53 protein-coding genes and 4 pseudogenes (1 of these 57 cut by a window edge) are annotated in these 56,110 nt (G+C 71.3%); 20 read left to right on the forward strand and 37 right to left on the reverse strand.

The features are described 5' to 3' along the window. Positions 1-129 precede the first annotated feature (129 nt). Positions 130-774 (forward strand): class I SAM-dependent DNA methyltransferase, encoded by a 645-nt coding sequence (locus BM536_RS32640; protein WP_073494729.1) that lies wholly within the window; start codon positions 130-132, stop codon positions 772-774. A 105-nt stretch (positions 775-879) separates the two neighbouring features. Here BM536_RS32640 and BM536_RS32645 read toward each other — a convergent pair whose 3' ends face one another. Next, complete coding sequence (locus BM536_RS32645) at positions 880-1,326, reverse strand: ATP-binding protein (protein WP_245873897.1); 447 nt, start codon at positions 1,324-1,326, stop codon at positions 880-882. A 135-nt stretch (positions 1,327-1,461) separates the two neighbouring features. On the opposite strand from BM536_RS32645, the pseudogene BM536_RS32650 reads away from it, so the two are divergent. Then, positions 1,462-2,323, forward strand: a pseudogene (locus BM536_RS32650) (helix-turn-helix domain-containing protein). Beyond that, a complete protein-coding gene (locus tag BM536_RS43410; protein WP_073494725.1) occupies positions 2,320-2,601 on the forward strand; it encodes a DUF397 domain-containing protein in 282 nt (93 codons plus the stop codon). Before BM536_RS32650 ends, BM536_RS43410 begins: the two are co-directional and overlap by 4 nt. Here the strand turns inward: BM536_RS43410 and BM536_RS32655 are convergent. Next, positions 2,547-3,035, reverse strand: a complete 489-nt coding sequence (locus tag BM536_RS32655; protein WP_073494723.1) for a hypothetical protein — start codon at positions 3,033-3,035, stop codon at positions 2,547-2,549. The two genes, BM536_RS43410 and BM536_RS32655, sit on opposite strands and share 55 nt — an antisense overlap. A 33-nt stretch (positions 3,036-3,068) precedes the next feature. Continuing rightward, positions 3,069-4,994, reverse strand: a complete 1,926-nt coding sequence (locus BM536_RS32660; RefSeq protein WP_073494721.1) for an AMP-dependent synthetase/ligase — start codon at positions 4,992-4,994, stop codon at positions 3,069-3,071. Between the two features lie 379 nt (positions 4,995-5,373). Between BM536_RS32660 and BM536_RS32665 the strand changes: the two are divergent. Continuing rightward, positions 5,374-6,299: pseudogene (locus BM536_RS32665) on the forward strand (MaoC/PaaZ C-terminal domain-containing protein). A gap of 14 nt (positions 6,300-6,313) precedes the next feature. Here the strand turns inward: BM536_RS32665 and BM536_RS32670 are convergent. From BM536_RS32670 to BM536_RS32705, 8 genes are all read right to left on the reverse strand, one after another. Further along, on the reverse strand, positions 6,314-6,958 hold the full coding sequence (locus tag BM536_RS32670) for a TetR/AcrR family transcriptional regulator (protein ID WP_073494719.1): 645 nt from the start codon (positions 6,956-6,958) through the stop codon (positions 6,314-6,316). A gap of 364 nt (positions 6,959-7,322) precedes the next feature. Further along, entirely contained in the window at positions 7,323-7,622 is a 300-nt protein-coding gene (locus BM536_RS32675) for a DUF4229 domain-containing protein (RefSeq protein ID WP_073494717.1), read from the reverse strand. A gap of 162 nt (positions 7,623-7,784) precedes the next feature. Next, positions 7,785-8,309, reverse strand: coding sequence for a GNAT family N-acetyltransferase (locus BM536_RS32680; protein ID WP_073494715.1), 525 nt, complete (start codon positions 8,307-8,309; stop codon positions 7,785-7,787). 64 nt (positions 8,310-8,373) lie between these two features. Continuing rightward, positions 8,374-9,537 carry an aminofutalosine synthase MqnE gene (gene mqnE / locus BM536_RS32685; RefSeq protein WP_073494713.1) on the reverse strand — a complete coding sequence of 388 codons (1,164 nt, stop codon included), beginning with the start codon at positions 9,535-9,537 and terminating at the stop codon, positions 8,374-8,376. Between the two features lie 104 nt (positions 9,538-9,641). After that, positions 9,642-10,097: an Lrp/AsnC family transcriptional regulator gene (locus BM536_RS32690; protein ID WP_073494711.1), complete on the reverse strand. Its 456-nt coding sequence runs from the start codon at positions 10,095-10,097 to the stop codon at positions 9,642-9,644. Between the two features lie 94 nt (positions 10,098-10,191). After that, positions 10,192-10,848 (reverse strand): UbiX family flavin prenyltransferase, encoded by a 657-nt coding sequence (locus BM536_RS32695; protein WP_073494708.1) that lies wholly within the window; start codon positions 10,846-10,848, stop codon positions 10,192-10,194. Between the two features lie 332 nt (positions 10,849-11,180). Next, positions 11,181-12,086, reverse strand: coding sequence for a menaquinone biosynthesis prenyltransferase MqnP (gene mqnP / locus BM536_RS32700; RefSeq protein WP_073494706.1), 906 nt, complete (start codon positions 12,084-12,086; stop codon positions 11,181-11,183). Further along, a complete protein-coding gene (locus tag BM536_RS32705; RefSeq protein ID WP_073494704.1) occupies positions 12,083-13,534 on the reverse strand; it encodes a menaquinone biosynthesis decarboxylase in 1,452 nt (483 codons plus the stop codon). Before BM536_RS32705 ends, mqnP begins: the two co-directional genes overlap by 4 nt. Before the next feature lie 88 nt (positions 13,535-13,622). Here BM536_RS32705 and BM536_RS32710 point away from each other — a divergent pair, with 88 nt between their 5' ends. Continuing rightward, entirely contained in the window at positions 13,623-13,961 is a 339-nt protein-coding gene (locus BM536_RS32710) for a PLD nuclease N-terminal domain-containing protein (protein WP_073494702.1), read from the forward strand. Positions 13,962-14,343: 382 nt separating this feature from the next. Next, entirely contained in the window at positions 14,344-15,093 is a 750-nt protein-coding gene (locus BM536_RS32715; protein ID WP_094103821.1) for a MerR family transcriptional regulator, read from the forward strand. On the opposite strand, the gene BM536_RS32720 is transcribed toward BM536_RS32715, so the two are convergent. Further along, positions 15,079-15,867, reverse strand: coding sequence for a CDP-alcohol phosphatidyltransferase family protein (locus tag BM536_RS32720; RefSeq protein ID WP_073494698.1), 789 nt, complete (start codon positions 15,865-15,867; stop codon positions 15,079-15,081). The two genes, BM536_RS32715 and BM536_RS32720, sit on opposite strands and share 15 nt — an antisense overlap. A gap of 211 nt (positions 15,868-16,078) precedes the next feature. Between BM536_RS32720 and BM536_RS32725 the strand changes: the two genes are divergently transcribed. Further along, positions 16,079-16,537 (forward strand): nucleoside deaminase, encoded by a 459-nt coding sequence (locus BM536_RS32725; RefSeq protein ID WP_073494696.1) that lies wholly within the window; start codon positions 16,079-16,081, stop codon positions 16,535-16,537. A gap of 31 nt (positions 16,538-16,568) precedes the next feature. On the opposite strand, the gene BM536_RS32730 is transcribed toward BM536_RS32725, so the two are convergent. From BM536_RS32730 to hemL, 8 genes and pseudogenes are all read right to left on the reverse strand, one after another. Further along, positions 16,569-16,976 (reverse strand): SRPBCC family protein, encoded by a 408-nt coding sequence (locus BM536_RS32730; protein WP_073494695.1) that lies wholly within the window; start codon positions 16,974-16,976, stop codon positions 16,569-16,571. A 77-nt stretch (positions 16,977-17,053) separates the two neighbouring features. After that, positions 17,054-18,166, reverse strand: a complete 1,113-nt coding sequence (gene ccsB, locus BM536_RS32735; protein ID WP_073494735.1) for a c-type cytochrome biogenesis protein CcsB — start codon at positions 18,164-18,166, stop codon at positions 17,054-17,056. 50 nt (positions 18,167-18,216) lie between these two features. Continuing rightward, positions 18,217-19,941: a cytochrome c biogenesis protein ResB gene (gene resB / locus BM536_RS32740; RefSeq protein ID WP_073494693.1), complete on the reverse strand. Its 1,725-nt coding sequence runs from the start codon at positions 19,939-19,941 to the stop codon at positions 18,217-18,219. Positions 19,942-19,944: 3 nt separating this feature from the next. Continuing rightward, positions 19,945-20,718, reverse strand: coding sequence for a cytochrome c biogenesis CcdA family protein (locus BM536_RS32745; protein ID WP_073494691.1), 774 nt, complete (start codon positions 20,716-20,718; stop codon positions 19,945-19,947). A gap of 1 nt (position 20,719) precedes the next feature. After that, on the reverse strand, positions 20,720-21,310 hold the full coding sequence (locus BM536_RS32750; RefSeq protein ID WP_073494690.1) for a TlpA family protein disulfide reductase: 591 nt from the start codon (positions 21,308-21,310) through the stop codon (positions 20,720-20,722). A 66-nt stretch (positions 21,311-21,376) separates the two neighbouring features. Beyond that, entirely contained in the window at positions 21,377-22,675 is a 1,299-nt protein-coding gene (locus BM536_RS32755; RefSeq protein ID WP_073494688.1) for a polysaccharide deacetylase family protein, read from the reverse strand. A gap of 215 nt (positions 22,676-22,890) precedes the next feature. Then, entirely contained in the window at positions 22,891-23,538 is a 648-nt protein-coding gene (locus BM536_RS32760) for a histidine phosphatase family protein (protein ID WP_073494733.1), read from the reverse strand. A 77-nt stretch (positions 23,539-23,615) separates the two neighbouring features. After that, positions 23,616-24,931, reverse strand: a pseudogene (gene hemL / locus BM536_RS32765) (glutamate-1-semialdehyde 2,1-aminomutase). Between the two features lie 324 nt (positions 24,932-25,255). On the opposite strand from hemL, the gene BM536_RS32775 reads away from it, so the two are divergent. Continuing rightward, the gene (locus tag BM536_RS32775; protein ID WP_211362992.1) at positions 25,256-25,900 is read left to right on the forward strand and encodes a hypothetical protein; all 645 of its coding nucleotides are present in this window, start codon (positions 25,256-25,258) and stop codon (positions 25,898-25,900) included. Positions 25,901-26,456: 556 nt separating this feature from the next. Here BM536_RS32775 and BM536_RS32790 read toward each other — a convergent pair. Then, positions 26,457-26,894 (reverse strand): ArsI/CadI family heavy metal resistance metalloenzyme, encoded by a 438-nt coding sequence (locus BM536_RS32790; protein WP_073494683.1) that lies wholly within the window; start codon positions 26,892-26,894, stop codon positions 26,457-26,459. Between the two features lie 28 nt (positions 26,895-26,922). Further along, positions 26,923-28,290, reverse strand: a complete 1,368-nt coding sequence (locus BM536_RS32795; protein WP_245873898.1) for an NAD(P)-binding domain-containing protein — start codon at positions 28,288-28,290, stop codon at positions 26,923-26,925. A 123-nt stretch (positions 28,291-28,413) separates the two neighbouring features. On the opposite strand from BM536_RS32795, the gene BM536_RS32800 reads away from it, so the two are divergent. Beyond that, positions 28,414-28,785 carry an ArsR/SmtB family transcription factor gene (locus BM536_RS32800; RefSeq protein WP_073494679.1) on the forward strand — a complete coding sequence of 124 codons (372 nt, stop codon included), beginning with the start codon at positions 28,414-28,416 and terminating at the stop codon, positions 28,783-28,785. Between the two features lie 306 nt (positions 28,786-29,091). Beyond that, entirely contained in the window at positions 29,092-29,568 is a 477-nt protein-coding gene (locus BM536_RS32805; protein ID WP_073494677.1) for a hypothetical protein, read from the forward strand. 46 nt (positions 29,569-29,614) lie between these two features. Here the strand turns inward: BM536_RS32805 and BM536_RS32810 are convergent, their stop codons facing one another. The 5 genes from BM536_RS32810 to BM536_RS32830 all read right to left on the reverse strand — a co-directional run bounded on the left by BM536_RS32810 (position 29,615) and on the right by BM536_RS32830 (position 35,186). Next, on the reverse strand, positions 29,615-30,880 hold the full coding sequence (locus BM536_RS32810) for an ArgE/DapE family deacylase (protein WP_094103823.1): 1,266 nt from the start codon (positions 30,878-30,880) through the stop codon (positions 29,615-29,617). A gap of 80 nt (positions 30,881-30,960) precedes the next feature. After that, positions 30,961-32,379, reverse strand: coding sequence for a sensor histidine kinase (locus BM536_RS32815; protein WP_094103824.1), 1,419 nt, complete (start codon positions 32,377-32,379; stop codon positions 30,961-30,963). A gap of 9 nt (positions 32,380-32,388) precedes the next feature. Continuing rightward, a complete protein-coding gene (locus tag BM536_RS32820) occupies positions 32,389-33,099 on the reverse strand; it encodes a response regulator transcription factor (RefSeq protein ID WP_073500165.1) in 711 nt (236 codons plus the stop codon). 282 nt (positions 33,100-33,381) lie between these two features. After that, the gene (locus BM536_RS32825; protein ID WP_094103825.1) at positions 33,382-33,975 is read right to left on the reverse strand and encodes an FMN reductase; all 594 of its coding nucleotides are present in this window, start codon (positions 33,973-33,975) and stop codon (positions 33,382-33,384) included. Further along, entirely contained in the window at positions 33,972-35,186 is a 1,215-nt protein-coding gene (locus BM536_RS32830; RefSeq protein WP_073496984.1) for an LLM class flavin-dependent oxidoreductase, read from the reverse strand. The genes BM536_RS32825 and BM536_RS32830 overlap by 4 nt, the downstream gene beginning before the upstream one ends. 131 nt (positions 35,187-35,317) lie before the next feature. On the opposite strand from BM536_RS32830, the gene BM536_RS32835 reads away from it, so the two are divergent. Then, positions 35,318-36,103: a helix-turn-helix domain-containing protein gene (locus BM536_RS32835; protein WP_094103826.1), complete on the forward strand. Its 786-nt coding sequence runs from the start codon at positions 35,318-35,320 to the stop codon at positions 36,101-36,103. Between the two features lie 143 nt (positions 36,104-36,246). Here the strand turns inward: BM536_RS32835 and BM536_RS32840 are convergent, their stop codons facing one another. From BM536_RS32840 to BM536_RS32850, 3 genes are read right to left on the reverse strand one after another with little or no spacing between them, the layout of a single operon-like run. Continuing rightward, positions 36,247-36,981, reverse strand: coding sequence for a TIGR03943 family putative permease subunit (locus BM536_RS32840; protein ID WP_094103827.1), 735 nt, complete (start codon positions 36,979-36,981; stop codon positions 36,247-36,249). Continuing rightward, the gene (locus BM536_RS32845) at positions 36,978-38,051 is read right to left on the reverse strand and encodes a permease (protein WP_073496982.1); all 1,074 of its coding nucleotides are present in this window, start codon (positions 38,049-38,051) and stop codon (positions 36,978-36,980) included. The genes BM536_RS32840 and BM536_RS32845 overlap by 4 nt, the downstream gene beginning before the upstream one ends. Before the next feature lie 2 nt (positions 38,052-38,053). Then, a complete protein-coding gene (locus BM536_RS32850; RefSeq protein WP_073496980.1) occupies positions 38,054-38,527 on the reverse strand; it encodes a MarR family winged helix-turn-helix transcriptional regulator in 474 nt (157 codons plus the stop codon). Positions 38,528-38,704: 177 nt separating this feature from the next. Between BM536_RS32850 and BM536_RS32855 the strand changes: the two genes are divergently transcribed. Next, positions 38,705-39,040: a YnfA family protein gene (locus tag BM536_RS32855; protein ID WP_073496979.1), complete on the forward strand. Its 336-nt coding sequence runs from the start codon at positions 38,705-38,707 to the stop codon at positions 39,038-39,040. 33 nt (positions 39,041-39,073) lie between these two features. Here BM536_RS32855 and BM536_RS32860 read toward each other — a convergent pair whose 3' ends face one another. Next, positions 39,074-39,508: an ester cyclase gene (locus BM536_RS32860; RefSeq protein WP_073496977.1), complete on the reverse strand. Its 435-nt coding sequence runs from the start codon at positions 39,506-39,508 to the stop codon at positions 39,074-39,076. 207 nt (positions 39,509-39,715) lie between these two features. On the opposite strand from BM536_RS32860, the gene BM536_RS32865 reads away from it, so the two are divergent. Both BM536_RS32865 and BM536_RS32870 read left to right on the forward strand, forming a co-directional pair. Continuing rightward, a complete protein-coding gene (locus tag BM536_RS32865; protein WP_073496975.1) occupies positions 39,716-40,492 on the forward strand; it encodes an SDR family NAD(P)-dependent oxidoreductase in 777 nt (258 codons plus the stop codon). A 78-nt stretch (positions 40,493-40,570) separates the two neighbouring features. Continuing rightward, complete coding sequence (locus BM536_RS32870) at positions 40,571-41,341, forward strand: tyrosine-protein phosphatase (protein WP_073496973.1); 771 nt, start codon at positions 40,571-40,573, stop codon at positions 41,339-41,341. 151 nt (positions 41,342-41,492) lie between these two features. On the opposite strand, the gene BM536_RS32875 is transcribed toward BM536_RS32870, so the two are convergent. After that, positions 41,493-42,686, reverse strand: a complete 1,194-nt coding sequence (locus BM536_RS32875; RefSeq protein ID WP_073496971.1) for an RtcB family protein — start codon at positions 42,684-42,686, stop codon at positions 41,493-41,495. Between the two features lie 203 nt (positions 42,687-42,889). Between BM536_RS32875 and BM536_RS40440 the strand changes: the two genes are divergently transcribed. The 3 genes and pseudogenes from BM536_RS40440 to BM536_RS32890 all read left to right on the forward strand — a co-directional run bounded on the left by BM536_RS40440 (position 42,890) and on the right by BM536_RS32890 (position 46,125). After that, complete coding sequence (locus tag BM536_RS40440; protein WP_073496970.1) at positions 42,890-43,720, forward strand: hypothetical protein; 831 nt, start codon at positions 42,890-42,892, stop codon at positions 43,718-43,720. Between the two features lie 119 nt (positions 43,721-43,839). Beyond that, positions 43,840-44,751, forward strand: a complete 912-nt coding sequence (locus BM536_RS32885; RefSeq protein ID WP_094103828.1) for a DUF3558 family protein — start codon at positions 43,840-43,842, stop codon at positions 44,749-44,751. A 76-nt stretch (positions 44,752-44,827) separates the two neighbouring features. After that, positions 44,828-46,125, forward strand: a pseudogene (locus BM536_RS32890) (DUF2637 domain-containing protein). Positions 46,126-46,191: 66 nt separating this feature from the next. Here BM536_RS32890 and lysS read toward each other — a convergent pair. Beyond that, the gene (lysS, locus tag BM536_RS32895) at positions 46,192-47,955 is read right to left on the reverse strand and encodes a lysine--tRNA ligase (RefSeq protein ID WP_073496966.1); all 1,764 of its coding nucleotides are present in this window, start codon (positions 47,953-47,955) and stop codon (positions 46,192-46,194) included. A gap of 142 nt (positions 47,956-48,097) precedes the next feature. Here lysS and argS point away from each other — a divergent pair, with 142 nt between their 5' ends. Next, a complete protein-coding gene (gene argS, locus BM536_RS32900) occupies positions 48,098-49,867 on the forward strand; it encodes an arginine--tRNA ligase (protein WP_073496964.1) in 1,770 nt (589 codons plus the stop codon). A gap of 97 nt (positions 49,868-49,964) precedes the next feature. Next, positions 49,965-50,750, forward strand: coding sequence for a DUF4253 domain-containing protein (locus BM536_RS32905; protein WP_073496963.1), 786 nt, complete (start codon positions 49,965-49,967; stop codon positions 50,748-50,750). A gap of 13 nt (positions 50,751-50,763) precedes the next feature. Here the strand turns inward: BM536_RS32905 and BM536_RS32910 are convergent, their stop codons facing one another. Together BM536_RS32910 and BM536_RS32915 are read right to left on the reverse strand one after the other, a co-directional pair. After that, the gene (locus BM536_RS32910; RefSeq protein ID WP_073496961.1) at positions 50,764-51,987 is read right to left on the reverse strand and encodes an aminotransferase-like domain-containing protein; all 1,224 of its coding nucleotides are present in this window, start codon (positions 51,985-51,987) and stop codon (positions 50,764-50,766) included. A gap of 136 nt (positions 51,988-52,123) precedes the next feature. Further along, positions 52,124-53,467, reverse strand: a complete 1,344-nt coding sequence (locus BM536_RS32915; protein WP_094103829.1) for a helix-turn-helix domain-containing protein — start codon at positions 53,465-53,467, stop codon at positions 52,124-52,126. A gap of 215 nt (positions 53,468-53,682) precedes the next feature. On the opposite strand from BM536_RS32915, the gene BM536_RS32920 reads away from it, so the two are divergent. After that, positions 53,683-54,417 carry a DUF4232 domain-containing protein gene (locus BM536_RS32920; RefSeq protein ID WP_073499724.1) on the forward strand — a complete coding sequence of 245 codons (735 nt, stop codon included), beginning with the start codon at positions 53,683-53,685 and terminating at the stop codon, positions 54,415-54,417. A gap of 49 nt (positions 54,418-54,466) precedes the next feature. Here the strand turns inward: BM536_RS32920 and hemB are convergent, their stop codons facing one another. Together hemB and BM536_RS32930 are read right to left on the reverse strand one after the other, a co-directional pair. Continuing rightward, entirely contained in the window at positions 54,467-55,459 is a 993-nt protein-coding gene (hemB, locus tag BM536_RS32925) for a porphobilinogen synthase (protein WP_073499722.1), read from the reverse strand. 181 nt (positions 55,460-55,640) lie between these two features. Next, positions 55,641-56,110: the end of a bifunctional uroporphyrinogen-III C-methyltransferase/uroporphyrinogen-III synthase gene (locus tag BM536_RS32930; protein WP_073499721.1), read on the reverse strand. 1,180 nt of this gene lie beyond the right edge of the window; 470 of the gene's 1,650 nt are visible here — the last part of the coding sequence; the start codon falls outside the window, past its right edge — the gene reads right to left on this strand; the stop codon is at positions 55,641-55,643.

Here is a 56,110-nt window from a genome sequence, read left to right on the forward strand (position 1 = left end):
AACCTCCAGCCACTACCCTGCGTAACGAATCTTCGCTGCCTCAACCTGCCAGTTGCGCCAAATAGGCCCTACCGGCGGACGCTCTAAGGGGGAACGGGGCTGTCAGTGGCACCGGTTACGGTCCCGCGCATGACCGAAGCCTCCGATTTCCTCACCGCCACCCGCACCTTCTACGACGCCATCGCCGAGGACTACGCCGACCGCTTCCGTGACCTGCACGCGAAGCTCCCCTGGGACCGGGCCGTGTTCGCGCTGTACGCCGAACTCGTCGGCGTGGGCGGGAAGGTGGCCGATCTCGGCTGCGGGCCGGGGCGGGTGACCGGGCACCTCGCGTCGCTGGGGCTGTCCATGTCCGGGCTGGATCTGTCGGAGTCGATGCTGGCGGTGGCACGGCGGGAGAATCCGGGTATCCGGTTCGAGCGGGGCTCGATGCTGGAGCTGGGGCACGAGGACGGCTCCCTGGACGGGGTCGTCTCCTGGTACTCGTCCATCCACACGCCCGCGGACCGGCTCCCCCGCCTCTTCGCCGAGTTCCGGCGTGTCCTCAAGCCCGGCGGCCACGCCCTGCTCGCCTTCCAGGTCGGCGACGAGCCCAGGCACCTCGAACGGCCTTGGGGCCACCCGGTCTCCCTGGACTTCCACCGCCGCACGCCGGAGGGGATGGCCGAGCTGCTGTCCGAAGCCGGTTTCTCCGTACGGTCCCGGACGGTCCGCGCACCGGAGCCCGAACTCGACGAGAAGGTGCCGCAGGCCTACCTGGTTGCCCGCGCCTAGAGAGCCCCCGCGAGGTCCGGCGCGGCCAGGTGTCCGAAGGTCGGCGCCGGGCCGCGAGCGGTCCCTCTCCTTCCCTGGTGAAGCCCTGGACGAAGCGCCCTTCCCTCACACGCGTTTCCCGTGAGCCGTGAGCGGGATCTCGGCCCAGACCGTCTTGCCCACGTCCCGCTCGTCGACGCCCCACGTCCTCGCGAGTACGGCGACCAGCACCAGGCCCCGGCCACCCTCCGCGTCCGGGTCCGTCACGATCCGCAGTTCCCGGTCGCCTCGCGTGTCACTCACCTCGACACGCAGCGTGCCCTCCGGGAGCAGCAGCAGCCGCAGCTCGAAGTCCCGTCCCGGCACCCGGCCGTGCGTCACGGCGTTCGCGGCCAGCTCGGCGACGACGTGCTGCGCCGCGTGGTTGGCGTCCCCGTCGTGCGGGTGTCCCCAGGCGTCGAGCTGCTGCGCCGTCATCCGCCGGGCCAGCCGGGCACCCCTCGGCGTGGAGCTGAGGCGGAGGGTCAGCTCCCCGAGGGGGGTGGAGATCTGGGTGGAGATTTCGGAGTTCACGTCACTGAGCGTGGTCCGTTGTCTCTACCCTGACCAGGGGCGACTTCGCGACTCTCCGTAGCTGTACGGCTGCGCCGGGATACGAGTACGGGGCGTCGGCGCGACCACGGGCAAGTGCGAAGGCGGTGGGGTGACATGCAGGAAGAACGCGAGCGGAGGCCGGAGACACCGGCGGAGGCTGACGGGACGACGGGGCTGTTCACGGCTCTCGGCAAGATGATGAAGCGGCTGCGTGAGCGGAAGGGGCTCACGCAGAAGGAGTTCGGGGTGCTGGTCGGGTACGGCCCGGATGCATCTCGTCGATGGAGCGGGGAGTACGGCTCATCGGCCGGAGGTGCTGGAGAAGGCGGACGCGCTCTTGGACGCCGGGGGGATGCTGCTGGACGCGATCCCCGAGGTGCGGGAGGCGATGAGCAGGGCACGGACGCGGCATCCGGAGTGGTACCGGAGTTACGCCGCCTTGGAAGCGGAGGCCCGCGAGCTGCACTTCTACGCCAACCAAGGTGTGCCGGGCCTGTTGCAGACGGAGGACTACGCACGGGCGGTGTTCTCACGCCAACGGCCGCTGCTCGACGAGGAGACGATCGAGAAGCGCATTGCCGACCGGATGGCTCGTCAGCAGGTTCTCGACAAGTGGCCTGTGCCCGTGTGCAGTTTCGTGCTGGAGGAAGTTGTCCTGGACCGGCCCATCGGCGGCAAGTCTGTCCGGGAAACACAGTTGAAGCAGTTGCTTCGCATCGGGAACCTGCGGAACGTGGAGATGCAGGTGATGCCCACCGGCATCGAGCAACACCCCAACATGGACGGTGGGTTCAACTTGCTCACGCCAAAGAGGCATCCTCAGGTGGCGTACACCGAGGTCCAGGGGTACCCACGCTTGATCACGGACGCCGAAGAGGTCCGAACAATCGTCGAGCGCTATGGGATCATGCGGGCGATGGCCCTGCCGCCCGCCGAGTCCCGGGCGCTGATCGAGAAGAAGCTGGGGGAGTTGTGAACAGCCCAGAACTCAACTGGTTGAAGTCCAGCTACAGCGGCGGCGAAGGTGGGGAGTGCCTCGAAGTCGCCTACACCTGGCGCAAGTCGACCTACAGCGACGGCGAAGGCGGCGAATGCCTAGAACTCGCCGCCTGCCCCCACACCATCCACGTCCGTGACTCCAAGAACCCCACCGGGCCCGCCCTGGCCCTCTCCCCCGCCGCCTGGGCCCAGTTCCTCCCCTACGGCAGCGGGTCCTCCCCCAGCACCAGCGGAGCGCCCACCGCGGACTCGTAGGCCTCTCGGGGGAACTCGTAGGGACCCAGGGCGAGTTCCCCCCACTCCTCCCGGTACGGCTGGCGGAAGGTCGACCAGGTCACCGTCGTGGGGGTGAGGGTGACCTTGGCCATGAGGGGCCAGCAGCCCCAGATGCCGCAGGAGCAGCCGAGCAGGGGGACGGTGTCCCCGGCGGTGCGGAAGTGGTCCTGGAACTCGGGGACGCCGAGGCCGTCGTGCTGGACGCGGACCTGCTCGGCGGTCTCCTTCTCGTCCTCGGCCTCGTCGTCGAACTCGCCCGCCAGTTCGGCGCGCCACAGCGGGTGGGTCGCCTCGCCGACGAGCGTGCGCAGGTCCGTGCCGTCCACTCTGACTCCCCACACCAGGTGGTCCGGGTGGGCCGGGCTCTCGGCCCAGGGGTAGTGGAAGAACTCGATGGCGTTCACGGGCGCCATCCTCCCCGGCCGCAGACCTGTTCCGTGAACCGATTACTGCCGGTACAGCGCTTCCGCGTCGTCGGCGAAGTCGCGCAGGACCGCCTCCCGGCGGAGCTTCATGGAGGGCGTGAGGTGGCCCTCCGCCTCGGTGAAGTCGCGGGGCAGGACGGCGAACCGGCGGATCGACTCGGGGCGGGAGACGAGCTTGTTGGCCTCGTCGATGGCCCGCTGGAGGACCTCGTTCAACTCGTCGTCACCGATGAGGAGTTCGACGGGGACGGGGTGCTTGCCGTTCATCTGGCGCCAGTGGGTGAGGCCGTCGGGGTCGAGGGTGAGCAGGGCGGAGACGTAGGGGCGGCCGTCGCCGAGGACCATGGCCTGGGAGATCAGGGGGTGCGAGCGCAGCCAGTTCTCCAGTGGGGCGGGGGCGACGCTCTTGCCGCCGGAGGTGATGATCAGCTCCTTCTTGCGGCCGGTGATCGTGAGGTAGCCCTCGTCGTCGAGTTCGCCTATGTCGCCGGTGGCGAGCCAGCCGTCGGGGGCGGCGGGGACGACTCCGCCCGCCGCCGGGTCCCAGTAGCCGCGCAGGACGTGGTCACCGGCGATGAGTATCTCGCCGTCGGCGGCTATGCGGATCTTCGTGCCCGGCAGCGGCCAGCCGACCGTGCCCAGGCGGGGCTTCATGGGAGGGGTGACGGTCGAGGCGCCCGTCGTCTCGGTGAGGCCGTAGCCCTCGTAGATCTCGATGCCCGCGCCGGCGTAGAACGCGGCGAGGCGGCGGCCCAGCGGGGAGCCGCCGCAGATGGCGTGCCGGACCCGGCCGCCCATCGCGTTGCGGATGCGGCGGTAGACCAGCGGGTCGTAGAGGGCGCGGGCCGCGCGGAGGGTGGCACCGGGACCGCTTCCGGTGCCGGCGTTGTGGGCCTCGACGGCCTCGCCGTAGCGGATGGCCGTGTTCACCGCCCGGTCGAAGGTGGACACCTTGCCGCTCGCCTCCGCCTTCGCGCGGGCCGTGTTGAAGATCTTCTCCAGCATGTACGGGATGGCGAGCAGGCAGGTGGGTCTGAACGCGGCCAGGTCCGGGATCAGCTTGTCGGCCTTGAGGCTGGGGGCGTGTCCGAGGCGGACGCGGGCGCGGATGCAGGCGATGGCGACCATCCGGCCGAAGACGTGGGACATGGGGAGGAAGAGGAGCACGGAGAGGTCGTCGGTGGACGACTTGAAGACCGGGTAGAGCAGCTCGATCGCGTTGTCGACCTCGGCGAAGAAGTTCCCGTGGGTGAGCGCGCAGCCCTTGGGGCGGCCGGTGGTGCCCGAGGTGTAGACGAGGGTGGCGAGGGTGTCCGGGACCAACATGCCCCGCCGGACCTCGACTTCGGCCTCCGGGACGTGCTGCTCACCCAGTTCGGCGAGGCGGTCCACATGCCCTTTCTCGATCACCCAGATGTGGTGCAGGTCGGGCAGCCGGTCGCGTTCGGGGCCGATGGCCGCCGCCTGCCCGAGCGTCTCGGTGACGAGGGCGACCGCGCCGGAGTCCTGGAGGATCCACCGGGTCTGGAAGACGGAGGAGGTCGGATAGACGGGGACGGTGACCAGTCCGGCCGCCCAGGCGGCGAAGTCGAGCAGCGTCCACTCGTAGGTCGTACGGGCCATGATGGCGATCCGGTCGCCCGGCGCGAGCCCCTCCCCGATCAACCCCTTGGCCACCGCGAGGACTTCGGCGGCGAACTGCTGGGCCGTCACGTCCGTCCACCGGCCCTCCGCGTCCCTGCGGCTGAGGACCACGGCGTCGGGGGCCGCTCCCGCGTTGTCGAACGGCAGCTCCGCGAGCGAGCCGTACGTCATCGGGCGCGCGAACACCGGCATCGACGCCTCCCTCACGACGCCGTCCAGCCTGCGGGTCTCGGGTTCCACGAGGGCGGGGGGAGCGTCGTAACCGGCGAAGGCCGGCGTCGAGGATGAATACGGGGTGGACACGGGCGGCTCCCTGGGCGTGCAGCGAAGGAACTGCTTGCTGCATGAGGTACGTGCCTCGGACGTCGAGGCGTTCAACCGGGACGGAACCGCAGAAAGGGGTTACCCCCGGTCAGGAAGGGGATCGTACGTGGCTGACGTGTGGGGCTTGTGCGGGTTCGGGGGCGTTCATGGGCTGGGGATGTGCAACCTCCAGGGGTTCGTGAGTGACCCTCAGGTTCGCCGGCGGCGGGGTGACCACGGGTCGCCGAGTGGGCTTGCCGATAAATTTACCGGCGGTAACCTTACTCCACAGTAAGGTCGTTCGGCTGAGTAGGCGAGGGGTGGGAGAGATGGACATGACCGACCGGAACACGCGTCCCGGCGGCGAGGAGCGGGCCCGGTGACGAACCCGCCGCTCTCCGCGCCCCCGGCCCTCGGCCCGTCGTTCGCCCGCGGTGCGCTCCTGTCGCCCTTCAAGCGACCCCGGCCCGGCGCCGTCTTCTCCGGGGGCCGGCTCGTCCTGCCCGGCCTGCGCGTCGACCTGGCCCGGCTCGCCGCCTACGAGCGGGTCTGCGGCTTCCCCACCGGCGACGACGCCCTCCCGATCACCTACCCGCACGTCCTGGGCTTCCCGCTGGCCATGCGCGTCATGAGCGGCCGCGCGTTCCCCCTGCCGCTGCTCGGCCTCGTCCACACGTCGATCTCACTGACCCGGCACCGGAACCTCCCGGCCACCGGGACGACCTACGAACTCGCCGTCCACGTAGACCGGTTGGCCCCGCACCGGCGCGGCACGGAGGCGGTCGTCGTGACCGTACTGCGGGAGGGCGGGGAGGTGGTGTGGGAGTCGGAGAGTACGTATCTGGCCCGGCACCGGACGGGTGGGCAGGTCCCCGAGCAGGCTGCGGGAGGTGTGGAACCGCCGCTTCCGGTGGCCGGTGCCGCCCCTCCGGTGGCCGGGCCTTCCCTTCCCGTGGCCGGGCCTTCCCTTCCCGTCGTCGACGAGTGGCGGCTCGGTGCGGATGTGGGGCGGCGGTACGGGGCCGTGTCCGGGGACCGCAATCCCATCCACCTCTCCCCGCTCACCGCCCGCCTCTTCGGCTTCCCCCGTGCCATCGCCCACGGCATGTGGACCGCGGCCCGCTGCCTCGCCGCGCACGGGACCCCGGCCGCGGCGCACGTCGCCGTCGATTTCCGGGCGCCGTCCTGCTGCCGGGGGCCGTGTCCTTCGCGGCGGACGAGGGGCGGTTCGAGCTGCGGGGGGCGGGGGACGACGGAGAGCGGATGCATGTGAGGGGGCGGGTGGAGGCGGTGGCACCGGCCTGACCGAACGCCCCGGTTCAGGACTCCGGTGGGGTCCAGGGACGGCCGGCCATGAGGTTGCCGAGGCCGGCCCACGCGAAGTTCATCAGCGTCGTCGCCGCCTGGCGGGGGGTGACCGAATCGGCGGTGTTCGCCCAGGCGGCCAGGGACTCGGCGGCACCCACCAGGGCCTCGGCCAGACCCGACACCTCCCGTTCGGGGAGGTCCGGGTCACGGTGTGCCTCGCGGGCGGCGACCACGATCAGCTGGGTCACGAACGCCACGATCTCCGCGCGCATCGCCACGACCTCGGCGGCGAAGGTCTCGCCGTGCGTACGGGCCTGGATGTGCAGGACGGACCAGGCGTGCGGATGGCGGCCGGTGTGCGCGAAGAACGCCAGCAGGCCGCCCCAGAGCTGGCGGTCGGCCGGCAGGGCGGTGTCCACGCCCGCGCGCACCGCGCCGACGAGCGCCTCCGCCTCGCGCCGTATGCACGCGGTGAACAGGTCTTCCTTGGAGTTCAGGTAGAGGTAGACCAACGGCTTGGACACGCCCGCCAGTTCGGCGATCTCGTCCATCGACGCGGCCATGTAGCCGCGCCTCCCGAAGGTCTCCACGGCGGCGTCGAGCATCTGCTGCTCACGGACGGCACGCGGCATCCGCTTGGTCTTCACGGCACCCATGGGCAAAGACTAGTTGGGGCCGCCGGGGTCGAACTCTCCTGCGAAGCCCTGACTCCGCCCGAGTTGGCCGGGGGACGACGGTCGTCACCGCGCGGCGCCGGTCCCACAGGTAGGGCGCGCCCGCACCTGGGCCACCGGTGAGGGCGGGAACCGGACGTGACCTCGGAGCACCAGATCGTGCCCCCCGCGCACGAGATGCCGTGGAATCGATGCGCGCGTCCGGGGCGTGTCCTTCTGCCGCTGGTGGACCGGGAGCCATGGCGGCCGATCGAGAGGCTCGCGGCCCCGGCCGCCCACGCCGTCGCCGTGGACGCCTCCGTGACCGCCGCGGAACTCGACGCACTTCCCCATCGGGGAACAGAGGCTACGAGGGCTGCCCCTGCGCGTGGGCCGAGTCGACCGCCTCGTCCTCCTGGGAGCGGTTGGACTCCAGGCCCGCCTTCAGCCGGTCCACGCGCCGCACGACCGTCTCCGAGGCGCGGTCACGCTCCTTGCGCAGCAGGACGAAGCTGAGCGGGGCGGAGAGCACCAGCGACAGCAGGACGATCCACATGCCGTTGGAGTCGCCCAGGCCGCGCGGGAAGACACCGAAGTAGACGAGTCCCCAGACGGCCGCGAGGCAGCCCACGAAGACACCGAGGCGCATCAGCGAGTAGCGAAGCATCCCTAAATCCACTCTTCCGTCTCTGAAGGTCCCCCCTCCGGGGGAGGTCCGTAGGTCCCGAAGATCCCGAAGGTCCCGAACGGGCACCGTCCAGTGAAGCACGCCCGGCTTCCGATCCCGCGGCCGGGGCGGGGGCGGGGCGGGTACGGGACCGGGTGTCCGTCAGGTCAGGGGCAGCAGCATCGTGACGTCGTCGCGGTCGTCGCCCGGGGCCACCCTGATCGCGTCCGGCACCCGGCCGACCTCCTTGTATCCGCAGGACGCGTAGAAGCGCTCCAGGCCCAGGCCGCCCCGGCAGGTGAGCCGTATCGCGTCGATGCCGTCGAAGGTGCGGGCCGCCGCCTCGGCGGCGGAGAGCAGGTCGCGGCCGTAGCCCTTGCCCTGGTGGCGGGGGTGGACCATCACCGTGTACAGCCACAGCCAGTGGGTCATCAGGCGGTGCGTGTTGGCGGTGAGGAACGCGGCCGCGGCCACCTCGCCGGTCTCGTCCCGGCCCACGAGGAGGCGGGTGCGGCCCTCGGCCATCTGCACGAGGTGGCGGACGAGTTCCGGGCGGACCGTCTCACGGGTCACCGGCGGCACGAAACCCACGGCCCCGCCCGCGTTGGAGACGTCCGTCCAGAGGTCCAGGATGCCGTCGCGCAGCTCGGGGGTGACGGCGGGGTCGAGCGTGAAGGTAAGGGACACTGGGGAATTGTAATCCTTACCTCCACGCGGGCATCCGGCCCACTGCGCCCGACCCCGCCCCAGGTCAGAGCCGCATCGGCTGCGGGGACTCCCTGCGCGCCGGGTCCGGGGCGTCGTACTCGCGGATGATCTCGTAGCGCGTGTTGCGTTCGACCGGGCGGAAGCCGGCGTCCCGGATGAGGTCGAGGAGGTCTTCGCGGGTGAGCTTGTTCGGGGTGCCGTAGTTGTCGGCGTCGTGCGTGATCTTGTACTCGACGACCGAGCCGTCCATGTCGTCCGCGCCGTGCTGGAGGGCGAGCTGGGCGGTCTGGACGCCGTGCATGACCCAGAAGACCTTGACGTGCGGCACGTTGTCGAAGAGCAGGCGCGAGACCGCGAAGGTCTTGAGGGCCTCCGCGCCGGTCGCCATCTGCGTACGGGCCTGAAGGCGGTTGCGGACCTTGCCGTCCTTCATGTCCACGAAGTCGTGCTGGTAGCGGAGCGGGATGAAGACCTGGAAGCCGCCGGTCTCGTCCTGGAGTTCGCGCAGCCGCAGGACGTGGTCCACGCGGTGGCGGGGCTCCTCGATGTGGCCGTACAGCATGGTGCTCGGGGTCTTGAGACCCTTCTCGTGCGCCAGGCGGTGGATCCGCGACCAGTCCTCCCAGTGCGTGCGGTGGTCCACGATGTGCCGGCGGACCTCCCAGTCGAAGATCTCCGCGCCGCCGCCGGTCAGCGACTCCAGGCCCGCGTCGATCAGCTCGTCCAGGATCTCCGACGCCGACAGACCCGAGATCGTCTCGAAGTGGTGGATCTCCGTCGCCGTGAAGGCCTTCAGGGACACGTGCGGCAGGGCGGCCTTCAGCTCGCGCAGGGAGCGCGGGTAGTAGCGCCACGGCAGGTTCGGGTGCAGGCCGTTGACGATGTGCAGCTCGGTGAGGTTCTCCGACTCCATCGCCTTGGCGAGCTTGACGGCCTCCTCGATGCGCATCGTGTACGCGTCCTTCTCCCCCGGCTTGCGCTGGAAGGAGCAGTACGCGCAGGAGGCCGTGCACACGTTCGTCATGTTGAGGTGGCGGTTGACGTTGAAGTGGACGACGTCGCCGTTCTTCCGCGTCCGCACCTCGTGTGCGAGTCCGCCCAGCCAGGCCAGGTCGTCCGACTCGTACAGCGCGATGCCGTCCTCGCGGGTCAGCCGCTCACCGGCCCCGACCTTCTGCTCCAGCTCGCGCTTGAGCCCGACGTCCATGCCGCTACCTCTTCCGTTTCGCCCTGAGACAGACTTCGTCAACCGTACGCCCCCGCCCTTCGGGCGGGTGGTGCCCCCGAACGGCGCCGCACGCGCCCGGCCGGTCAGACCTCTTCGGGAAGCTCCCCGACCCGGTTCTCCCACTTCGTCGAGAGCACGATCGTCGTACGCGTGCGGGACACGCCCTTCGTGCCGGACAGCCGGCGGATGATCTTCTCCAGTCCGTCGACGTCGTTCGCCCGGACCTTGAGCATGAACGAGTCGTCACCGGCGATGAACCAGCAGTCCTCGATCTCGCTGAGGTCCTTCATCCGCGCGGCCACGTCCTCGTGGTCGGCGGCGTCGGAGAGGGAGATGCCGATGAGGGCGGTGACGCCCAGGCCGAGCGAGGCGGCGTTCACCGTGGCCCGGTAGCCCGTGATGACGCCGGCCGCCTCCAACCGGTTGATGCGGTCGGTGACGCTGGGTCCCGACAGACCGACGAGGCGCCCCAGCTCCGCGTAGGAGGCCCGGCCGTTCTCCCTCAGGGCCTGGATGAGCTGCCTGTCCACCGCGTCCATGCGATCGAGCCTTCCGATGAAGAGGTCTGAGAGTTACTGAAAGTGGTGCTGGTGGTTACCGCTGCCCGCCACCGTCGCCGCTGTCCCTGGTCGCTCAGGCGGGGCGTGCGCCGCCGCCCAGTTCGCCCTTCCAGCGGCGGTAGAGGCCGTGCGCCACGCCCGCCGCGTCGAGGACCCGGCCGGCGACGAAGTCGACCAGGTCCTGGATGTGGGTGGCGCCCGCGTAGAAGGCCGGAGAGGCGGGTACGACGCTCGCGCCCGCGTCGTCCAGGGCGACGAGGTGCCGCAGGGTCTGCCCGCTCAGCGGGGTCTCCCGGACGGCGACGACGAGCGTGCGGCGCTCCTTGAGCGTCACGCTCGCCGCCCGCTGGAGGAGGTCCTTGGACAGCCCGAGCGCGACGCCCGCGACACAGGCCGTCGAGGCGGGCACGATCAGCATCCCCTTCGTGGCGTACGACCCCGACGACGGCCCCGCCGCCAGGTCACCGGCGGCCCAGTACCGCACCGCGTCCGAGTCCACGTCGACGTCGAAGGTGTCCGGCTTCCCGTCGGCGCCCCGCGCGAGCCAGTTGCGCAGGTCGTCCCGCCAGTGCGCGTCCCGGAACGAGATCCCCGTCTCGTCGAGCAGCGTGAGCCGCGAGGCCCGGCTGACGACCAGGTCCACGCTCTCGCCCCCGGCGAGCAGCGCGCGCAGCACGGCGGCGGCATAGGGCGTACCGGACGCCCCGGACACCCCCACGATCCAAGGCACGCGCTGCTTTTCTCCTGCGTTCACACCCTGAGCGTACCGGCGAACGGGGAGGTGGTCCGGACCGGACCAGGGCCTGTCCGGCGGAGCGGGCCGCAGGAGGGCAGCGGCGGCTCGTTCCGGCTGGTGAGCGGGGTCCGGTGGGTGCGGCCGCCAGGCGACGGAGGGCGTCGACGCGATCGGGGTCCCCCGCTCGCGTCGACGTCGGGAGCGGGGGAGTCGACGACCGACAACCGACAAGCGCAAACCGACGACAGGCGGCAGGCGGCAGGCGGCGATGGCGCGGATGTGCGGTCGGAACCCGCGCGTCCGCGGCCTGACCCGCCGGACAGGCCCTACACCGTGAGGCCGCGCACCAGGAGGTCGATGAGCGCGCACACGAAGAGGCTGATGCCGATGAAGCCGTTCGTGGAGAAGAACGCCCTGTCCAGGCGGGACAGGTCGTGCGGCCGGACGATGGTGTGCTCGTAGACGAACGCGCCCGCGACGACCAGCAGGCCCAGCCAGAAGAAGACACCCGCGTCCGTGGCGAGGGCGTACCAGACGAACAGGGCCGTGGTGACGGCGTGACAGGCTCGGGCGCCCCAGATCGCGGCCGGGATGCCGAAGCGGGCCGGGACCGACCTGACGCCGATCTCGCGGTCGGTGTCGACGTCCTGGCAGGCGTAGATCAGGTCGAAGCCGCCGATCCAGATGCCGACGGCCAGCCCCAGGATCACCGCGTCCCAGGACCACTCGCCGGTGATCGCCAGCCAGCCGCCGATCGGGCCCATCGCCTGGGCGATACCGAGGATGGCCTGCGGAAAGTTCGTGAAGCGTTTTCCGTAGGGGTAGACCACCATCGGGATCACGGCGACCGGGGCCAGGACGAGGCAGAGCGGGTTGAGCAGGGCCGCCGAGCCGAGGAAGACCACGAGCGCGATGAGCGCGCCGGTCCAGGCGTGCTTCACCGACATGGCGCCGGTGACGAGTTCGCGGTGGGCGGTGCGCGGGTTCCGCGCGTCGATCTCGCGGTCGATGATCCGGTTGACCGCCATGGCGAAGGTGCGCAGACCGACCATGCAGACGGTGACCAGCAGCAGCCGTCCCCAGTGGATGTTCCCGTCCAGCTCGAACATCGCGGTCAGCGCGGCGATGTAGGCGAAGGGCAGGGCGAAGACCGAGTGCTCGATCATCACCAGGCGCAGGAAGGCCTTCGTGCGTCCCGGCTGCTGCGGGAGCGCTGCGGATGCCGAACTCACAGTCCGTACTCCTTCCACCGGCGGTCGACCGTCGCCGCCGTCTCCGGGTCCGAGAGGACCATGTCCGGCCAGCCGCCGTCGCGGGTGTAGCCCTCCTCGGGCCACTTCCTCGTCGCGTCGATGCCCGCCTTGCCGCCCCAGAACTGCTGGTAGGAGGCGTGGTCGAGGTGGTCGACGGGGCCCTCGACGATCGACAGGTCACGGGCGTAGTCGGTGTTGCCCAGCGCCCGCCAGGCGACCTCGTGCAGGTCGTGGACGTCGCAGTCGGAGTCGACGACCACGATCAGCTTGGTCAGGGACATCATGTGGGCGCCCCACACCGCGTGCATGACCTTCTGCGCGTGCTTGGGGTACTTCTTGTCGATCGAGACGATCGCGCAGTTGTGGAAGCCGCCGGCCTCGGGCAGGTGGTAGTCCACGATGTCCGGGACGATGATCTTGAGGAGCGGGAGGAAGAACCGCTCCGTCGCGCGGCCGAGCGGGCCGTCCTCGGTCGGCGGGCGGCCCACCACGATCGACTGGAGCAGCGGACGCTTCCGCATCGTCACGCAGTCGATCGTCAGCGCCGGGAACGGTTCCTGCGGCGTGTAGAAACCGGTGTGGTCGCCGAACGGCCCCTCCGGGAGCATCTCGCCCGGCTCCAGCCAGCCCTCCAGCACGACCTCCGCCTGCGCCGGCACCTGGAGCGGGACCGTCTTGCAGTCGACCATCTCGATCCGCTTGCCCGCGAGGAACCCGGCGAAGAGGTACTCGTCGATGTCGCCGGGCAGCGGGGCGGTGGAGGCGTACGTGACGGCCGGCGGGCAGCCGAAGGCGATCGCGACCGGCAGTCGCTCGCCCCGGCGCGCCGCGACCTGGTAGTGGTTGCGGCTGTCCTTGTGGATCTGCCAGTGCATGCCGATCGTGCGCTTGTCGTGGCGCTGGAGGCGGTAGAGGCCGAGGTTGCGGACCCCGTTCTCCGGGTCCCTGGTGTGGGTCAGGCCCAGGTTGAAGAACGACCCGCCGTCCTGCGGCCAGGTGAACAGGGCCGGCAGCCGGTCCAGGTCCACCTCGTCACCGCGCAGGACGACCTCCTGCACGGGACCGTCCTTCACCTTCTTCGGCGGGACGTGCGTCATCGCGCCCAGTTTGCCGAACGCCTCGCGGACCCCGACGAACCCGTGCGGCAGCTCCGGCTTCAGCAGCGCGCCGATCCGCTCCGAGATCTCCGCGTACGACTTCAGCCCGAGGGCCTTCAGCAGGCGGCGGTCGGTGCCGAACACGTTCATCGCGAGGGGCATCGCCGAGCCCTTCACGTTCTCGAAGAGGAGCGCGGGGCCGCCGGACTTCTGGACCCGGTCGACGATCTCCCCGACCTCCAGATACGGGTCGACCTCGGCCTTGATGCGCTTGAGGTCGCCCTCGCGCTCCAGGGACCTGAGCAGGGAGCGAAGATCGTCGTAAGCCATGCGGTCAAGTATCCCCGAGGGGCTACCCTGACCCCGTACCTGGGGCCCGTACTCGCGGCCCCACCGCCCTCTGCGCTGGAGAGACCCCATGCTGCGGGTACTGATGTTCCTGGTACCGCTGGCGCTGAGCGTCTACGCGTTCATCGACTGCATCAGCACGAAGGACGACGACATCCGGCACATGCCGAAGCCGCTGTGGGCGATCCTCGTCCTGCTGTTCCCGCTCGTCGGCTCGCTCTCGTGGCTCGTCGCGGGCAAGAAGCGCAGCCCTGCCGCCGACGGCTGGGCCGGCGTCCGCGAGGGCCGCGCGCAGCAGCGACAGTGGATCGCCCCGGACGACAACCCCGACTTCCTGAAGTCGCTGGACGACGACGAGAAGAACGACGAGAAGGGCAACGACGGGAAGGGCAAGGGGGACGAGAGCTGACGGGAGCCGACGAGCGCCGACGAGGCTCAGGGGGCGCTCGCGCCCTCAGCCGCCGTCCTCCCCGTCCGGCTCCCACGGCTCCCGCGGCTGCCCCGGCCTCCGGGTTCCCGCGGTTCGAAGGCCACGGCCTCCCGCCGGACCAGGTCCGTCTCGTCCATGACGGCCTCCGGCGACCGGCCGGAGCCGTGCGTCTCACGCTCGGCGCGACCGCCGCCCAGTCCCGGCCGCCGGTCCTCTTCCCCGTCCGACCGAGCCCTCTCCCGCACCGCCTGAGAACGCCCCCGGGACCGTGCGCGATCGCCCCGCCACCCGTGGTGCGCCCGCGGAAACACCGCCGGTACGAGCGCCTCACGAGCGCCCGCTACCGTGGTGCCCGATCACCATGACGACACCCCGCACCCATGACACCGACGGTCGCGGCGGCCGCCTGCGCACCGTCGACCTGGCCCGCCTCGCCGGACTGTCGACCCAGCAGATCCGCAACTACGAGGAGGCGGGTGTGCTGCCCCCGGCCGGGCGCACCGAGTCCGGCTACCGCACCTTCGGGGACGTACACCGGCGGGCCCTGCTGACGTACCGGGCCCTGCTCGCCGGATACGGCCCGCTGCGGGCCACCCGGATCATGCGGACCGTGCACGCCGGTGACGTGCCGGGCGCGCTCGCCCTCGTCGACGCGGCGCACGCCGCGCTGCACGAGGAACGGGCGGCGCTGCGGGCCACCGGCGAGGCCCTGGAAACCCTCGCCGAGGACATCCCGGAACACCGCGAGCGGCCCGGTCTGCGCATCGGAGAGGTCGCCGCCCTGCTCGGCGTACGCCCGTCGGCGCTACGGGTGTGGGAGGCGGCCGCCCTCCTCACCCCGCCCCGCGAACACCCCACCGGCTACCGGCTGTACGGCCCCGCCGAGCTACGGGACGCCCGCGTGATCCACAGCCTGCGCCGCGGCCACTACCTCCTGGACCAGATCCGCCCCGTCCTGGAGGACCTGCGCCGGGAGGGCGGCACCAGGGCCCTGCGCAGGGCCCTGACGGCGCGGGCGGAGTCCCTGACCACCCGCAGCCAGGCCATGCTGGCGGCCGCGGGGGCGTTGTCGGCGTACCTCGCCGACGGGCTCGGCTCAGCGAAGGCGTGAGGACGCCAGGATCGACAGCAGGTGCGCCGGGACCATCACCCACGTGATGACGGCGATCGCGCCCAGCGCCCAACGCGTCGGCTCCACCCCGCCGCTCATCGCGTCCGCCACCGCCACGACCAGCAGCACCAGTGAGGCCTCGATGCCGTTGGTGACCCGGTGGATTTTGAAGGCCGCCGCGAGCCGCCGTACCGAGGCGACCCCCTGCGACCGCGGCCGGGTCGCCTCGTCGTCGGCCACGGCCAGCCCCCGCCGAGCGCGGGCGACGTCCACCAGGTCGGTGGAGGCCTTCAGCAGGACGACGCCGAGCGCGGTCGCGAGGCCGAGCGAGACCCAGCCGTTGAACCCCGCCCAGCCACCGACGATCCCGGACTCGGCGGCCCGGAAACCGAAGCCGATCATCAGCGCCGCGTCGGCCAGGTAGGCGCCGAGGCGGTCGACGTAGATGCCGGTCGCGCTGTTCTGGCCCTTCCAGCGGGCGACTTCGCCGTCGACGCAGTCGAAGAGGAGGAACAACTGCATGAGCAGGGCGGCGAGGACGGCGCCGGTCAGCCCCGGGATCAGCAGCGCGGCACCCGACAGCACGCCGCACACGACCATCGTCCAGGTGAGCTGGTCGGGGGTGACCGGGGTGCGCACCAGCTGACGGGTGAGGCGCAGCGAGACGCGGCGCATGTAGAGGCGGCCGGCCCAGTGCTCTCCGTTGCGGCTCGCCAGCTTGGCCTGCGGCTGGCAGACCTCCCGCAGCTCCTCCAGAACGGGAGCAGCAACCATGACCTTTCCTTCCACCGGGGGCTCAACTGCCGCGCCTGCGGCGGTGATCGGCACAGGCTACTCGACCTCCCGCCGGACGTTTTCCCGGGGATTCCGACACGGTCCGCCGCACCGGCCCCACCGACCACCACACCGGCCGGCCTGCCGAGCGAGCCCGCTCGGCAGGCCCGTCACCGGGGACTTCCTCCCGACTCTCGGCCACAGTGAGGACATGGAACTTCTGGATCGGGCGACGGCGTGGAGCTGGCTCGGCAGCGCCGTCGAGGAGGCACGGGCCGGGCTCGCCGAGGGTGGTGTTCCGATCGGTGCCGCGCTCTACGGCGCCGACGGAACGCTTCTCGGCCGGGGGCACAACCGGCGCGTGCAGGACGACGACCCCTCGACGCACGCGGAGACGGCGGCGTTCCGGGCGGCGGGACGGCAGCGGACGTACCGCGGGACGACGATGGTCACGACGCTCTCGCCGTGCTGGTACTGCTCCGGGCTGGTCCGTCAGTTCGGCATCTCGCGTGTCGTGATCGGGGAGGCGGTCACCTTCCGGGGCGGCCACGACTGGCTCGCCGCACACGGCGTGGAGATCGTGCTCCTGGACGACCCCGCGTGCGTCGCGATGATGCGCGACTTCATCGGGAAGAACCCGGCTCTGTGGAACGAGGACATCGGCGAGTGACGCCGCCCTGCGGTACCACGCCCAGGTTGGCCTAGTTGGCCGGGTCGCCGAATCGCTCGATCAAGCGTTCGAATCTAGCTCGCCAGCGGGGCTCCGTCTCACCCTCGCCCTGGAACTCGTGGGTGAAGCGGAGTGTCGTGCCGCCCTCGCCGTCGCGCTCCAGGTGGAAGCGCATCCGGCCGCCGCCCTCCACCGCGTACTCGGCGACCCGCTCCAGGTCCCAGGCGGTGACCTGTCCGGCACCCAGGCCCGGCAGGCCGATCACGCCGCCGAGCCTGGGTTCGAGGACGTCGACGGGGCCGTACCACCCCGAGAGCCCCTCAGCGGTGGCGAGGGTCGGCCAGACCGTGTCCAGAGGCCGCGGGAGCCGCACCAGGAAGTGCAGGATGTGCGTGTTCCCGTGGGTCTGGCTGGAGCCCTGTTCGATGGAACCGGTCATGACACCAGGGTGACCCCCGGGAACCGCTTTCGCACGGTTACGGCGGACGGCTGGGCCGCTCCTCCGGTGCCGGGGGCTCAGAACCCGGCGGACTGGAGCACACCCAGGCCGACGTCGGCGTACGAGTGCTTGCCGGTGACGAAGATGTTGACTCCGTAGTAGTTGAACAACCAGCAGCCGAAGGCGGCCAGTGCCAGATAGGCGGCCTTGCGGCCCTTCCAGCCGGCGGTGGCGCGGGCGTGCAGGTAGCAGGCGTAGGCGACCCAGGTGATGAAGGACCAGGTCTCCTTGGGGTCCCAGCCCCAGTAGCGGCCCCACGCGTCGCCCGCCCAGATCGCGCCCGCGATGATCGTGAACGTCCACAGCGGGAAGACGGCCGCGTTGACGCGGTAGGCGAACTTGTCGAGGGTCGACGCGGCGGGCAGCCGGTCGAGCACCGAGTTGGCGAACCTCCCGGGCTTGCCCCCACTCACCAGCTTGTTCTCGTAGGAGTCCTTGAAGAGGTACAGGATCGTGGAGACCGCGCCGACGTAGAACACCGCGCCGCAGAAGATCGCGGTGGAGACGTGGATGTACAGCCAGTACGAGTGCAGGGCCGGGACCAGCTGGTCGCTCGCCGTGTACAGCACGGTGACGGCGAGGCCGAGGTCGAGCAGGACCGAGGTGATCAGGAACAGGCCGAGCCAGCGCACGTTCTTCCGCAGGGCCAGCAGCGTGAGGTACACGCCGACGGCCACCGTGGAGAAGGTGATGTTGAACTCGTACATGTTGCCCCACGGCGCCCGCTGCACCGAGAGCGCGCGGGTGAGCACCCCGCCGAACTCGATCGCGAAGGCGAGCACCGTGAGGGAGATGGCGATACGGCCGTAGAGGTCGCCCTGCTCGTCCCCGCCGTGCGCGCCCGGACCGTCGGGCAGGTCGCGGGCACCGGCGGCGGCCCGCACCACGACCTTCGGCCGCTCCAGGACGGCGGTGCCGCCGGCCTTCTGCACGGTGACGGCCGGGGCCGCCTTCTGGGCCGCGGCCTGCGCGGTGAGCGCGGCGGCGGTGCGTCCGACCTTGCTGCGGCCGCCGAAGGTCCATTCGGCGATGTACGCGAAGAAGGCCAGGGTGTAGACGGCCATCGCGGAGTAGATCAGCGTGTTGCTGATGCTCGCGAGGTTCTCGTTGGTCGCGGCGGCGAGGTTCACCGCGCCGGCGAGGTCGGTTGCGGCGGCGAGGTCGGTTGCGGCGGCGAGAGTCACTTCTCAGACCCTTCGGCAGGTACGGCTCGGGGTTCGGGGGGGTCGGTCGATTCGGGGGTGTCGGGGTCTTCGGGCGCTCCGGGAGCCCGGTCGTAGAGGATCCCGGCCAGCTCGCCGAGTTCCTCGGGCACCTTCGCGGACTCGCTGCGGCCGAGCCCGGCCATCTCCACGACCGTCACGCCGTCGGCGCCCCGCACCGCGCGCACCCACACGCGGCGGCGCTGGATGAACAGGGAGGCGGCCAGGCCGAAGATCGCGGCGAGCGCGCCGCCCAGCGCCCAGCCGCTGCCGGGCTGCTGGGTGACCTGGAAGTTCGCCCATTCCTTGGTGCCCTCGTAGGTGATCGAGCCGGCGCCGTCCGGGAGGGTCATGGTCTCGCCGGGCCTGAGGTTGTCCCGCAGCTGAAGGTCCTTGGAGTCCTTGAATGCCTTCATGTTCCGCTTGTCGAGCTGGTACACGCTCTGCGGGATGCCCGAGTCGACGCCGAGGTCGCCGTGGTACGGCTCCAGGTTCAGCACCGGGTTCAGCAGCGCCGGGAAGGCGGAGGAGACCTCGTTGCCCTCGGCGAAACTGGGCAGGAAGAAGGCCTGGAAAGCGAGCTGTTCCTTGGTGCCCCCGGCATCGCGGTAACCGTCGTACACCTTGATCACACCGGAGGAGGTGACGTTGGAGTCGAGCGGCAGCAGCGGTACGGCGTCCTGGAAGACGACCTTGCCCCTGCCGTCCTTGACGGTGACGACGGGGGCGTAACCGTGGGCGGTGAGATAGACCTTCGAGTCGCCGATCTCCAGCGGGTGGTTCACCTTGACGGTGGTCTTCTTCTCCTTGCCGTAGGCGCCCTCGGAGTAGGTGAGGGCCGCCTGGTAGGTGCGCGGAGTGCCCTTGTTGGGGCCGGAGACCTCGTAGGTGCCGGTGAAGTCCTTCAGGCTGAAGCTGAACGGCGCGAGGTCGTCGGCGTCGAAGAGGGTGCCGGACTTGAAGTCGTCGTACTGGGTGAGGGTGTTGGAGAAACCGTCGCCCTCCAGCACCAGCTTGTTGCCCTCCATCTTGAACAACTGGCCCCAGGCGAAGGCCGTCAGCATCACGATGAGCGCGATGTGGAAGGCGAGGTTGCCGACCTCGCGCAGATAGCCCTTCTCGGCGGCGACCGCGTCACCGGCGAGATGCGCGCGGAAGCGGCGCTTCTTCAGCAGGGCGAGCGCCGCCTCGTGCACCTGCTCCGGCTCGGCCCCCGTGCGCCAGGTCGTGTACGCGGGCAGCCGGGTCAGCCGCTTGGGCGCACCGGGCGGACGGCCGCGCAGCTGGCCCACGAACTGCCAGCTGCGGGGCACGATGCAGCCGATGAGGGAGACGAACAGGAGGATGTAGATCGCGGAGAACCACACCGAGCTGTAGACGTCGAAGAGGCCGAGCCTGTCGTAGACCGGCGCGAGCGTGGGGTGGGCCTTCTCGAACTCGGCGACCTTGGTGGCGTCGGTGCCGGTCTGCGGGATCAGCGAACCGGGGATCGCGCCGAGCGCCAGCAGCAGGAGCAGCAGCAGGGCGACCCGCATCGAGGTCAGCTGCCGCCAGAACCAGCGGGCCCAGCCGATGACGCCCATGGCGGGGACGCCCGCCGGCGACTCCGTGGGCGCGGTGGACAACTGGGAGCCGGCCACGCCGACGTCCAGGTCCTCCCGGGCGGCGGCGTCCGTGGGTTCGCCGGCGGTGGTCTTGCTCATCGATCAGATCCCCACAGTGAAGCTGTTGGACCAGGACTGCATGTCCTGCACCAGGTGGTCCCAGACGCCGGTCAGCAGAAGCACACCGGTCACGATCATCATCGAGCCGCCGATCCGCATCACCCAGACATAGTGCCGCTTGACCCAGGCGAAGGCGCCGAGCGCCTTGCGGAAGGCGACCGCGGCGAGCACGAAGGGCACACCGAGACCGAGGCAGTAGGCGACGGTGAGCAGGGCGCCGCGGCCCGCGCTGGCCTCGTTGTACGAGAGCGCGATCACGGAGGTCAGGGTCGGGCCGAGACAGGGTGTCCAGCCGATGCCGAACAGCGCGCCGAGCAGCGGGGCGCCCGCCAGTCCGGTCACGGGCCGCTTGTGGAGACGGAACTCCCGCTGGGTGAACCAGGGCATGAGGCCCAGGTAGAAGACGCCCATGAGGATCATGAGCACGCCCAGCACCCTGGACAGGACGGCCTTGTGATCCTGGAGGCTGTCCCCGAAGTAGCCGAACAGGGCCCCGCTGGAGACGAACACGGCGGTGAACCCGAGCACGAACAGGGAGGCGCCCGTGACCATCCGTCCGCGCCGGGCCTCGGCCAGGTCGCTGCCGGTGACACCGGTGACGTACGACAGATAGCCGGGGACGAGCGGCAGGACGCAGGGGGAGAAGAAGGAGACGAGGCCGCCGAGCAGCGCGATGGGGACGGCGAGCAGCAGGGCGCCGCTCATCACCGTCTGGTTCGGGTCGGTCGCGGCGGCCAGCACGGTGACGGTGCTCACGTCACTTCTCCGCGAGGACCGGGTCGATCATCGCGCGCAGCTTCTCCTCGCTGAGCGCGGCCAGCGAGCGGGCCGCGATCCTGCCGTCCCGGTCGAGGACGAGCGTGGAGGGGATCGCCTGCGGGTTGAGCGTGCCCTTCTCGAAGCGGAGCATCAGCCGGCCGGTCGGGTCGTACAGGCTGGGGTAGGTGACGCCCTGCTCCTCCTCGAAGGCGCGGGCGTTGGAGGTGCTGGTGTCGCGGGTGTTGATGCCGACGAACTGCACGCCCCGCGCCTTGAGGTCGGTGGAGACCTTCTGGAAGTTGGGCGCCTCGGCACGGCACGGAGCGCACCAGGAGCCCCACACGTTCAGGACGACGATCTTGCCCTTGTAGGAGGCGACGTCGAGCTGCTTGCCGTCGATGGTCTTGCCGGAGAGGTCGGGAGCGGCGGTGCGCTCGCCCTTCTCGACGGTCGAGATGCCGTTCTCGCCCATGACGAAGTTGGTGTCACCGCCCCCGCCGGAGGTGCCTCCGGAGGTGCACGCGGACAACAGCGTCGCCGCGGCGACGGCGACGGCGACGGTCAGGGGGGTGCGGCTGGCGGCACTCATGTGAAAAGTTTCGCATGCCCGTTCTGGGGATCTTGCACACCCCCCTTGCGGGGAGAAAACCGCATTTCAGGCGGCGTCCGCGGAGCCCGTCGGGGTACCGGAGGCGGTCGTCGGGGCCGCCGCGAGGAACTCCTTCCAGCCGCCGGCCGGTGCCTGCCCGACGTCCAGCGTGCGCAGCTTGGCGAGGACCTCCGGCTTCTGCACGTCGATCCAGTCGACGAACTGCCGGAAGGAGACCATGCGCACGTCCGCGCCCTTCTCCTTCTCCCGAGCGATGTGCTTGAACGCCTCCTCCACGGCGTCCATGTAGATGCCGCCGTTCCACTGCTCGAAGTGGTTGCCCACGAAGAAGGGCGCACGGTTCGTCTCGAATGCCCGCCGGAATCCCTGGATGTACGCCTGGGCCGACTGCTTCCGCCAGCCCGGGTAGTTGTGGCTGGGCGCCTTCGTCGAGTTGATCGACTGGTTGGCGAGCATGTTGTAGTCCATCGACAGGACCTCGAAGCCGCGTCCGGGAAACGGTATCTGCTGCAACGGCAGGTCCCACATGCCCTGCTTCCGGTCGGGCCAGACCTGGCGGCCGCCGGGCGAGGAGGCGTCGTAGCGCCAGCCGAGGGAGCGGGCGGTGGGCAGCAGGTTGTCCTGGCCGAGGAGGCAGGGCGTACGGCCGCCGACGAGTTCCTTGTCGTAGTCGAAGGGCAGCGCGGGCAGGTCGGTCCACCCGGTGTTGGTGCGCCACTCCTTCACGAACGACTTGGCCTGGTCGATCTCGTTGCGCCACTGGCTCCCGGTCCAGTTGCCGACGGACCCGGAACCGGCGCAGAAGTGCCCGTTGAAGTGGGTGCCGATCTCGTGTCCCTCGAGCCAGGCGCGACGGACGTTGATCAGCGTGGCCTTGACGTGGTCGTCGGTGAGGTAACCGATGTCGGACGCGCCGCGGGGGTTGTTGGGCGGGTCGTAGAGCCGCTTCTTCGACTCGGGCAGGAGGTAGAGCCCGGAGAGGAAGAAGGTCATGGCCGCGCCGTGCTCCTTGGCGAGGTCCAGGAAACGCGGGAAGAGACCGTTTCCCACCTCGCCCGCCCCGTCCCACGAGAAGACGACGAACTGCGGCGGCTCCTGCCCCGGCTCCAGCGGCACGGGCTTCTCCGGCTGGTGCGGCTGCTTCCCGGTGAAAGAGGTGGAGCCGTCACCTATCGGCCGGACGGTGGCCGTGGGCTTCGGGGAGGCCGAACCACCCTTGCCGCCGGAACCACGCCCGGGGCCCGGGTCGTCCGACCCCGTGAAGGTGCCGCAGCCCGCGAGTCCGGCGGCTGCCGCGGCTCCCGCGCCCAGTCCTAGTGCTCCCCTGCGGGTGAGAGTGCGCATGGCGTCCCCGTTCGTCGCGTGCTCTGGTGGTCACCCAGTCAGAGGACGCGTCGAACGGGGAGGTTCCGATCATTTGTGCGTATTACGTAACAGGGTCGTGGCCGACCCCGAGGCTCAGGCCCCGACTCTCAAGCCCTGAATCCGGCAGGCCCTGAAGCCCAGGCCCCGAATCCTCGGGCCCCGAATCCTCGGGCCCGATCTCAAGCCCTGGATCCTCAGGCCCCGAAGGCCTTGCCCTTCCCCTTCACCGGCCGGGCGCCGGCCAGCAGGTGCGGCGGGACCAGGTCACGGGCGGGCTCGGAGTAGCCGACGGAGACGATCGTGTCGCCCTGGTACGTGAACGACGTCAGCGAGGCGAGCGTGCACTGCCGCTTGCGCGGGTCGTGCCACAGCCGCCGCCGCTCGACGTAGGACCGCACGATCCAGATCGGCAGCTGGTGGCTGACGAGCACCGCCTCGTGGCCGCGGGCCTTGTCCTTCGCCGCGTCCAGCGCGCCCATCATGCGCACCACCTGGTCGACGTACGCCTCGCCCCAGGACGGCCTGAACGGGTTGTAGACGTGCCGCCAGTTCCCGGGCCGGCGCAGCGCCCCGTCACCGACGCCGAAGGTCTTGCCCTGGAACACGTTGCCGGCCTCGATGAGCCGCGCGTCGGTGGCGATGTCGAGCCCGTGCGCCTTGGCGATCGGGGTCGCCGTCTCCTGCGCCCGCTCCAGCGGGGAGGCGCAGACGTACGTCACGTCACGGGAGGCGAGGTGCTCGGCGACCCGGTCGGCCATCCGCCGGCCGAGGTCGGAGAGGTGGTAGCCGGCGAGACGGCCGTAGAGGATGCCGTCCGGGTTGGCGACCTCGCCGTGCCGCATCACGTGGACGACGGTCAGGTCCTTGCTGCTGTTGCTGTTGCCGGTGCCGATGGTGTTGCCGGTGCCGTTGTCGGTGCTCACGCGCTGGCCTCCGCAGCCGCTCGGGCCGCCGCCGGAAGGGCGTCGGCGATGCGCTGGACGGCCCGTTCGTCGTGGGCCGTGGACACGAACCAGGACTCGTACGACGAGGGCGGCAGGTAGACGCCGTTCGCCAGCAGCGAGTGGAAGAAGGCGGTGAAGCGGAACGACTCCTGCGCCTTGGCGTCCTCGTAGTCGCGGACGGGCCGGTCCGTGAAGAAGACGGAGAACATGTTGGAGGCGCTCTGCAGCGTGTGCGCGACGCCCTCCTTGGACAGGGCGTCCGACACCAGCGCCTGGATCTGCCCGGACACGGCGTCGATCTTCGCGTACGCGGCGTCGTCGAGGAGCCGGAGCTGGGCGAGACCGGCGGCGGTGGCGACCGGGTTCCCGGAGAGGGTGCCGGCCTGGTAGACGGGCCCCGCGGGCGCGAGGTGCGCCATCACGTCGGCCCGGCCGCCGAACGCCGCGGCCGGGAAGCCGCCGCCCATGACCTTGCCGAAGGTCATCAGGTCGGGCCTGACGCCGTCGATCCCGAACCATCCCGCGCGGCTGGTCCTGAACCCGGTCATGACCTCGTCGGAGATGTAGAGGGCGCCGTTGTTCTGGCAGGCGTCCTTGAGTCCCTGGTTGAAGCCGGGCAGCGGCGGTACGACGCCCATGTTGCCCGGCGAGGCCTCGGTGATGACGCAGGCGATCTCACCGGGGTGCCGGTGGAAGGCCTCCTGCACGGCCTCGAGGTCGTTGTACGGCAGAACGATGGTGTCGGCGGCCTGGGCGCCCGTGACGCCGGGCGTGTCGGGCAGGGCGAAGGTGGCGACGCCGGATCCGGCCGCGGCGAGCAGCGAGTCGACGTGGCCGTGGTAGCAGCCGGCGAACTTGATCACCTTGGAGCGCCGGGTGAACCCGCGGGCGAGCCGGATGGCGGACATCGTGGCCTCGGTCCCGCTGGACACCAGCCGGACCTGCTCGACGGGCTCGACCCGCGCGACGATCTCCTCGGCGAGCGTGACCTCGCCCTCACCGGGCGTCCCGAAGGACGTACCGCGCGAGACGGCGTCCTGGACGGCGGCGATCACCTCGGGGTGCGAGTGCCCGAGGATCATGGGCCCCAGGAACAGACGAGGTCGACGTACTCCCGGCCGTCCGCGTCCGTCAGGTACGGGCCGGTGCCGGACACCATGAACCGGGGCGTGCCGCCGACGGCGCGGAAGGCGCGCACCGGGGAGTTCACGCCGCCCGGCGTGACGACGGCCGCACGGTCGAACAGTGCCTGCGAGGCAGGCGCTTCGTATGAATAGGGCAGTTCGCTCATGACCTGCGACTTCTCCGACTTCTCGGACTCCGGTTGCCAGTGACCTCATCAGGGTAGGCCAGGGGCGCCCGAGGGCAGCGGGGCCTGTGCCGTGCCCGCCCGACCCGGTGGGCCGGCCCCGGAACGTTCGTCATCTGCGAAACTGAAACGGATCGAGCCTGATAGACGTAGCTCACTCCGACAGCGAGTCGAGGGGCTGCGAAGATCCCGCGGACAGGTGTTTCAGCGTACGTTTCGGCGTGCGGCCGTGGGGGAGGTCACTGACACGATGATCGGGTTGCGCGGCGGGGTCCGCGCGTCCTAGAAAAGCAGTCGGGTGGAGATATGCATCGCGGTGGCGGACTGGGCGAGGGGACCGATGGCCTGGGTCCTCGACGTGCCCGGCGGGGAAAGCACCGGCGCGACGCGGAGGAAGCCGACGAAGCACGTCAGACACAGGGCGTCCCTGGCGCCCCTGGTGTACCGAGTGAGTCCGAGCGGCTCGACCGTACGGTCGACCGGCTCCGGGCGGGGAGCGGGAACGGTGGTCGGGTGGGGGTGACGTACAAGTACTTCGGCGCACCGGACGGCGCGACCGCGGCCCGAGTCCCGATCTCGATGCGCCCCGAGGAACTCGGCGGCGACGAGCTGGGCATGAACGGCATGTTCACCAAGATCAAGCCGGAGACGATGGCCGCGATGGTCCTCACCGGCATCGAGGGCGTCCCCCTGCACAAGGTGCCCCCACTGGAACTGGTCGTCCTCCACCCCGACTACGCGGTCGTGAAACTGCCCATGACGGTCGTCGACCCCCTCCGCGACATCGGCGAGGAAGCGGTCGGCGCGGCAGCCTTCATCTGGTCGACGGTCCCGGACCGCGGCGGCCCGAGGGACGCGTTCAACGTGTACCAGCTGCTGCACGAGTGGCAGGACTTCAGCCATCGGCTGCATGAGGCGGGGCATCAGCCATATTGCCTTGTTTGGCCGTGACCTGGGGTTCCGGTGGTGGCGGACGGGGTCTGCGGGGCTCGCCCTGCGCAGTGCCGGAGAGGGGCCGTCGGGCGGCCAGGGCACGTGGCCGTGCGCAACATCCTGACCCTGCGCGGCGCCGTCGTCCGCGACGCCCGGATCTGGGCGTTCTGCCCGGACGAGGCCATCGACTTCGGCGACGACTGCGACGTCGCCTCGCCTCCCACCACATCCTCGCCGGGAAGGACCCCGACGGCACCACCACGGACGGTGACCCCGCCCTGCCGGCCCGCCTCTTCTCCTACGTCGCCGAGCCCGACAAGCCCTTCGCCGTCGTCACGCCCTGACGCCCTCCGGGCCCGAGCAGCGGTGCCGGTCCGCGCATCTCACCGGCTCCGGCTGCGGCTCCGGGACCGGCTCCGGCTGCGGCTCCGGGACCGGCTCCGGCTGCGGCTCCGGGACGGGCTCCGGCTGTGGGACCGGCTCCGGCACCGGCATTCCCTGGTGCGACGCGTCGGGCGTGCGAGGCCGTGACCGGTCCCCCGTGCCGGTCACGGCCTCGCTGGTTTCGAGGCGGTCAGCAGCAGGCCTCCGTGGTGGTCGGAGTCGTGCAGCAGGTGCTGCCCCGTTGCCTGGTCAGGGAGTCGGCGTCGGACTTGACGACGTACACCTCCCAGGGTTCCCGGCCGGGGCCGTGGACCCAGACCTTGTCCTGGACGGCGTAGCAGCAGGTGGTGTCGTTCTCCTCCGCCGTGGGCAGGCCGGCTTCGGTCAGGCGGGCGGTGGCGGTGCGGACGGCCTCGGTGCTGTCGACCTCCACGCCGAGGTGGTCCATGCGCGTCGCCTCGCCTGCCGCGCCTTCGATGAGGACGAGCTTGAGCGGGGGTTCGGCGACGGCGAAGTTGGCGTAGCCGTCGCGGAGTTTGGCGGGCTCGGTGCCGAAGAGTTTCGTGTAGAAGGCGACCGATGCGGTGAGGTCGGGGACGCGGAGGGCCAGCTGTACGCGTGATGTCATGGCGAACCTCTCTGGTGGGGCGGCGGGTTCAGCAGCCGCCGGTGCCGATCCGGACAGTGGTGGGGGTGGCGCAGCAGCCGCCGCCCGACTGCTCGGCGTCGCCCGGCTCGTCGAAGAGGCCCGCGCCACCGCACACTCCGGTCTCCGGCAGGGTCAACTCGACGCGCTCGGCGCCCTCCTGGTCGCCCGCGAGTGCCGCGGCGATGGAGCGGACCTGCTCGTACCCGGTCATGGCGAGGAACGTGGGGGCGCGGCCGTAGGACTTCATGCCGACCAGGTAGACGCCCTGCTCGGGGTGGGACAGCTCCTTCACGCCGTGCGGGTAGACCGTGCCGCAGGAGTGGAGGTTCGGGTCGATCAGCGGGGCGAGGGCGGTGGGGGCCTGGAGGCGTTCGTCCAGGCCGAGGCGGATCTCGGAGAGGAACGAGAGGTCGGGGCGGAGCCCGGTGAGGACGATCACCTCGTCGACCGGGTCGAGGCGGCGGCCGTCGTCCGCGACGAGGACGAGCCGGTCGCCGTCCCGCTCGACGGCCTCCGTGCGGAAGCCGGTCGCGGCGGACGCGTGTCCGTCCTCGACGGCCGCCTTGGCGCGCAGGCCGAGGGCACCGCGGGCGGGCAGCTCGTCCGCCTCGCCACCGCCGTAGGTGCCGGCGCCGATGCCGCGGCGCAGGATCCACACCGCGTGCGTCCCGGCCTCCTCCTTCGCCAGGTCGGCCAGGTGGGCGAGGGCGGTGAAGGCGGAGGCGCCGGAGCCGACGACCGCGGTGCGCCTGCCCGCGTAGCGGGCGCGCACGGCCGGGTCGTCGAGGTTCGGGACGCGATAGGAGATGCGGTCGGCCGCTGTCCCCTCGCCCAGGGCGGGCAGGCCGTCGGCGCCCATCGGGCCGGGGGTCGACCAGGTGCCGGAGGCGTCGATGACCGCGCGGGCGGTGATCCGCTCCTCGTGGCCGTCGGCGGTGCGCAGGTGCACGGTGAACGGCTGCTCCTCGCGGCCGGAGTCGACGATGCGGTCCCGGCCCGCGCGGGCCACGCCGGTGACCGTCGAGCCGTAGCGGATCCGGTCGCCGAGGACGTCGGCGAGCGGCTGGAGGTAGCGCTCGGCCCAGTCGCCGCCCGTCGGGTAGGCGGCACTGTCGGGGCGCACCCACCCGGTCGGGGCGAGCAGCTTCTCGGCGGCCGGGTCGATGACCTCCGCCCAGGTCGAGAACAGGCGCACGTGCGCCCATCCCCGCACGGCCGTGGCGGCGGACGGGCCGGCCTCCAGGACCAGCGGTTCCAGACCGCGCTCCACCAGGCGGGCGGCCGCGGCCAGGCCGATCGGGCCTGCTCCGACGATCACTACGGGCAGGTGGCCGGTGTTGGACGCGCTCACGACGATTCCCCTTTGTTTCGACATCCGTCGATCTCCTTGCTCCGCCAGCATCCCACCTGTATCGACAAGCGTCAACATAGACATTCATCTAATCCGTAGCCGCATCCGGTCCACCCGAACTACTTCGACGTGTGTCAACATAGATACATGTCGAATGCCAAGGCACTGCCCCTGCTGGAGCGCCAGCCGGCCCCGGAGTCCGCGGTGCCCTGCTGCCCGCCGCTGACCGAACGACCGCTGACGGCCGAGGAGGCCGAGCGGACCGCCGGGATGTTCAAGGCCCTCGGCGACCCCGTCCGGCTGCGCCTGTTCTCGCTGGTCGCCTCGCACGAGGGCGGCGAGGCGTGCGTCTGCGACATCTCGGACGTCGGTGTCTCGCAGCCGACCGTCTCCCACCACCTGAAGAAGCTGCGGGAGGCCGGACTGCTCACCTCCGAGCGGCGCGGCACGTGGGTGTACTACCGGGTGGAGCCGTCCGTGGTGGCCGCGATGGGGCAGATGCTGAAGATCGCCGGCTGATCACGGGTTCTTCCCTCAAAGGGCCGCCCGAGGGGCGTGTTCTCGTCATCACCGTGGAGTTACGTCCGGAAACGTCCTCGTGAGACCTCGTGTGACATGGGCACGATAATGCCGTTTCGCGGCACGACACACGCACGAGACACACAGCGCACGAAACACACGAATCGCACGAGACGCACGAGGTCGCACAACGCCGTACGACGCCTTACGACGCGTACGGCGAACAACGCGCACGACGCACCACCGCCTGCCCGGACACCCCGGACACCACCCGGAACAACCCATCCCCGGAAGAGGGTTCACCCGATGTCCCTGCGCATCCGCACCCGAGCGACCACCACGACCGCGGCACTCACCACCGCCACCGGCACCGTCGTCACCGCCGCCGCCCTCGCCCTGTCCGGCGTCGCCCCGGCCTCCGCGAGCACCCCCGCCGCGGCAACCGCCTCGACGACCGCCGCCGCCACCGTCCCCTGGTCCGCCTCCCACGCCACCGCCTCGGCGGCCGGCGACCGGTGGCTCGCGAGTGGCAAGCTCGTCCTCGACGGCACCCTCACCAACACCGGCACCGGGTGCTACTCGGTCTGGACCCGCTTCGCCCACGACTTCGTCGTCCTGCCGTACACCAAGCACGCCGAGATCTGCGGCGCGGGCTCCGTCGACTTCACCGCCACCAAGAGCTACACCTACACCGTGACCGGCACCCTCAGAGTGTGCCGGGGGACGACCGACACCACCGACTGCGGCCCGGGCGTGAGCATCACCCACTGGCCCATCGGGTAGCCCGGGAACGGCGCCGGTACCGGCTCGGTTTCGGCCTCGGCCCCGCCTACTTCGTCCCGACCGTCCGCAGCACCGTGAGCACCACCGCCCGCGCGACCGCCACGACCTCCCGCACCGACACCCGCTCCGCCGCGCTGTGCGCCACGGCGATGTCCCCCGGCCCGAACTGCAACGCCGGGATACCCGCCGCGGCGTACAGCCGCAGGTCGCTGCCGTACGTCGCCCCGCGTTCCCTCGGCGGCGCCGAGCCGGTCGCGTCCGCGTACGCCCGCCCCACGACGTCCCGCAGCGGATGCCCGGCAGGCAGCCGCCCGCTCGCGAACTGCCCGCCCGGCCAGGTCACCGTCGCCGGACGCGTGCTCAGCCAGGGGTCGGCCGCGCACGCCTCCGCCACGCACCGCTCCAGCTCGGCGCGCGCCGCGGCGGGGTCCTCGCCGAGCCGTACGCCGAGCCGTCCCTCCGCGATCAGCAGGTCGGGGACGCTGCTCGCCCAGTCGCCGGAGCGCACGGTGCCGACGGAGAGGGAGTACGGGATCGGGTACTCGGCGAGCAGCGGGTCGGGGGCGTGGTTGCGGTCGGTCTCCAGGCGGGCCAGGGCCCGGTGCAGCGGGAGATAGGCGTCGACGGCGCTGACCCCGGCCTCCCGCGAGCCGGCGTGGGCGGCCCTGCCGGGGACGGTGAGCCGGAAGGTCAGGGCGCCCGCGTTGGCGGTGATGACGGTACCGGCCGTCGGTTCCGTGATGAGGCAGGCGTCGCCGCCGTAGCCGCGTCGCAGGGTGCCGAAGGTGCCGAGGCCGCCGTCCTCCTCACCGACGACGAAGTGCGCGGCGACCCGCCCGCGCAGCCGCACCCCGGCCGCCCGGATCGCCGCGAGGGCGGCCAGGTGCGCGACGAGCCCGGCCTTCATGTCGCAGGCCCCGCGGCCGTGCACGACGTCGCCGCGCACCCGGGGCACGAACGGATCCCCGTCCCACGCGGCCGGATCCCCCGGCGGTACGACGTCCACGTGCCCCTGGAGGATCAGTGTCGGCCCGTCACCGCCGTCCGGAGTGTGCCCGACGAGGCCCCACGCCTCCTCGCGCGGGGCCTCCGTGCCGGGGAAGTCCGGCTGCGCGTACAGCTCGGGCAGGTCCATGGACCACAGGTCGGTGTCCAGGCCGAGCCGCTCCAGCCGCCCGGCGAGATGGTGTTGCAGCTCGGACTCGGCCGGGCTGCCGGTGACACTCGGTATCGCGATCAGCTCCAGCAGGGCCCGTCCCACGGCCGCCTCGTCGATCGCCGCCAGCGCGGCGGCCTCCTGCCCACTCAGCACACCCGGCTCCCTCCACCGGCGACGGGCCACTCCCGCCACCCCGCCCCCGGCATACCAACCCGATCACCGCCCCGCCGCCCTCACTCCGCGCCACCCACCGTGAACCCGATCACCGCCCCGCCCCCCGCCCGCCGGAAGGCGAACGCCGCTCCCCCGTGCGCCAGCGCGACCTCCCGCACGATCGACAGGCCGAGCCCCGAGCCCGGCAGGGAACGGGCGTCCGCGGCACGGTAGAAGCGGTCGAAGACGCGGGTGAGGTCGGCCTCGGTGATGCCGGGCCCGCGGTCGAGGACCTCCACGCGGACGGTGCCGGGCCGGGCCGGACCGGTCACGTCGATCTCGATGGGCGCCAGGCCCTCGCGGTCGAACTTGGCCGCGTTCTCGACCAGGTTGGACAGCGCCCGCTGGAGCATGCCGGGCCGCCCGTCGGTGCTGGTGTCGCCGCTCGTCCGGACCACGATCCGCCGCCCGGTACGGCGCCGCGCGAGCCCCGCCACGTCCTCGGCGAGGTCGGCGAGGTCGATCCGCTGCGGCGGCTCGGTGTCCGACTGCCCGGCGGCGAGATCCACCAGCTCGTTGACCAGGTCGGTCAGTTCGCGGGCCTCCTGGCCGAGATCGGCGACGAGTTCGTCCCGGGTGGCGGGCGGCAGCTCGTCGATGCGGCGCAACAGCGAGATGTTGGTCCGCAGCGAGGTCAGCGGCGTACGCAACTCGTGCCCGGCGTCCTGCACCAGCCGCCGCTGGTCCTCCTCGGACTGGGCGAGGCGCCCCAGCATGCGGTCGAAGGCGCGGCCGAGGCGTCCCGCCTCGTCGTAGCCGGTGACGGGGACCTGGACGCCGAGCCGGCGGGTGCGGGCGACGTTCTCGGCGGCGGCGGTGAGGATGACCAGGGGGTGGGTGATGCGCCGGGCCAGCCACCAGCCGAACAGCCCGGCCGCCGTCACGACCGCGGCCATCAGGATCAGGGTGCGCTGCTGGAGCGCCCGCAGCAGGTCCTCGGTGTCGCTGAACTCCTGCGCGACCTGCACCGCGCCCCGGCCCCCGCCCAGCGCGACGGTGGCGACCCGGTAGACGTCGCTGCCGACGTCGACGTCCTCGTGCTCCACGATCGTGCCCGCGTGCGGCGCCGCGGCGATCTCCCGGTCGGCGTCCTTCACGGGCAGCCCCGGGTTCCCGGGGTCGAAGATGCTCCCGTCCGCCCCCAGCACCTGTACGTCGGTGCGGGCCGGGCGCACGATGTCGTGGCCGGGCGCGGCGGAGGAGAAGTCGGCGGGGTCCATCGCCCGGTCGCGCACCTCGTCGCGCAGGTCCTGCACGACCTCGTCGAAGACGGACTCCTGGTCCACCCGCACCAGGCGGGCGGCGGCGTTGTACGACAGGACGCCGACGAGGACGGTGACGCACGCCGTCACCGTCGCGAAGGACACCGCGAACGTGGTCCGCAGCGAGCCGAGCTTCGGGCGCCGCCGGGACGCCCACCGACGTACGCGGCCGGACACGGGGGCGCCTCAGTCTTCCCGCAGCACGTAGCCCACGCCCCGCACGGTGTGGATCAGCTGCGGGGCGCCGGGCCCGTCGAGCTTGCGGCGGAGATAGCCGACGTAGACGGCGAGGTTCTTGGAGCCGGGGCCGAAGTCGTAACCCCAGATACGGTCGTAGATCGTGGAGTGGTCGAGGACGATGCCCGCGTTGCGCACCAGCAGTTCCAGCAGCTCGAACTCGGTGCGGGTCAGTTCCAGCTCGCGTCCGCCGCGCCAGGCCCGCCGGGCCTGCGGGTCCATGCGCAGCCCGGCCGCCTCCAGATACCGGGCGGGGGCCGCCGCGGGCTTCGGTGCGTCGGGCGGCGTGCCGGTGCCGGTGCGACGCAGGAGCGCGCGCAGCCGGGCGAAGACCTCCTCGACGTCGAAGGGCTTGACCACGTAGTCGTCGGCGCCCGCGTCCAGGCCGGCGATCCGGTCGGCGGTCCCCACGAGGGCCGTCAGCATCAGGATCGGGATGCGGTCGCCCTCGGCGCGCAGCACCCGGCAGACCTGGAGGCCGTCGATGCCGGGCATCATCACGTCGAGGACGAGGACGTCGGGCGGCGACCTGTGGGCGTGCGCCAGGGCCTCGACGCCGTCGGCGACCGCGGTGACCTCGTAGCCCTCCAGGGTCAGCGCGCGTTCCAGGGCGTGACGGATCGCGCGGTCGTCTTCCGCCAGCAGCAGCTTCTGAGGCACGCGCCCAGTCTCCCAGCCGTCACGCCGCCACGGCGTGACGAGCGCCTCACCGGGCGCCCTTCTTACGTGCCTCTCACCCACCCCGCCCGACTGAGCCACCCTGCCCGGCTGAGCCACCCGCACGGCTGAGCCACCCGCATGGCTGAGCCAACCCGCCTGACTGAGGCACCCCCCGTGACTGAGCCACCCCGCCCGACTGAGCCACCCGCACGGCTCAGCTCCCGGCCGGCTCAGCTCCCGGCCGGGAGCAGCCCACCGGCCGGGAGCAGCCCACCGGCCGGCTCAGCCCGCCGGCCGCAGGGCCGCGAGCTGCTCGGCGAACGGCACGACCGCGAACTCGTCCTTCACGGCGGGCCGCGCCGCCGCCAGGCCGCTCATCAGCGCGGCCAGCTCCCCTGCGGCCCGCTCGATCCGCGCGGGCAGGCCCTCCGCGCCCCAGTCCTCGGAGGCGGCGTAGACACCGGTCGGGACGACGACGGCCCGCAGGTAGGCGAACAGGGGCCGCAGCGCGTGCTCCAGCACCAGCGAGTGCCGGGCCGTGCCGCCGGTGGCCGCGACCAGCACGGGCTTCCCGGCCAGCGCGTCCTTGTCGAGCACGTCGAAGAAGGACTTGAAGAGCCCGCTGTACGACGCCGAGAACACCGGCGTGACCACGATCAGCCCGTCCGCTCCCGTGACCGCGTCCAGCGCGGCGGCCAGCTCCCGGCCCGGGAACCCGTTGGTGAGGTGGTGGGCGATCTCCACGGCGAGGTCGCGTAGCTCCACGACCCGCACGTCGGCCGGGGTGTGCCCGACGGTGGCCGCCGCGAGCCGGTCGGCCAGCAGGCGGGTGGACGACGGGACGCTCAGTCCGGCCGAGACGACGACGAGCTTCATGCGACGGTCTCCTTGTCCTGAGCGGCGGCGTTCCCGTCCTGAGCGGCCGAGTTCTTGTCCTGAGCGGCCGTGTCCTTGTCCTGAGCGGCCGTGTTCTTGTCGTGGGCCGCGTTCTTCGCGGCGGCCTCCCGCACGGCCGCTTCCTTGCGGGCCAGCAGCGACCGGTGGGTCGGCGCGTCCGGCACGTCGGCCGGGCGGCCCTTGGCGAACTCCGCGCGCAGCACCGGTACGACCTCCTCGCCGAGCATGTCGAGCTGCTCCAGGACGGTCTTCAGCGGCAGTCCGGCGTGGTCCATCAGGAACAGCTGGCGCTGGTAGTCACCGGCGTACTCGCGGAACGACAGCGTCTTCTCGATCACCTGCTGCGGGGAGCCGACGGTCAACGGGGTCTGGTCGGTGAAGTCCTCCAGGGAGGGCCCGTGCCCGTAGACCGGCGCGTTGTCGAAGTACGGCCGGAACTCGCGCACCGCGTCCTGCGAGTTCCTCCGCATGAACACCTGCCCGCCGAGGCCGACGATCGCCTGCTCCGGCGTGCCGTGCCCGTAGTGGGCGTAGCGGGCCCGGTACAGCTCGACCATCTGCCTGGTGTGGTCGGCCGGCCAGAAGATGTTGTTGTGGAAGAAGCCGTCGCCGTAGAACGCGGCCTGCTCGGCGATCTCCGGGGAGCGGATCGAGCCGTGCCAGACGAACGGCGCGACGCCGTCCAGCGGCCGGGGCGTCGAGGTGAAGCCCTGGAGCGGGGTGCGGAACTTGCCCTCCCAGTTCACGACGTCCTCGCGCCACAGCCGGTGCACCAGGTTGTAGTTCTCGATGGCGAGGTTGATGCCCTCGCGGATGTCCTTGCCGAACCAGGGGTAGACCGGTCCGGTGTTGCCGCGGCCCATCATCAGGTCGACGCGCCCGTCGGCCAGGTGCTGGAGCATCGCGAAGTCCTCGGCGATCTTCACCGGGTCGTTCGTGGTGATCAGCGTGGTCGAGGTGGACAGGATCAGCTTCTCGGTCCGCGCGGCGACGTAGCCGAGCATCGTCGTCGGGGACGACGGCACGAACGGCGGGTTGTGGTGCTCACCCGTGGCGAAGACGTCCAGGCCGACCTCCTCGGCCTTCAGCGCGATGGCGACCATGGCCTTGATCCGCTCGCGCTCGGTCGGCGTACGCCCCGTGGTGGGGTCCGGCGTCACATCGCCGACCGTGAAGATCCCGAACTGCATGGTCGCTCAACCTCCAAAGTTGTTGACCGTTCAACCATACCGTCCCAACAGTGCCCCTGCCCGCCGTATTCCACCGGACCCCGGACCCGGACCACAGCGGCGATGTCAGTGGCCCGCCCTACGATCCCGGCATGGCCGCCCCACGCCGCGACACCCGAGGCATCGTCGACGCCGCCGAGCTGCTCGCGCGCGTCCGCTTCCGGCGCCGCGAACCGGCCCCACCCCTGCGCCCCTACCTGGAGCACTACTGGCTGATCGACTGGGACCTGGACCGGCCGTACAACTCCCACGTCGTGCCGCACCCCTCGGTCAACCTCGTCTTCCAGCAGTTCGAGGACCAGGACCCCTTCGCCGAGATCTCCGGCATCGGCCTCGGCCTCTTCACCCAGACACTGACCGGCCGGGGCCGCGTCTGCGGAGTGCAGTTCCGCCCCGGCGGCTTCCGCCCGTTCGCACCCGGCCACCCCGTCTCCGAGTGGACCGGTCGCCGCGTCCGCCTCCCCGGCACCGACCCGGCACCGGTCCTCTCCCCCACCGACGAGAACGCCCGCGTCGCCGCCCTCGACGCCCACCTCCTCGCCCTCGGCCCCCGCCCCGACCCCCAGGCCGACCAGGCGATGGTCCTCACCGACCGCATCCGCACCGACCGCACGATCCGCCGCGTCGCGGACCTCGCGAGAACGGAAGCGGTATCGGTACGCCACCTGCAACGCCTCTTCGCCGCCTACGTGGGCGTCGGCCCGAAATGGGTCATCCTCCGCTACCGCATCCACGAGGCCCTGGAACGAGCCGAGACCTCCACCGCCCTCGACTGGTCCGCCCTGGCCGCGGACCTGGGCTACGCGGACCAGGCCCACCTCGTCCGCGACTTCAAGGCGACAGTGGGCGTACCACCGACGGCGTACGCGTCCCGCTAGAGCACGCCGAACGGCGGCATCCCCCTTGGAAACGCGCCGAACGACGCGGCGAGCGCATCCCCTGCCCAGCAACGCGGCGGACCGCGCGACCAGCCACGACCGGCCCGCACCCGCGGACGGCGACCGGCCGCCCCGAGCCCGCCCTACGAGCCCAGCGGCAGCGCGTCCGTGTAGCCGTTCACCGGCCGCTCGATCCGCCCGACCGTACGGCCGTCCAGCGCGACCGCCGCCGACGACGTACCCAGCGTGCCCTGCGCGTGCCAGGTCCCCGTCACCGTCACCCACGTGTCGGCCTTCGGCGCGTCCACGCCGTACACCCGCACCTTCACGGACTGCGCGTCCGCCGCACAGCACGACAGCATGATCCGCGTCAGATACCAGCCCCCGCCCCCGTCCGCGGGCGTGACGAACCCGGTCATCCGCACCGTGCGCCCCTCGATGGACCGCGCCTCGTCCTGCTGCACCCGCTGCGTGAAGTCGGTCAGCGTGATCGGCAGCGGCGAGGTCGCCGGCAGCGGGTCGAAGCCGTCCTCGTCGACGACCGCGACCGCCTTCGGCGCCTCACGGGACGCCGTGTACGCGCCGAGCGCCGGCGGGGCGTAGAACAACAGGCTCAGCGCGGGCAGGAACAGCAGCCAGGCGACCCGCGGCACACCCGCATGACCGTGACCGTCACCGTCCTCCTGCGGCCGCCCCGCCGACCGCCACGCCGACCACGCCTCCGCCGCCCCCAGCAGGATCAGCAGCACACCCGAAGCGATCAGCAGCGGCCGCATCCCCTCCTTCACGTACCTCAGGTAGGCCTCCGTGAACAGCGAGGTCCGCAACAACCCGAGACCGCTCAGCACCAGCAGCCCCACCTGCACGAACCGCCTCACAGCAGCACCCCTCCCACGATCACGCTGCACGCCACCGCGACGACCGCCGTGGCGCTGGAGAACCGGACCGCGAAGGCCCGCCCGAACGTCCCCGCCTGGAGGGCGATCAGCTTCAGGTCGACCATCGGACCCACCACCATGAACGTCAGGCGGGCCGTCGGCGAGAACCCGGTCAGCGAGGCCGCCACGAACGCGTCCGCCTCCGAACACACCGCCAGCACGATCGCCAGCACCGCCAGGAACAGCACGGACAGCCACACCGAGTCCGCGAACGTGTCCACCACCGAACGCGGCACCGCCACATTGAAGGTCGCCGCCGCCATCGCCCCCACCACCAGGAAACCGCCCGCATGCAGGAAGTCGTGCTGGAAACCGCGCCGGAACTCCGTCCAGCGGCTCTGCCCCGGCCGGTGCCCGGTGTGCCGTGCCGCCGGCTTCAGCCACTCCTCGCGCCCCCGCCACAGCCACAGCCAGCCCATCACCGCCGCCGTGACCAACGAGGCCACCAGCCGGGCCAGCACCATCTCCGGACTGCCGGGGAACGCGATCGCCGTCGCGGTCAGCACCACCGGGTTCACGGCAGGCGCCGACAGCAGGAACGCGAACGCCGCCGCCGGAGGGACCCCCCGCCCGATCAGACTGTTCGCCACCGGCACCGACGCACACTCACAGCCCGGCAGCACGACCCCCGCCGCCCCGGCCACCGGCACCGCGAACGCGGCCCGCTTCGGCAGCAGCCGGTTGAACACACTCGCCGGCACGAACGCGTTGATCGCCCCCGACAGCGCCGTACCCAGCAACAGGAACGGCAGCGCCTGCACCGTCACCGCCAGACACACCGTCCGCCACGCCTGCACCGCCGGCTCGTCCAGCGACCGCCCGACCAGCACCAGCACCGCGCCCGGCAGCACCGCCGCACCGACCAGCAGCAACGGCCAGCTCCGAGGCAGCGCACGCCGGGCGCCGGCCTCCGGCGTCTCCCCGGCTGTCCCGTCCGTATCGGCCCTGTCGGTCCCATGGGCCCCATCGGCCGCATGCGTGCCCGTATGGGTGTGCTCCACCGCCCGCATGCCTAGACCAGCCCTCCCCGCAGCCGTACGACCTGTTCCCCGCTGAACTCCACCGTCCGCGTCATGTGCCGCACGATCACGGCCAGTTCGGCGTCGTCCAGATCCTCGAACAGCGGACTCCAGTCGCCCCCCAGCCGCTCCCAGGTCCGCCCGAACTCGGCGATCCGCTCCGGCACCGTAGCCACCAGCACCCGCCGCCGGTCGGCCGCGTCCCGCTCCCGCACGACGTACCCCGCCTTCTCCAGCCGGTCCACCAGCCGCGTCGCCGACCCCGTCGTCAGCCCCGTCAGCTCGGCCACCCGGCCCGCCGTCACCGGCTCCCGCTCCAGCGAGAGCAGGTTCAGACACTGCAGGTCGGTGGGGTGCAGTCCCAGCCGGTCGGCGACAGCCTGATTGAACAACGCGAACGCCGCGACGTACCGACGGGAGACGACCGACAGCTCGCCGAGCAACCGCGACCGCACGTTCCCGGACATCGCCCGCACACCCCTTCGTAGCGCCGTCCGCGCATCGTACGACGTCACCGAACGCGGCCGACGGACCGCGCGACCACCCGGCACGGGGCGACACCACCCGGCACAGGGCGACACCACCCGGCACGGGGCGACACCACCCGGCACGGGGCGACCGGGATCCCGTGCCAAGCTGCTGCCATGCTCGTCCTGCGGTCCGCCGCCCTCTTCGCCGTCGCCGCCCTCTTCGAGATCGGCGGCGCCTGGCTCGTCTGGCAAGGCGTCCGGGAACACCGCGGATGGCTGTGGATCGGCGCCGGCGTCATGGCCCTCGGCGCCTACGGCTTCGTCGCCACCCTCCAGCCCGACGCCGACTTCGGCCGCATCCTCGCCGCGTACGGCGGTGTCTTCGTCGCCGGTTCACTGGCCTGGGGCATGGTCGCCGACGGCTTCCGCCCCGACCGCTGGGACATCACCGGCGCCCTGATCTGCCTCGCCGGCATGGCCGTGATCATGTGGGCACCACGCGGACACTGAAACACGCGGACACTGAAAGCGGACGGCCCCCGCTCAGGACGTCTCGTCGGACAGCAGCCCCAACTGCCCCAGGAAGTCCATCTGGTCGAAGTACAGCCGGTAGCTGACGATCCGCCCGTCCTCCACCGTCGCGATGTCCACGCCCCGGATCCTGAACTCCCTTCCCGTCGCGGGCAGCGTCTCCCCGTCGGGCAGCCGGAGCGGCCCGGTGTTGCGCCCGCTGTACCAGCCCTCGTCGATCGCCGTGTCGCCCACCTCCCACGCGGCCAGCGACTCGAACGTGGCCTCGGGCAGCGCGTCCGTCATCTGCCGCCAGTACTCGACGATGTCGTCCCGCCCGCGGACCTCCCCCGCGTCGGGCGTCACCGCCACGGCATCCGCCGCGTACAGCTCGCCGATCGCCTCGAGATCCCGCCGCGTGGTCAGCGCCTCGGTGAGCCGGTCCATGACCTCACGTGCCTGCCCCATCGGTCCACCTCCAGAACAGAGGATCACCCACCTCAAGTTTCCCACCGTGGCAGCGATCGGGCTCGCGGGAGGGCGGGATGACGGGCCCGTCCGGAGACCGAGATCACGGGCCGTCCGCGGACCGGACCCGCCTATCCTGGCCCGGCAGGCTTTCGACCTTCCGCACCTTCGCGGGGTCCCCGCCCGAGGAACCGAGGAGCAGCCCCCATGGCCACCGCCGCCCCGTCCGCCGCATCCCGCATCGCCGTCGTCACGGGTGCGAGCAGCGGCATCGGCGCCGCCACCGCCCGGCAGCTCGCCGCGGCCGGCTACCGCGTCGTCCTCACCGCCCGCCGCAAGGACCGCATCGAGGCACTGGCCGAGGAGATCACCGCCACGGGCGGCTCCGCGACGGCGTATCCGCTCGACGTCACCGACCGGACGGCCGTCGACGAGTTCGCGACCGCGTTCCGCACCATCGGCGTCCTCGTGAACAACGCGGGCGGAGCACTCGGCGCCGACCCGGTCGCCACCGGCGATCCCGCCGACTGGCGCACCATGTACGAGACGAACGTCATCGGCACCCTCAACCTCACCCAGGCCCTCCTCCCCAAGCTGATCGCGAGCGGCGACGGCACGGTCGTCGTCGTCTCCTCCACCGCGGGCCACGGCACGTACGAGGGCGGCGGAGGCTACGTCGCCGCCAAGCACGGCGCCCACGTCCTCGCCGAGACCCTCCGCCTGGAGATCGTCGGACAGCCCGTCCGCGTCATCGAGATCGCCCCCGGCATGGTCAGGACCGAAGAGTTCGCCCTCACCCGCTTCGGCGGCGACCAGGACCGCGCCGCGAAGGTCTACGAAGGCGTGGCCGAGCCCCTCACCGCCGACGACGTCGCCGAGACGATCACCTGGGCGGTGACCCGCCCCAGTCACGTCAACGTCGACCTGCTGGTCCTGCGCCCACGCGCCCAGGCCTCCAACACCAAGGTCCACAGGGAACGGTGACGACGCACGAAGGCGATGCCGGCATCGCGGCACGTCGGCACGGGAACTGAGCCCACGCCGCCGCAAGTCCTCACCGGCATGGACAGACATCTCCCCTTCGAGACCCTGCACAACTTCCGCGACCTGGGCGGCTACCGCACCCCGGACGGCCACCACCGCATCCGCCCGGGTCGCCTCTACCGCTCCGACTCCCTGGGCAAGCTGACCCCGGACACCCCCGACTGGGACCTCTTCCTCTCCCTCGGCATCCGCACCGTCCTCGACCTGCGCCATTCCTGGGAAGCGGACCGCGCCGGCCGCGTCCCGGCCCACCCCTCCTTCACGTACCGCAACCTCAGCATCGAGCACCGCTTCTACGACCAGGCGGCACAGACACCCGACGTCGAACCCGGCCCCTACCTGGCCGAGCGGTACATGGAGGTCGCCGAGGACGGCACCGAGGAGATCCGCGAGGCCCTGCGGCTCATCGCCGGGACGGACGCCCCCCTCGTCTTCCACTGCGCCTCCGGCAAGGACCGCACCGGCCAACTGGCCGCCCTGGTCCTCGGCCTCCTGGGCATCGACGAGGACCTGATCGTCGAGGACTACACCCTCACCGAGCTGGCCACCCCGGCCCTTCTCGCGGACTGGCGCACCCGGCACGACGGCGACTCCCCCACCTGGCCGTACTACCTGTACGCCCCCGAGTCGGTGATGCGCCTCTACCTGACCGCACTGACCTCCCGCTACGGCTCCCCGCAGGCCTACGTCGAGAAGGCCCTCGGCCTGGACCCGGAGTCGCTCTCCACGACCCTCCGGAACAACCTGCTGGAGCCCGCGACGCCAGGAAGCGGTCCTCCCCGTGGCTGAACGCGAGCCTGTGGCGACGCGGCTCGAGAGCGGCGCCGCGACAGCCCGGGAACCCGGGAACCCGGGAACCCGGGAATCCGGGAATCCGGGAATCCGGGAATCCGGCCGAACGATGGCCGGCGAGGCCCCCGGCTCCGGGGGGCCTCGTGCGTCAACCCTTCACGCAGATGAACTGCTTCAGCTTCGCCACTACCTGGACAAGGTCCCGCTGCTGGTCCATGACCTGCTCGATCGGCTTGTAGGCACCCGGGATCTCGTCCACGACGCCGGAGTCCTTGCGGCACTCCACGCCCCGCGTCTGCTCCTCCAGGTCCTTCGTCGTGAAGCGACGCTTGGCCGCGCTCCGGCTCATCCGCCGACCCGCCCCGTGCGAGGCCGAGTTGAAGGCCTTCTCGTTCCCGAGCCCCTTCACGATGTACGAGCTGGTGCCCATCGAACCGGGAATGATCCCGTACTCACCGGAACCCGCCCGGATCGCGCCCTTCCGCGTGACCAGCAGGTCCATGCCCTCGTACCGTTCCTCAGCCACGTAGTTGTGGTGGCACGAGATCTCCTGCTCGAAGGTCGGCTTCGCCTTCTTGAACTCCTTGCCGACCACGTCTTTCAGGAGCGCCATCATGATCGTGCGGTTGTACTTCGCGTACTCCTGCGCCCAGAACAGGTCATTGCGGTACGCCGCCATCTGCGGGGTGTCCGCGACGAAGACGGCGAGATCGCGGTCGATCAGGCCCTGGTTGTGCGGGAGCTTCTGAGCCACGCCGATGTGGAACTCGGCGAGTTCCTTGCCGATGTTCCGGGAGCCGGAGTGCAGCGTGAGCCACACCGAACCCTCGGCATCGAGCAACAGCTCGATGTAGTGATTCCCGCTGCCGAGCGTCCCCATCTGCTTCGCGGCCCGCTCCGCACGGAACTTCACCGCCTCCGCGATCCCGTCGAAACGCCCCCAGAAGCCGTCCCACCCCCCGGTGGCCAGCCCATGGAACCGCCCCGGCTCGACGGGGCTGTCGTGCATCCCCCGCCCGACCGGAATCGCCTGCTCGATCTTCGAGCGGAGTCGGGACAGGTCCCCCGGCAGGTCGTTCGCCGTGAGGGAGGTCTTGACCGCGGACATTCCGCAGCCGATGTCGACCCCGACCGCCGCCGGGCACACCGCGCCCTGCATCGCGATGACCGAACCGACGGTCGCCCCCTTGCCGTAGTGGACGTCGGGCATGACGGCCAGGCCCTTGATCCACGGCAGGGTGGCGACGTTGCGCAGCTGCTGGAGCGCGCCGTCCTCGACCGTCGTGGGGTCGGCCCACATGCGGATCGGAACCTTCGCGCCCGGCATCTCCACGTACGACATATCGTCCTCATTCCCCCGGAAAGCAACAGAAGTCACAAAGCGCAAAACCGGTGCCAAGGTGGCCAATCGGGACGGCGGACCGGCATCCACGGTGTTGCGTGCGATACACATTGTCTGCTGGGGCCGCCCCTGTCCGGCAAGCGATTAAGCAGCGGGGACACTGGAACCGCCACCCACGATGTGACCGTCGAGAGGAGCCGACCGTGCCGCGGAAGGCGTACGTACCCGGCGTCGCCGCACTGCTCGCGGCGCTGCTGGCCGGCTGCACGAGCGGTTCGGACGACGGCGGCACGACGGACAACTCGAACCCGGGGGACACCGGCTCGGTGACCGCCGTGGCCGAGCCGGGCCGTTACGACGCCCTGCCGGAGGCGTGCCGGGCGGTCGGCCGCAGCGCTCTCGACTCCCTCCTGCCGGGCATCCGTCTGATCCCCGACGAGACGCAGCGCGAGAACGCCTATCAGGGCCAGGCGACGCTGACGTTCGACACCGACCGCAAGGCGGGCTGCCGTTGGAAGGTGGAGTCCACGGACGCCATCGACCATCTGAGCGTCGACCTCGAACGGGTGGTGTCGTACGACAACGCGGTCAGTGACGACTCTCAGGCGGAGACGCTGTTCGCCCGGAAGGTGACGGCGGCCGGTCTCCCGGCACCCACGCCGTCCGGCAGTACGACGGCGACGACACCCTCCACATCCGCCTCCGCTTCCACCTCCCCGTCCCCGTCCCCGTCCCCGTCCGCATCGGCCTCCGCATCCGCTTCCGCCTCCGCCTCCGCGTCGGCCTCCGCCGACCTCCAGCCCCGTCTGCTGGAGGATCTCGGCGACGAGGCCTTCGTGAACGACGTGCTCGCCAGCTCCGGTTCGACGGCGAAACAGCGGGTGGTGACTGTGGCGTTCCGCACGTCGAACGTCATCGTGACGATCGTGTACGAGGAGCAGGCGACGTCGATCGGCGTCGTCCCGGACAGCAAGGAAATGCAGGACAGGGCCCGGAAACTGGCGGCGCAGCTCGCCGATTCCCTGGCCGGCTGAGGCCACTTCACGCGCACGGGCCTCTCGCGCCCGATGCCCTGGAAGCGGAAACGCACAGCTTCTTCACCGCGTACCGTGGCCCCCCGGACCCCGATCCGACCGCAGGAACCACGAGCGTCATGAGTGAAGGAACCATGCAGCGACGAGCCCAGCGAGACGACCAGCGAGCCCGGCGAACGATGCGTACGGGAGGCTTGAACCGCCTCTTGGCCGCGGCGGCCGCAGTACCCGTGATGCTGATCGCCGCAGGCTGCTCCTCCGGCTCCGACTCCGGCTCGGGTGACGACGCCGCCGCGCGGAAGAGCGGTGGCGCGTCCGCGAGTACGTCCCCGAGTGCCGAGCCGACCGTGCAGGCGGCGGCGTACGCCGCGCTGCCCGAGGCGTGTGGCGTGTTGTCGAAGAAGACCCTGACCGCGCTGGTGCCGAAGGCGCCCGCGAAGGGGAAGGAAGGTGCGTCGAGCGACACGGCGGCGCGGGCCTCCTGCTCCTGGTCGAGCCTGGACAACAACGGTGTGAAGGGTTCGCAGTTCCGCTGGCTGAACGTGTCTCTGGTCCGTTTCGAGACGGACGCGGCGAGCAGTGGCGAGCAGCAGGCGCAGGAGTACTACGCCAAGCAGATCCAGGACGTGGCGGCGACGGCGGGTGCGAAAAACGCGAAGTCGCAGGCGGTCGCGGGTACGGGCGACCAGGCGACGACGGTGCGGTACGACCTGAAGAAGTCGGAGGGCGCCTTCAAGCAGCAGACGGTCGTCTCTCGTGTGGAGAACGTGGTGGTCACGGTCGACTACAACGGAGCGGGTCTGGCGGGTGAGAAGACGCCGGACGCGGCCGCGTTGGTGAAGTCTGCGGAGCTGGCGGCCAAGGAGGCGGTGGCGGCGGTGCAGGCGGCCAACGGCGAGGGCGGGGGCGTTGGTTCGTCGTCGCCGACGCCGTCGAAGCCGTCCTCGAAGTCGCCGTCGGCTTCGGCGTCCGCGTCGGCCTCCCCTTCGGCCTCCGCATCCGCCTCGGCGGCGGGCGCGAAGAAGAGCTGACGTACCGGCAACACGTGAGCCGCACACATGTGCCACCCTGTTGCGCGCAACAACACGCAAGGGGAGGGAAGTACGGGTGGCAGCGCCAATCGAGCTGACTCGGACGCACCGCATTCTCATCGGTGTGGTCGTGGCCGGCGCCGTGGTCATCGCCGCGATCGGCTTCGCGGGTTCCTATGCGGCCGTCCGCGAGCTGGCTCTGCAGAAAGGTTTCGGGGACTTCTCGTACGTGTTCCCGATCGGCATCGACGCGGGTATCTGCGTCCTGCTGGCTCTGGATCTGCTGCTGACGTGGATCCGCATCCCCTTTCCGCTGCTGCGGCAGACGGCGTGGTTGCTGACGGCGTCGACGATCGCGTTCAACGGCGCCGCCGCCTGGCCGGATCCGCTGGGCGTCGGCATGCACGCGGTGATCCCGATCCTGTTCGTGGTGTCCGTCGAGGCGGCCCGCCACGCGATCGGCCGCATCGCCGACATCACGGCCGACAAGCACATGGAGGGTGTGCGGCTCACGCGCTGGCTGCTCTCGCCCTTGCCGACGTTTCTCCTCTGGCGGCGGATGAAGCTGTGGGAGCTGCGCTCCTACGAGCAGGTCATCAAGCTGGAGCAGGAACGTCTCGTCTACCAGGCCCGTCTCCGCTCCCGCTTCGGCCGGGCCTGGCGCCGCAAGGCCCCGGTGGAGTCCCTGATGCCCCTGCGGCTGGCCCGCTACGGCGTCCCGCTGGCGGAGACGGCGCCTGCGGGCCTGGCGGCGGCAGGCATAGAACCGGCTCTGCTGCCGCCGGCCCCCAGACAGGAACTGCCGGCCGCGACGACCGCGGGCGATCGTGCCGCCGAGGCGGCAGCCGTCCCCCGGAGGACGGCACCTGCCGACGAGCAGCGCCCCTCCCAGCCCCAGGAACCCGACCCCGGCCGCCGGGACACGACCCGGAGCAGGATCAGAGCCCGTGGTTCCAGCCACCCGCGCAGGAGATCGCCTACCAGGGCGGCTACGACCCCACGTACGACCCGCAGGAGCAGTACGAGCAGTGGTACCAGGAGCAGCTGCAGGCTGAGCAGTACCAGCAGCAGTACCAGCAGGAGCCGCCGGTCCAGGAGCCCTCTCCGGAGGAGACGGGCAGCTTCCCCATCCCGGTGGCTCCCGGCCGTACCCGTGAGCTGGGGGAGGGCGGCGGTCCTCCGGAGCCGGACGAGGAGGATTACTACCTGGTCTTCAAGAAGTCGATAGACGGCAGCTACCCGACCTCGGGCCAGTTCAGGGGTGACGTGGAAGCGACGTACGGCACCACGCTCCCGCAGCGTGAGGCCGACCGCCTGGTCAACCGCTTCACCAATCGCCACACGGCGGAACTGCAGGACGACCACATCGCGTGACCGGTGGGCGGTACGTGGAGGGGGCGCCGGTGATCACCGGGCGCCCCCTCCACGTACGGCAGTGGCTCACTCCCCGAGCAGGGACCGCACCCTCTCCTGGCCCACCGCGAGCAGCAGCGTGGGCAGGCGCGGGCCGGTGTCCCGTCCGACGAGCAGGTGGTACAGCAGGGCGAAGAAGGTCCGCTGGGCGGTCTTGATCTCCGGGGGCAGTTCCTTGGGCGTCGCGTCGGCGGGGAACCCGGCCTGGACCTTGGGCACGCCGTACACGAGGTGGGTGAGCCCGTCGAGGGACCAGTGGTCGGCGAGGCCGTCGAGCAGGAGTCGCAGCGACTTCCGGGAGGGCTCGTCGAGGGACTTGAGGAGTTCGGCGTCGGGTTCGTCGCGCACGATGGTCCGCTGGTCGGCGGGGACGTGCGTGTTGATCCAGGCTTCGGCCTTGTCGAAGCGGGGGCGTGCCTCGTCGAGGGAGCCGATGGGGTTGTCGGGGTCCAGTTCGCTGAGGATGCGCAGTGCCTGGTCCTGGTGGCCGGCGGTGATGTCGGCGACGGAGGCGAGGGTGCGGTAGGGCAGCGGGCGGGGCGTGCGGGGCAGTTCGCCGCCCGCGGTGCGGACCGCGCGCGAGTGGGCGGCGACGTCAGCCGGAAGCGCCGACCCGTCCTCGACCTTGGCGTCGAGCTTGTCCCACTCGTCGTAGAGCCGCTGGATCTCCTGGTCGAAGGCGATCTTGAAGGACTGGTTGGGACGGCGGCGGGCGTAGAGCCAGCGCAGCAGCTGCGGTTCCATGATCTTCAGGGCGTCGGCGGGGGTGGGGACGCCGCCCTTGGAGGAGGACATCTTGGCCATGCCGCTGATGCCGACGAAGGCGTACATCGGGCCGATGGGCTGCTTGCCGCCGAAGATCCCGACGATCTGACCGCCGACCTGGAAGGACGAGCCGGGCGAGGAGTGGTCGACGCCGCTGGGCTCGAAGACGACGCCCTCGTAGGCCCAGCGCATGGGCCAGTCGACCTTCCAGACGAGCTTGCCGCGGTTGAACTCGTTGAGCCGGACGGTCTCGGAGAAGCCGCAGGAGTCGCAGACGTAGGTCAGCTCGGTGCTGTCGTCGTCGTAGGCGGTGACGGTGGTGAGGTCCTTCTCGCAGTTGCCGCAGTACGGCTTGTACGGGAAGTAGCCGGCGGCGCCGGAGCTGCCGTCGTCCTCGGCCGCGGCGCCGGAGCCCTCGGCGGCTTCCAGCTCGGCCTCGTCGAGCGGCTTCTGCTGCTTCTTCGCCGGGTTTTTCTTCGTGCGGTACTGGTCGAGGATCGCGTCGATGTCGCCGCGGTGGCGCATGGCGTGCAGGATCTGCTCGCGGTAGACGCCGGAGGTGTACTGCTGGGTCTGGCTGATGCCGTCGAACTCGACGCCCAGTTCCGCCAGCGACTCGATCATGGCCGCCTTGAAGTGCTCGGCCCAGTTCGGATGGGCCGACCCCTTGGGGGCGGGGACGGAGGTCAGCGGCTTGCCGATGTGTTCGGCCCAGGAGTCGTCGACCCCGGGGACGCCGGCCGGCACCTTGCGGTAGCGGTCGTAGTCGTCCCAGGAGATCAGGTGGCGGACCCGGTGTCCGCGGCGGCGGATCTCGTCGGCGACGAGGTGCGGCGTCATGACCTCGCGGAGGTTCCCGAGGTGGATCGGGCCGGAGGGCGAGAGTCCGGACGCGACGACGACCACCGGGGCGGTGGCGGGTGATGCCGCTTTGCCCCCGGCTCGACGCTCCGACTCCTCGATGACCTCGTCCGCGAAACGGGAGACCCAGTCGGTGGTCTCGGTGCTCTGAGCCACGATCGGCACGTCCTCTGGTGTGAAGGCTTGAAGGTGTGAAGTCCGTCCATTGTCCCAGGCCGGACCGCATCCGCGAAAACCGCTTTTCACCGCGTGGGATACTCGGTTTCCGCGGTACTTCCGAAAACCCGAGCAGAACGGCAGCCACTCCATGGCCTCGGTCACGTCCCTCAGTCACTCCGTCGAACAGCGCCTCGCGTCCGCCCTCTCGGCTGCTCTGCCGGAGGCCGTCGGCGCGGACCCGCTGCTGCGACGCAGCGACCGGGCGGACTACCAGGCGAATGGCATCCTGGCCTTGGCGAAGAAGGCGAAGGCCAATCCGCGGGAGCTGGCGACGCAGGTCGTCTCCCAGGTCGTCACCGGCGATCTGATCAAGGACATCGAGGTGTCGGGCCCCGGCTTCCTGAACGTGACGATCACCGACAGGGCGATCATCGAAAACCTGGGCGCGCGGTACGCGGACGCCGGCCGTCTCGGCGTACCTGTCGCGGACGCGCCGGGCACGACCGTGATCGACTACGCCCAGCCGAACGTGGCGAAGGAGATGCACGTCGGCCACCTGCGGTCGGCGGTCATCGGCGCGGCGGTGACCGAGATCCTGGAGTTCACCGGCGAGAGCGTGGTGCGCCGGCATCACATCGGCGACTGGGGCACCCAGTTCGGCATGCTCATCCAGTATCTGGACGAGCACCCGCACGAGCTGGACCACAAGGACTCCCGGGTGAGCGGCGAGGAGGCGATGTCGAACCTCGACCGCCTCTACAAGGCCGCGCGCAGGCTGTTCGACGCGGACGAGGAGTTCAAGACGAGGGCCCGGCGCCGGGTGGTGGACCTCCAGGCGGGGGATCCGCACACGCTCGCCGTCTGGCAGAGGTTCGTCGACGAGTCGAAGATCTACTTCTTCTCCGTCTTCGAGAAGCTGGACATGGAGATCCGGGACGAGGACATCGTCGGCGAGTCGGGTTACAACGACATGCTGGCGGAGACCTGCCGCCTCCTGGAGGAGTCGGGCGTGGCGGTCCGCTCGGAGGGCGCGCTGTGCGTCTTCTTCGACGACGTCAAGGGCCCGGACGGCAACCCGGTCCCGCTGATCGTGCAGAAGTCGGACGGCGGCTACGGCTACGCGGCGACCGACCTGTCGGCGATCCGGGACCGTGTGTTCCAGTTGAAGGCGGACAGGCTCGTCTACGTCGTCGACGCCCGGCAGTCGCTGCACTTCAAGATGGTCTTCGAGACGGCGCGCAGGGCCGGCTGGCTGAACGGCGAGGCCACGGCGCACCAGTTGGCCTTCGGCACGGTCCTCGGCAAGGACGGCAAGCCGTTCAAGACCCGTGAGGGCGAGACGGTCAAGCTGGTCGACCTGCTCGACGAGGCGGTGGACCGCGCCACGGCCGTCGTCCGCGAGAAGGCGGAGAAGGTCGGCCTGAGCGAGCGGGAGATCGAGGAGAACGGCCGGTACGTCGGTGTCGGCGCCGTGAAGTACGCGGACCTGTCGACCTCCGCCGTGCGGGACTACAAGTTCGACCTGGACCAGATGGTGTCGCTGAACGGCGACACGTCGGTCTACCTCCAGTACGCGTACGCCCGTATCCAGTCGATCCTGCGCAAGGCGGGCGAGGCGCGTCCGGTCGCGCACCCGGAGCTGGAACTGGCCCCGGCGGAGCGGGCGCTGGGCCTGCACCTGGACCAGTTCGGCGAGACGGTCCACGAGGTCGCGGCGGCCTACGAGCCCCACAAGCTCGCGGCGTACCTGTACCAGCTGGCCTCGCACCTGACGACGTTCTACGACCAGTGTCACGTGCTGTCCGCGGACAACGCGCCGGAGGTCGTCGAGAACCGCCTCTTCCTGGTGGACCTCACGGGCCGCACCCTCCACAAGGGCATGGCCCTGCTGGGCATCCGGACGCCCGAGCGGCTCTGACCGTTGCCCGCCCCCGTTCCGCAGGGATGAAAGAGCTCACGTTCTGCGCTGCTCCGGTCCCGGGTGACTGTCGGACCCTGCCTCTAGAGTCGACGGTATGGCGACTCTTCCCAACCCGCTGCCCAAGCTGGCGTCCGATCCCAGCGGACGTTCTCTCGGACTCCAGCTGCCGCCGGGCAGACTGATCGACACGACGGACCAGGGCGTCTGGCACGAGCCGCTGTTGTGGCATGCCGAGCGGACCGCGGCCCCGGGCAACTGGTCGGCGCTGGGCGGTCCGGCGGGGCGGGCCGGGCTGGTCCCGGTCCTCGTCGACCTGGGCGGTTCGCAGGGCGGGCCGGAGCAGTGGGACCTGGCGCCCGCCCGCATGTCGTACCCGGGGGACCACGACGCGGAGGAGGTGCTCGAGGACTTCTGGGAGGAGTGGGCGGCGGAGGACGAGGAGTGGCCGGGTCTGTCCGACGCCCCCACGCTCAACGCCGATCCGGACGCGCGGGCCGCGCAGATCGCCGACGCCCTCGCGGGTGAGGGCCCCTCGTGGTTCGAGGCACCGCACCTGACCCTCGTACCGGCCCGCCGCAGCGCGGACGTACCGGCGGCCATCGGCTGGTCGGGCCCGGTGAACCACGAGAACGACACGGCGCGGCTGTCCGCGGTCCTGCGTTCCTGGGAGGACCGCTTCGGCATACGGGTCGTCGGCATCGGCTTCGACGTCCTGGCCGTGTCCGTGGCGGCCCCGCCCACGACCGTGGCGGAGGCGGAGGCGGTGGCCGCCGAACACTTCGCGTTCTGCCCGGACAACATCCTCCAGGGGTCCGGCACCCTGGAGGCGTACGCCAGCGGGCTGATCGGCGAGCACGTCTGGTCCTTCTGGTGGGACTGAAGCGGGGCTGACCTCAGGCGCCGTCCCCGGGCCCGCCGTCCTTGAGCCCCCTGCCCAGCCTGCGCAGTCCCTCCGCGATCTCCTCCGGCGTCTGCGTCACGAAGCACAGGCGGAGGGTGGAGCGGTCGGGCTCGCCGGCGTAGAAGGGGGCACCGGGGACATAGGCCACGTCCTCCCGCACCACCCGCGGGAGCAGGGCGGCGGTGTCGTACGTCTCCGGCAGCCGGGCCCAGACGAACATGCCGCCCTCGGGCCGCTCCCACACCGTGCCCTCCGGGAGGGCGTCCGGCAGGCCCGCGAGCATCGCGTCGCGGCGCTCGCGGTACACGGCGGCGACCCGTGCCACATGGGCGTCGAGGTCGGAGACGGCCAAGTAGCGTGCGGCGGCCAGCTGGTTGACGGTCGGGGTGTGCAGGTCGGCCGCCTGCTTGGCGACCGCGCAGGCCCGGCGCAGCTCCGCCGGCGCGCGCAGCCAGCCCAGCCGCAGGCCGGGGGCCATGACCTTGGAGAAGGAGCCGAGCAGGACGGTCCGGTCGCGGGCGTCGGGGTGGGCGGCGATCCAGGGGACGCGCTCACCGTCGTAGCGGAGTTCGCCGTAGGGATCGTCCTCGATGATCCACAGACCGTGCCGGGCGGCGACGGAGGCGAGGGCGGCGCGGCGTTCGGCGGGCAGGGTGCGGCCGGTGGGGTTCTGGAAGGTGGGGACGGTGTAGAGGAACTTGGGCCGTTCCCGGACGACCAGCTCCGCGAGGGCCTCGGGGTCCGGGCCGTCCGCGTCCCCGGGCACGGCGACGACCCTCGCTCCGGCGAGGCCGAAGGCCTGGAGGGCGGCCAGATAGCAGGGCTCCTCGACGAGGACGGTGTCGCCGGCGTCGACGAGCGCGGTGGCGAGCAGTGACAGGCCCTGCTGGGAGCCGGTGGTGACGAGCAGGTCGTCGGCGTCGGTCGGCAGCCCCCGCACGGACATCCGCCGCGCCAGCCGCTCCCGCAGGACGGGCTCGCCCTCGGTGGTGGCGTACTGGAGCGCCCGCCCCGGCATCTCCTCCAGCACATGCCGGAAGGCGGCGGCGACACCCTCCCGGTCGAACAGTTCGGGCGCGGGCAGCCCACCCGCGAAGTTGATCACCTCGGGCCGGGCGGTGACGGCAAGGATCTCCCGCACGGGCGACCCCCCGACAGCACGCGTCCGCGCGGCAAGCGGCGGCACGGAAGCGATCGGTGCGGCGGCAACGCTCATGAAACGGCTCCTTCGACCACGGGCACGGCAATCCCCCACGCCCTCGTCCTCGCGCTCCCGCAGCCTAGGAGACGACTGCCATGTACACATGGTTTTCCAGGATGCGGACGCGGGGTTCGCGGAGTTGGGGGCGGGCCTACTGGGCCGGCGAGGACCCCGCCCGCTGCCATGCCGACCCGCCGAGCGGGAACTCGTACGCGGGGCGCCCGTTGTTGCCGCTCGTGCGGAACGGCCTGCCCCTGTCGTCGACGATCAGGGTGCCGTGCCGGGACCCGCTGGACCAGGACAGCTCCAGCGTCCAGCTCACGTCGTAGGCGGAGGCGTCGGCGTCGATGTAGTAGACCTCCGGATCGGACTCGCTGACCTTGAAGGGGAAGTCGTCGTGCCCGGCCTCCGGCACGACCGCCGGCCGCGCGGCATCGAGGGCCACGGTGAAGTAGTGGGTCGGCACCCCTCCCCCGCAGCCGACGCCCGGATAGCCCATGGCGTAGTCGTTCCAACCGAGCGGTGACCGCTTCTGGACCGTGCGGACCTTCAGCCCGTCGACGACCACCGTCTCCTCGCCGGTCCCCTGCACGGTCACCTGCAGAAACTGGCTCCCCGAGGACACGGCCCCGTGCGCGGCCACCCAGGCGGGCGCGTCCTGCTCGACGGGCGGCGGCGCGACCCGTCCCGGCTCACGATCGATCAGGTAGTGCTGTCCGCAGGGGTCCAGCCAGGCGTTCGGGCGGACCTCCACCGTGAGCGGGGGAGCCCCGCCGTCGTCCTCGACGGCCGCGCCAGGGCGTTCGCCGCCGGAGACCGAGGGTGACGGCGTCCCCGAGGAGGAGGCGGACGCGGATGCCGACGGGGACGCGGACGGCGGGGCGGAGGCCGACCCGCTCCCGGACGGCGTCGCGCTCCCCGTCCCCCTCTCCTGCACGGGCCGGGCGGCCCCGGCGCCCCGCGCACCCCCGGCGTCCTCGGCGCCACCGCCGGACAGCCGCATCCCGAGAACCACGGCTCCGGCCACGGCGACGACGGCGACCCCGGCCAGAACGGCCCGCCGCCGGCGCCGATCGGTGGACGGCCGCGGTACGCCGTCCCGCACGAGGTCGGTGACGAGTGCGGCCGGACCCGGCTCGGGGTCGCCGCCCCGCACGCCCTCCGCCGGCGCCGCGTCCGGCTCCACCACCGGCACCGCGTCCGGCTTCACCCTCGACGCCGCGTCCGGCTCAGCCGCCGGCCCGCTCTCCTTCTTCCCCCGCGCCGCGTCCGCCAGCACCCACCGCCGATGCAGCTCGACCAGCTCGGCCGGCGAGGCCTTGCACAGCCGGGCGAGCCGTTCCACGGGCGCGTAGTCCGTGGGGACGGCGTCCCCGTTGCAGTAGCGGTGCAGCGTCGACGTACTCATGTGGAGCCGTTTCGCGAGCGTGCCGTAGCTCAGCCCGGATCGGTCCTTCAGTTCTCGCAGTAGTTCCGCGAACTCGGCCGCAGCCACTGTTCGTCCACCCCTCGTGTCCCATCCCGGCGTTCCAGGGATGGTGCGTTTCCCCAGCTCAGGCGCGTTGCGGGCGTTCCAGCGTCCCGGATCGTCCGCAGGTCGTGGCGGCCGGGACGGATCTCCCCACAAGCTGTGGCCATCCAAGCACGCCGCCCCCGGCACCCGGTCGAGCGGCGTACGCCAACCACCCTTCTCGGTAAGAGGAATTCACCATGCGCATCCGCCGCACCAGCCGCCTGCTCGTCCCCGCCGTCGCCGCGCTCGCCGCCCTCTCGCTCACGGCCTGCGAGAACGGAACGGGCACCGAGGACGAGGGCGCGTCCGCCCCCGCGTCGTCGGTCACCGCACAGCCCCGGGGAACCGACAAGCCGACCACCGGCTCGGACACGGGGACGGGTACGGGTACCGGCACGGGCACCGGATCGGGCTCGGGTTCGGCCGCGAAGCCGGCCGGCGGGACGTCCGCCAAGCCGGGCGCCGGCACCGTCACGGAGGACAAGGACCCGAACGCCCCCGAGAACCGCGTCCTGTGCAACGGCTCGAACACGAAGGTCACCGCCCAGCCGGTCCCGCGCCCCCTCAACCACATGCTGATCACGGTCACCAACACCGGCAGCAAGGTGTGCGACCTGACCTACTACCCGGTGCTCCGCTTCGACGAGATGCAGTGGGCGCCCGCGGCGGCGGAGGCGACCGAGCCGCAGGCGGTCACGACCCTCTCGCCCGGCGAGTCCGGCTACGCGGGCGTCCTGCTGTCGGCGGCCGACGGCAGCGGCGACGGCGGCACGACCGCCGAGAAGCTGACGGTCGCCTTCCAGGGCCGCACCCCGAACAGCGACGGCGGCGCCTCCGCGACGCCGCCGCTCCCGGCCGGGGGCGTCTACTACGACAGCTCGCTGACGGTGACGTACTGGCAGCAGAGCATGGACGACGCGCTCGCCTGGTGAGCCGGTGAGCAGGAAGGCCGACGGGTCAGCGGGTCAGCAGGTCAGCAGGTCACCGCAGGGTCCGGGCCACCTCGGTGGCCCAGTAGGTGAGGATGTTCCGCGCCCCGGCCCGCTTGATGCCGGTGAGCGTCTCCAGGATCGCCCGGTCGCGGTCGATCCAGCCCTTCTCGGCGGCGGCCTCGATCATCGAGTACTCGCCGGAGATCTGGTAGGCGGCGACGGGCACGTCCACCGCGTCGGCGACCCGCGCGAGGATGTCGAGGTAGGGCCCGGCAGGCTTGACCATCACCATGTCGGCGCCCTCCTCCAGGTCGAGGGCCAGCTCGCGCATCGACTCCCGCACGTTGGCGGGGTCCTGCTGGTACGTCTTGCGGTCTCCACGCAGCGAGGAGCCGACGGCCTCCCGGAAGGGGCCGTAGAAGGCGGAGGAGTACTTGGCGGTGTAGGCGAGGACGGCGACGTCCTCGCGCCCGATCTGGTCGAGGGCATCGCGGACGACCCCGATCTGCCCGTCCATCATCCCGCTGGGACCTACGACATGGGCGCCCGCGTCGGCCTGGACCTGCGCCATCTCGGCGTACCGCTCGAGGGTGGCGTCGTTGTCCACACGCCCCTGGGCGTCGAGCACACCACAGTGCCCGTGATCGGTGAACTCGTCGAGACAGAGGTCGGACATGACCAGCAGCTCGTCCCCGACCTCGGCCCGTACGTCCCGCAGGGCGACCTGGAGAATCCCGTCCGGGTCGGTCCCCACGGTCCCGAGGGCGTCCTTCTTCGACTCCTCCGGCACCCCGAAGAGCATGATCCCGGAGACCCCGGCCTCCACGGCCTCCAGCGCCGCCTTCTTCAGACTGTCGCGGGTGTGCTGCACGACCCCGGGCATGGCCCCGATCGGCACCGGCTCGCTCACACCCTCCCGCACGAACGCGGGAAGAATGAAGTCGGCCGGATGCAGCCGGGTCTCGGCGACCATGCGCCGCATGACGGGGGTGGTCCGCAACCGCCGCGGACGCGAACCGGGGAAGGATCCGTACGTCGTCATACCGTCTACGCTACGCCCGCCCCGACACCCCGTTTACCGACGCCAAGTCGGCCGGTTCGGCCCGTCCGGCGTTCGAGGACGAGGCGCGAGGTGCCGAAAAAAGGGGGGCCTGGGGCGCAGCCCCAGGGACGGGAAGGGAAGGGGTGGCGGGGGCGGAGAACCACCCCCACCGCCCACCCGGTCAGGTAGCCCGGCGTCTCCGCGCCCCCGGCCGCCGCAGCCCGAACTCCGCCAACGCCTCGGCCAACTTGTGCACGGACGGCTCGGGAGCCATCACATCCACCCGCAGCCCGTGCTCCTCGGCCGTCTTGGCCGTAGCCGGGCCGATGCACGCGATGATCGTCACGTTGTGCGGCTTCCCCGCGATCCCGACCAGGTTCCGCACGGTGGACGACGACGTGAACAGGACGGCGTCGAACCCACCGCCCTTGATCGCCTCCCGCGTCTCGGCCGGCGGCGGCGAGGCCCGCACGGTCCGGTAGGCGGTGACGTCGTCGACCTCCCACCCGAGTTCGATGAGCCCGGCGACGAGCGTCTCGGTGGCGATGTCGGCCCGCGGCAGGAACACCCGGTCGATCGGGTCGAACACCGGGTCGTAGGGAGGCCAGTCCTCCAGCAGCCCGGCCGCGGACTGCTCCCCGCTCGGCACCA

Origin of the sequence: Streptomyces phaeoluteigriseus (assembly GCF_001896135.2) — a bacterium.
GTDB lineage: Bacteria > Actinomycetota > Actinomycetes > Streptomycetales > Streptomycetaceae > Streptomyces > Streptomyces phaeoluteigriseus.

What these genes read in the sequence shown, in the direction of transcription:
- BM536_RS32640 (WP_073494729.1), top strand. Translation starts at nt 130, where the DNA reads ATGACCGAAGCCTCCGATTTCCTCACCGCCACCCGCACCTTCTACGAC.
- BM536_RS32655 (WP_073494723.1), bottom strand. Translation starts at nt 3,035, where the DNA reads ATGGCGCCCGTGAACGCCATCGAGTTCTTCCACTACCCCTGGGCCGAG.
- BM536_RS32670 (WP_073494719.1), bottom strand. Translation starts at nt 6,958, where the DNA reads ATGGGTGCCGTGAAGACCAAGCGGATGCCGCGTGCCGTCCGTGAGCAG.
- BM536_RS32675 (WP_073494717.1), bottom strand. Translation starts at nt 7,622, where the DNA reads ATGCTTCGCTACTCGCTGATGCGCCTCGGTGTCTTCGTGGGCTGCCTC.
- mqnE (WP_073494713.1), bottom strand. Translation starts at nt 9,537, where the DNA reads ATGGACGTCGGGCTCAAGCGCGAGCTGGAGCAGAAGGTCGGGGCCGGT.
- BM536_RS32690 (WP_073494711.1), bottom strand. Translation starts at nt 10,097, where the DNA reads ATGGACGCGGTGGACAGGCAGCTCATCCAGGCCCTGAGGGAGAACGGC.
- BM536_RS32705 (WP_073494704.1), bottom strand. Translation starts at nt 13,534, where the DNA reads ATGGCTTACGACGATCTTCGCTCCCTGCTCAGGTCCCTGGAGCGCGAG.
- BM536_RS32710 (WP_073494702.1), top strand. Translation starts at nt 13,623, where the DNA reads ATGCTGCGGGTACTGATGTTCCTGGTACCGCTGGCGCTGAGCGTCTAC.
- BM536_RS32715 (WP_094103821.1), top strand. Translation starts at nt 14,344, where the DNA reads ATGACGACACCCCGCACCCATGACACCGACGGTCGCGGCGGCCGCCTG.
- BM536_RS32720 (WP_073494698.1), bottom strand. Translation starts at nt 15,867, where the DNA reads ATGGTTGCTGCTCCCGTTCTGGAGGAGCTGCGGGAGGTCTGCCAGCCG.
- BM536_RS32725 (WP_073494696.1), top strand. Translation starts at nt 16,079, where the DNA reads ATGGAACTTCTGGATCGGGCGACGGCGTGGAGCTGGCTCGGCAGCGCC.
- BM536_RS32730 (WP_073494695.1), bottom strand. Translation starts at nt 16,976, where the DNA reads ATGACCGGTTCCATCGAACAGGGCTCCAGCCAGACCCACGGGAACACG.
- resB (WP_073494693.1), bottom strand. Translation starts at nt 19,941, where the DNA reads ATGAGCAAGACCACCGCCGGCGAACCCACGGACGCCGCCGCCCGGGAG.
- BM536_RS32750 (WP_073494690.1), bottom strand. Translation starts at nt 21,310, where the DNA reads ATGAGTGCCGCCAGCCGCACCCCCCTGACCGTCGCCGTCGCCGTCGCC.
- BM536_RS32755 (WP_073494688.1), bottom strand. Translation starts at nt 22,675, where the DNA reads ATGCGCACTCTCACCCGCAGGGGAGCACTAGGACTGGGCGCGGGAGCC.
- BM536_RS32760 (WP_073494733.1), bottom strand. Translation starts at nt 23,538, where the DNA reads ATGCGGCACGGCGAGGTCGCCAACCCGGACGGCATCCTCTACGGCCGT.
- BM536_RS32775 (WP_211362992.1), top strand. Translation starts at nt 25,256, where the DNA reads ATGCATCGCGGTGGCGGACTGGGCGAGGGGACCGATGGCCTGGGTCCT.
- BM536_RS32790 (WP_073494683.1), bottom strand. Translation starts at nt 26,894, where the DNA reads ATGACATCACGCGTACAGCTGGCCCTCCGCGTCCCCGACCTCACCGCA.
- BM536_RS32795 (WP_245873898.1), bottom strand. Translation starts at nt 28,290, where the DNA reads ATGTCGAAACAAAGGGGAATCGTCGTGAGCGCGTCCAACACCGGCCAC.
- BM536_RS32800 (WP_073494679.1), top strand. Translation starts at nt 28,414, where the DNA reads ATGTCGAATGCCAAGGCACTGCCCCTGCTGGAGCGCCAGCCGGCCCCG.
- BM536_RS32805 (WP_073494677.1), top strand. Translation starts at nt 29,092, where the DNA reads ATGTCCCTGCGCATCCGCACCCGAGCGACCACCACGACCGCGGCACTC.
- BM536_RS32825 (WP_094103825.1), bottom strand. Translation starts at nt 33,975, where the DNA reads ATGAAGCTCGTCGTCGTCTCGGCCGGACTGAGCGTCCCGTCGTCCACC.
- BM536_RS32830 (WP_073496984.1), bottom strand. Translation starts at nt 35,186, where the DNA reads ATGCAGTTCGGGATCTTCACGGTCGGCGATGTGACGCCGGACCCCACC.
- BM536_RS32835 (WP_094103826.1), top strand. Translation starts at nt 35,318, where the DNA reads ATGGCCGCCCCACGCCGCGACACCCGAGGCATCGTCGACGCCGCCGAG.
- BM536_RS32845 (WP_073496982.1), bottom strand. Translation starts at nt 38,051, where the DNA reads ATGCGGGCGGTGGAGCACACCCATACGGGCACGCATGCGGCCGATGGG.
- BM536_RS32850 (WP_073496980.1), bottom strand. Translation starts at nt 38,527, where the DNA reads ATGTCCGGGAACGTGCGGTCGCGGTTGCTCGGCGAGCTGTCGGTCGTC.
- BM536_RS32855 (WP_073496979.1), top strand. Translation starts at nt 38,705, where the DNA reads ATGCTCGTCCTGCGGTCCGCCGCCCTCTTCGCCGTCGCCGCCCTCTTC.
- BM536_RS32860 (WP_073496977.1), bottom strand. Translation starts at nt 39,508, where the DNA reads ATGGGGCAGGCACGTGAGGTCATGGACCGGCTCACCGAGGCGCTGACC.
- BM536_RS32865 (WP_073496975.1), top strand. Translation starts at nt 39,716, where the DNA reads ATGGCCACCGCCGCCCCGTCCGCCGCATCCCGCATCGCCGTCGTCACG.
- BM536_RS32870 (WP_073496973.1), top strand. Translation starts at nt 40,571, where the DNA reads ATGGACAGACATCTCCCCTTCGAGACCCTGCACAACTTCCGCGACCTG.
- BM536_RS32875 (WP_073496971.1), bottom strand. Translation starts at nt 42,686, where the DNA reads ATGTCGTACGTGGAGATGCCGGGCGCGAAGGTTCCGATCCGCATGTGG.
- BM536_RS32885 (WP_094103828.1), top strand. Translation starts at nt 43,840, where the DNA reads ATGAGTGAAGGAACCATGCAGCGACGAGCCCAGCGAGACGACCAGCGA.
- argS (WP_073496964.1), top strand. Translation starts at nt 48,098, where the DNA reads ATGGCCTCGGTCACGTCCCTCAGTCACTCCGTCGAACAGCGCCTCGCG.
- BM536_RS32905 (WP_073496963.1), top strand. Translation starts at nt 49,965, where the DNA reads ATGGCGACTCTTCCCAACCCGCTGCCCAAGCTGGCGTCCGATCCCAGC.
- BM536_RS32910 (WP_073496961.1), bottom strand. Translation starts at nt 51,987, where the DNA reads ATGAGCGTTGCCGCCGCACCGATCGCTTCCGTGCCGCCGCTTGCCGCG.
- BM536_RS32920 (WP_073499724.1), top strand. Translation starts at nt 53,683, where the DNA reads ATGCGCATCCGCCGCACCAGCCGCCTGCTCGTCCCCGCCGTCGCCGCG.
- hemB (WP_073499722.1), bottom strand. Translation starts at nt 55,459, where the DNA reads ATGACGACGTACGGATCCTTCCCCGGTTCGCGTCCGCGGCGGTTGCGG.